This window comes from uncultured Polaribacter sp. (assembly GCF_947501385.1).
Lineage (GTDB): Bacteria > Bacteroidota > Bacteroidia > Flavobacteriales > Flavobacteriaceae > Polaribacter.
This window is the reverse complement of record NZ_CANMVP010000007.1, coordinates 57,672-115,342: the sequence shown is the minus strand read 5'-3', so window position 1 is coordinate 115,342 and position 57,671 is coordinate 57,672. Positions and strand designations below refer to the sequence as shown.

General features: G+C 31.8%; 41 protein-coding genes (1 of these 41 only partly in view). 15 read left to right on the top strand and 26 right to left on the bottom strand.

The annotated features are described in order from the left end of the window. Positions 1-99 precede the first annotated feature (99 nt). The 14 genes from raiA (at position 100) to Q0998_RS06430 (ending at position 10,750) form a co-directional block, all read left to right on the top strand. A complete protein-coding gene (gene raiA, locus Q0998_RS06495; protein WP_299667828.1) occupies positions 100-402 on the top strand; it encodes a ribosome-associated translation inhibitor RaiA in 303 nt (100 codons plus the stop codon). A gap of 84 nt (positions 403-486) precedes the next feature. Further along, positions 487-1,338 carry a universal stress protein gene (locus Q0998_RS06490; RefSeq protein WP_299667825.1) on the top strand — a complete coding sequence of 284 codons (852 nt, stop codon included), beginning with the start codon at positions 487-489 and terminating at the stop codon, positions 1,336-1,338. A gap of 12 nt (positions 1,339-1,350) precedes the next feature. Further along, positions 1,351-2,193: a universal stress protein gene (locus Q0998_RS06485; protein WP_299667822.1), complete on the top strand. Its 843-nt coding sequence runs from the start codon at positions 1,351-1,353 to the stop codon at positions 2,191-2,193. An 87-nt stretch (positions 2,194-2,280) separates the two neighbouring features. Then, complete coding sequence (locus Q0998_RS06480) at positions 2,281-3,111, top strand: universal stress protein (RefSeq protein WP_299667819.1); 831 nt, start codon at positions 2,281-2,283, stop codon at positions 3,109-3,111. 68 nt (positions 3,112-3,179) lie between these two features. Then, entirely contained in the window at positions 3,180-4,022 is an 843-nt protein-coding gene (locus Q0998_RS06475) for a universal stress protein (RefSeq protein WP_299667816.1), read from the top strand. A gap of 179 nt (positions 4,023-4,201) precedes the next feature. Further along, positions 4,202-5,056: a universal stress protein gene (locus Q0998_RS06470; RefSeq protein WP_299667813.1), complete on the top strand. Its 855-nt coding sequence runs from the start codon at positions 4,202-4,204 to the stop codon at positions 5,054-5,056. Positions 5,057-5,068: 12 nt separating this feature from the next. Then, positions 5,069-5,470, top strand: coding sequence for a hypothetical protein (locus Q0998_RS06465; protein ID WP_299667810.1), 402 nt, complete (start codon positions 5,069-5,071; stop codon positions 5,468-5,470). 95 nt (positions 5,471-5,565) lie between these two features. Continuing rightward, positions 5,566-6,417: an ATP cone domain-containing protein gene (locus Q0998_RS06460; protein WP_299667808.1), complete on the top strand. Its 852-nt coding sequence runs from the start codon at positions 5,566-5,568 to the stop codon at positions 6,415-6,417. A gap of 1 nt (position 6,418) precedes the next feature. Next, positions 6,419-7,792 (top strand): MBL fold metallo-hydrolase, encoded by a 1,374-nt coding sequence (locus Q0998_RS06455; protein WP_299667806.1) that lies wholly within the window; start codon positions 6,419-6,421, stop codon positions 7,790-7,792. A 14-nt stretch (positions 7,793-7,806) separates the two neighbouring features. After that, positions 7,807-8,226, top strand: coding sequence for a hypothetical protein (locus Q0998_RS06450; protein ID WP_299667803.1), 420 nt, complete (start codon positions 7,807-7,809; stop codon positions 8,224-8,226). 105 nt (positions 8,227-8,331) lie between these two features. Then, positions 8,332-8,781, top strand: coding sequence for an Hsp20/alpha crystallin family protein (locus tag Q0998_RS06445; protein WP_299667800.1), 450 nt, complete (start codon positions 8,332-8,334; stop codon positions 8,779-8,781). 68 nt (positions 8,782-8,849) lie between these two features. After that, on the top strand, positions 8,850-9,299 hold the full coding sequence (locus Q0998_RS06440) for a hypothetical protein (protein ID WP_299667797.1): 450 nt from the start codon (positions 8,850-8,852) through the stop codon (positions 9,297-9,299). A gap of 23 nt (positions 9,300-9,322) precedes the next feature. Then, the gene (locus tag Q0998_RS06435) at positions 9,323-9,994 is read left to right on the top strand and encodes a hypothetical protein (protein ID WP_299667794.1); all 672 of its coding nucleotides are present in this window, start codon (positions 9,323-9,325) and stop codon (positions 9,992-9,994) included. 18 nt (positions 9,995-10,012) lie between these two features. Next, on the top strand, positions 10,013-10,750 hold the full coding sequence (locus tag Q0998_RS06430; protein WP_299667791.1) for a sulfite exporter TauE/SafE family protein: 738 nt from the start codon (positions 10,013-10,015) through the stop codon (positions 10,748-10,750). Here the strand turns inward: Q0998_RS06430 and Q0998_RS06425 are convergent. Then, entirely contained in the window at positions 10,747-11,577 is an 831-nt protein-coding gene (locus Q0998_RS06425) for a universal stress protein (protein ID WP_299667788.1), read from the bottom strand. The genes Q0998_RS06430 and Q0998_RS06425 overlap by 4 nt on opposite strands. Positions 11,578-11,765: 188 nt before the next feature. Here Q0998_RS06425 and Q0998_RS06420 point away from each other — a divergent pair, with 188 nt between their 5' ends. After that, positions 11,766-12,416, top strand: a complete 651-nt coding sequence (locus tag Q0998_RS06420) for a peptidoglycan-binding domain-containing protein (protein ID WP_299667786.1) — start codon at positions 11,766-11,768, stop codon at positions 12,414-12,416. 55 nt (positions 12,417-12,471) lie between these two features. On the opposite strand, the gene Q0998_RS06415 is transcribed toward Q0998_RS06420, so the two are convergent. The 25 genes from Q0998_RS06415 to Q0998_RS06295 all read right to left on the bottom strand — a co-directional run. After that, positions 12,472-13,902, bottom strand: a complete 1,431-nt coding sequence (locus tag Q0998_RS06415; protein WP_299667783.1) for a T9SS type A sorting domain-containing protein — start codon at positions 13,900-13,902, stop codon at positions 12,472-12,474. A gap of 220 nt (positions 13,903-14,122) precedes the next feature. Then, the gene (locus Q0998_RS06410; protein WP_299667780.1) at positions 14,123-15,031 is read right to left on the bottom strand and encodes a glycosyl hydrolase family 17 protein; all 909 of its coding nucleotides are present in this window, start codon (positions 15,029-15,031) and stop codon (positions 14,123-14,125) included. Positions 15,032-15,052: 21 nt separating this feature from the next. Beyond that, on the bottom strand, positions 15,053-16,693 hold the full coding sequence (locus tag Q0998_RS06405) for an MFS transporter (RefSeq protein ID WP_299667777.1): 1,641 nt from the start codon (positions 16,691-16,693) through the stop codon (positions 15,053-15,055). Positions 16,694-16,724: 31 nt separating this feature from the next. Then, positions 16,725-18,179: a glycoside hydrolase family 30 protein gene (locus tag Q0998_RS06400; RefSeq protein WP_299667954.1), complete on the bottom strand. Its 1,455-nt coding sequence runs from the start codon at positions 18,177-18,179 to the stop codon at positions 16,725-16,727. A 263-nt stretch (positions 18,180-18,442) separates the two neighbouring features. Beyond that, positions 18,443-19,717 (bottom strand): glycosyl hydrolase family 17, encoded by a 1,275-nt coding sequence (locus Q0998_RS06395; protein ID WP_299667775.1) that lies wholly within the window; start codon positions 19,715-19,717, stop codon positions 18,443-18,445. Positions 19,718-19,747: 30 nt separating this feature from the next. Further along, positions 19,748-23,206, bottom strand: a complete 3,459-nt coding sequence (locus Q0998_RS06390) for a hypothetical protein (protein ID WP_299667774.1) — start codon at positions 23,204-23,206, stop codon at positions 19,748-19,750. Between the two features lie 168 nt (positions 23,207-23,374). Then, positions 23,375-26,077 carry a PKD domain-containing protein gene (locus Q0998_RS06385; RefSeq protein WP_299667771.1) on the bottom strand — a complete coding sequence of 901 codons (2,703 nt, stop codon included), beginning with the start codon at positions 26,075-26,077 and terminating at the stop codon, positions 23,375-23,377. A 10-nt stretch (positions 26,078-26,087) separates the two neighbouring features. Beyond that, positions 26,088-26,933, bottom strand: coding sequence for a glycoside hydrolase family 16 protein (locus tag Q0998_RS06380; protein ID WP_299667769.1), 846 nt, complete (start codon positions 26,931-26,933; stop codon positions 26,088-26,090). Between the two features lie 26 nt (positions 26,934-26,959). Next, a complete protein-coding gene (locus tag Q0998_RS06375) occupies positions 26,960-28,360 on the bottom strand; it encodes a glycosyl hydrolase family 16 (protein ID WP_299667766.1) in 1,401 nt (466 codons plus the stop codon). 7 nt (positions 28,361-28,367) lie between these two features. After that, a complete protein-coding gene (locus Q0998_RS06370; RefSeq protein ID WP_299667763.1) occupies positions 28,368-31,541 on the bottom strand; it encodes a glycoside hydrolase family 2 TIM barrel-domain containing protein in 3,174 nt (1,057 codons plus the stop codon). Between the two features lie 475 nt (positions 31,542-32,016). Continuing rightward, positions 32,017-32,937, bottom strand: coding sequence for a glucan endo-1,3-beta-D-glucosidase (locus tag Q0998_RS06365; protein ID WP_299667761.1), 921 nt, complete (start codon positions 32,935-32,937; stop codon positions 32,017-32,019). Positions 32,938-32,975: 38 nt separating this feature from the next. Then, the gene (locus Q0998_RS06360) at positions 32,976-34,982 is read right to left on the bottom strand and encodes a carbohydrate binding domain-containing protein (protein ID WP_299667758.1); all 2,007 of its coding nucleotides are present in this window, start codon (positions 34,980-34,982) and stop codon (positions 32,976-32,978) included. Positions 34,983-34,993: 11 nt separating this feature from the next. Beyond that, on the bottom strand, positions 34,994-36,526 hold the full coding sequence (locus Q0998_RS06355) for a RagB/SusD family nutrient uptake outer membrane protein (RefSeq protein WP_299667755.1): 1,533 nt from the start codon (positions 36,524-36,526) through the stop codon (positions 34,994-34,996). Between the two features lie 11 nt (positions 36,527-36,537). Then, positions 36,538-39,621, bottom strand: a complete 3,084-nt coding sequence (locus Q0998_RS06350; RefSeq protein WP_299667752.1) for a TonB-dependent receptor — start codon at positions 39,619-39,621, stop codon at positions 36,538-36,540. 209 nt (positions 39,622-39,830) lie between these two features. After that, complete coding sequence (locus Q0998_RS06345; protein WP_299667750.1) at positions 39,831-42,575, bottom strand: triple tyrosine motif-containing protein; 2,745 nt, start codon at positions 42,573-42,575, stop codon at positions 39,831-39,833. 566 nt (positions 42,576-43,141) lie between these two features. Then, positions 43,142-44,722, bottom strand: a complete 1,581-nt coding sequence (locus tag Q0998_RS06340; RefSeq protein ID WP_299667747.1) for an alpha-amylase family glycosyl hydrolase — start codon at positions 44,720-44,722, stop codon at positions 43,142-43,144. Between the two features lie 56 nt (positions 44,723-44,778). Beyond that, a complete protein-coding gene (locus tag Q0998_RS06335; RefSeq protein ID WP_299667744.1) occupies positions 44,779-46,191 on the bottom strand; it encodes an alpha-amylase family glycosyl hydrolase in 1,413 nt (470 codons plus the stop codon). 6 nt (positions 46,192-46,197) lie between these two features. Continuing rightward, positions 46,198-48,621: a TIM-barrel domain-containing protein gene (locus Q0998_RS06330; protein WP_299667741.1), complete on the bottom strand. Its 2,424-nt coding sequence runs from the start codon at positions 48,619-48,621 to the stop codon at positions 46,198-46,200. Between the two features lie 59 nt (positions 48,622-48,680). Next, positions 48,681-49,649 carry an alpha/beta hydrolase-fold protein gene (locus Q0998_RS06325; protein WP_299667739.1) on the bottom strand — a complete coding sequence of 323 codons (969 nt, stop codon included), beginning with the start codon at positions 49,647-49,649 and terminating at the stop codon, positions 48,681-48,683. A gap of 119 nt (positions 49,650-49,768) precedes the next feature. After that, a complete protein-coding gene (locus tag Q0998_RS06320; protein ID WP_299667738.1) occupies positions 49,769-51,724 on the bottom strand; it encodes a glycoside hydrolase family 13 protein in 1,956 nt (651 codons plus the stop codon). Positions 51,725-51,777: 53 nt separating this feature from the next. Next, positions 51,778-52,362 carry a transposase gene (locus Q0998_RS06315; RefSeq protein WP_299667735.1) on the bottom strand — a complete coding sequence of 195 codons (585 nt, stop codon included), beginning with the start codon at positions 52,360-52,362 and terminating at the stop codon, positions 51,778-51,780. A gap of 62 nt (positions 52,363-52,424) precedes the next feature. After that, entirely contained in the window at positions 52,425-54,731 is a 2,307-nt protein-coding gene (locus Q0998_RS06310) for a glycoside hydrolase family 65 protein (protein ID WP_299667732.1), read from the bottom strand. Positions 54,732-54,824: 93 nt separating this feature from the next. Beyond that, on the bottom strand, positions 54,825-55,481 hold the full coding sequence (pgmB, locus tag Q0998_RS06305; protein ID WP_299667728.1) for a beta-phosphoglucomutase: 657 nt from the start codon (positions 55,479-55,481) through the stop codon (positions 54,825-54,827). After that, positions 55,482-56,852, bottom strand: coding sequence for an MFS transporter (locus Q0998_RS06300; RefSeq protein WP_299667726.1), 1,371 nt, complete (start codon positions 56,850-56,852; stop codon positions 55,482-55,484). A gap of 166 nt (positions 56,853-57,018) precedes the next feature. Beyond that, positions 57,019-57,671 carry the 3' portion of a LacI family DNA-binding transcriptional regulator gene (locus tag Q0998_RS06295; RefSeq protein ID WP_299667723.1) on the bottom strand. Its footprint extends 364 nt past the window's final position, so 653 of the gene's 1,017 nt are visible here — the last part of the coding sequence; the start codon falls outside the window, past its right edge; its stop codon occupies positions 57,019-57,021.

Here is a 57,671-nt window from a genome sequence, read left to right as displayed (position 1 = left end):
TAAAAATCTTCTGCTATGGGGAGTTAAAACTCCCCATTTTTTTATCTAATTAATTTGAAAATCATTTTCTCTTTTACTATTCATCTAAAATGTACTCTAATGAAAACAAACATTCAATTTGTAAATATGCCTACAAGTGAAACCATGGAGGCGTATACCATTAAAAAACTGCAAAGATTGTTTACCATTTACAACACCATTATAGCTGTAAATGTATTTTTAAAAAAAGAAAAAGACCCGAAAGGAAATGGCAAAATTTGCGAGATAGAAATACGCCTTTCTGGATCAAGACTGTTTGCTTCTTCTAATGAAAAAAATTATGAACTTGCCGTTAAAAATACCATAAGTGATCTCGAAAAGCAATTGAAAAAGAGAAAAGGTATAGTAAAGCCCTATTTATAATATTTTCTTTTTAAACTGATAAATATCATTGTTCATTGCTGGTTTGAAATGTAATTTTAGGTATCACTTAAAATAAATTTCACCATGAAAAAAATAGTGCTTCCTACAGATTTTTCACAGACTGCTATGAATGCCATAAGGTATGCTGCAAAGCTATTCGAAAATGACTTTTGTAGGTTTTATATTTTGCACGCTTATCAACAAGATATTTATGAAAGTGGTATTTTAGTAACCAAAGAGACTTTTAGTGAAGTTGCTAAAACCGCCAACCAAAACTCTCTAGTACAATTAAGAAAAGTATTAAAGCAAATTAAACAGCACGCACCTAACCCGAAACATAATTATAAGATTATATCTGCCGACAATATTTTGGTAGATGAAGTAGATAAAATTGTAGAAGAAAGAGACATTGATATTATTGTTATGGGTACTCGAGGAAAAACCAATGATAAAAAATTAACCTTTGGTAGCCATACATTACAGGTTTTAAAATATGTAAAATGCCCTGTATTGGTAATTCCACAAGATTATGAATACACAGCACCTAAAAAGGTGGTTTTCTCTACAGACTTTTCAATGCCTTATCAAAAAAGAGAACTGCTTTTTTTAAGCGAACTCATTTCAGGCTATCAATCACAAATAGCTGTTTTGTATGTTTCTGAAATGAAAAAACTATCTTTAAGAGAAGAAAAAAATAAACACTTTATCGAAGAAAACTTTAACACTAAGAACACCTCTTTTATTACAATCGATGGTAAAAATGTTGTAAAAACAATTAATTCTTATATAAAAAACCATACTCCAGATCTACTGGTAATGATTAACAGGAGACATTCTTTTCTAGAAAATATTTTATTTCAAGATACAATCAATAAGATTGGTTTAACCATAACCATCCCTTTTTTAGTATTGCAAAATATAAGACGAAACTCATAAAAAATTAAACCGATGAAAAATATACTTCTACCTACAGATTTTTCTGATAATTCTTGGAACGCTATTCAATATGCACTGCAATTATTTAAAGCTCATAAGTGTGTCTTTCATTTATTAAACGTCTATACACCTGTTGTATATGATGTTCAGTATTTTGAGGTTGCAACTGCACAAGCAGGCTTAATTGATGCAATGAAAATAACCTCAAAAAAAGGGTTAGACAAATTCCTAACAAAAATTAATAAAGAATTCAAAAATAAGAACCACACATTTAGTACCATTTCGTCATTTAATACTTTAGAAATGGAGATAGAAGAACTTTACCAGGGAAATGTAATCGATTTTATTATCATGGGTACACAAGGTGCTAGTGGGTTAAAAGAGGTACTGTTTGGTACGAATACAGTTCATATTATTAAAAATGCAAAGTGTCCAGTATTGGCAATTCCGAATGACTTTTCTTTTGAAGCTCCGCATGAAATCTTATTTCCATCAGATTATGAGATTGATTTTCAAGAGAAACACATTCAGCCAATTTTAGAATTGACCTCTCTATTTCATGCAAGAGTACATATTTTAAACGCTTCTTTCGGGTATCCTTTATCAGAAAAACAAGAAAAAAACAAACAGAAGCTAGTCGTATTTTTTAAACATATAGCACATTTGTTTCATAGTATAAGTAACCAAAGTGTACCAGAAGCCATTGCTAATTTTCAATTAAAAACGCGTATTAATTTATTAGTAATGATCAATAACAAACATTCGTTCTTTGAAAATCTATTTTTTAAATCAAAAATCAAACAAATTGGCTTTCATTTGAATGTTCCTTTTTTGGTAATTCCTTCTAAAATATAGTGGTCTACTAATTCTAAACTGACAAATATCATTGTTAAAAAAATTAGATCCTCTTATTTTTAAAGCATTAATTTTAAAACAACCAAGATGATTAGGAAACTATTATTACCTACAGATTTTTCAGAAAATGCTTGGAATGCCATTATTTATGCATTAAAACTTTACGCTAATGAATCATGTACATTTTATTTGCTTCATTCAATGAAAGTAAAAGCATCTACGATGTCTAATTTTTCGAATAAACTTTCAAATGCAATAAGAAAAGCTGCATTAAAAGACATGTTAGATTTAAAAAAAATGGTTGAAAGAGTAAATGCCAACGCAAATCATAGTTTTGAAATTATGATTAGCAATTCTGATTTACAAAAAGCCATCGAATCAGCAATTAAAAAACACCAGATACAATTGGTTGTTATGGGAACCAAAGGTGCAAGTGGCGTAAAAGAATTATTTTTTGGAAGCAATACTGTTGAAATCATAAAACATACGAAACTTTGTCCAATATTAACCATTCCTAATAATTTTGATTTTACAGCACCAAAAAAAATTGCTTTTGCAACAGACTTTAGCCGTTTTTATGAAGAAAAAGAAATCACTCCAATACAAAGATTAACAGAGCTCTATAACTCTGAAATAGCTATTCTTCATCTCAATAATAAAGAAAACCTTAATGAAGTACAAGCTTACAATTTTAAAATACTAGAGAACCATTTAAAAGCATACAAACATCATTTTTATTGGATGCCCAATTATGCAAAAAAAGCTGAAGACATTAATAATTTTATCAAAGATCAAAAAATAAATATACTTGCTATGGTTCATTATTCTCATAGTTTTATTGAAAAAATAACCAAAGAACCTGTCATAAAAAGTATTGGGTTTCGACCCATAGTTCCTTTTTTAGTGATTCCAGAATAAGTGATATATATCATAGCAACTCCTAAACTATTTCATTAATTTTATAGTAAATATTTAAGCCAATACACGTGAACCGTAGCATATTATTACCCACAGATTTTTCAGAAAATGCATGGAGTGCCATTCTTTATGCAATAAGATTATACCATCATAAACCTTGTACATTTTACCTTTTTCATACTTGGGCTTTTATAAATTCTGATGCTCGAACCTATATTACCACTTCGCATATCAATGAATTAAAAAAAGAAGCAGCGCAAGAATTAGAAACACTAAAAGAGAAAGTTGAAATTGAAAGTAGCAATACTAAACATGAGTTTAAAACAATATTTAGCGCTAACGACTTTTTAAGTTCTATAGCATCAACAATTGAAAAGCATCATATTGATCTCATTATTATGGGCACAAAAGGGAGTTCTGGTGTTGGTAGAATACTATTTGGTAGCAATACGGTTTCTTTGATAAATAGAATACAAAGTTGTCCCATATTAGCAATACCAGATGGGTTTGAATTTGTTACCCCAAAGCATCTTGCATTTCCAACCGATTACAATCGTTTTTATGACGATGAACTGAAACATTTAAAACACTTTTCTGACTTATATGCATCTAAAATTAAAGTATTGCATGTTCATACGCGTCAGGATCATGATCTATCAGAAAAACAAAACTATAATCTCGCTATGCTTAAAGCCTACTTAGAAGAATATCCGCATAGTTTTCATTGGGCAAAAGGAGATGATAAAAAAGAAATAGCGATTAACAACTTTATTGACGAGTTTGATATTGATATTCTTATCATGATAAATTATAAACACAACTTTATAGAAAATATGATGAAAGAGCCTATTATTAAAAAAATTGGGTTTCATCCTAAAGTGCCGTTTTTAGTAATTCCAAGTCTTGGTTAAAGCAAATATTGCTATTCTTTGTTTTTTTAAACTCTATATATAAACCAACATGATTAGACAAAACTACCGCAATAACTAGTATTCTTTTATGTGGTAATTGATGGAATTAGCTGATATATATCATAGCAATAGCTATAGCATTCTAGTAATTTTATAGTAAACAGTTAAAAAATAATCCCGTGAGACGTAAAATATTATTACCTACAGATTTTTCAAAAAATGCATGGCATGCTATAAAATATGCCTTAGAACTCTACAAAAAAGACAACTGCGATTTTTATATTTTAAATGTTTTTTCTTCTACAGGAAATATCATGATGAGTTTAACAAATTTAGAACCTGGCAGTGGGCTCTTCGAAATGGAAAAAGCAAAATCTAAAAATGGGTTGAAAAAGATTATTGATCTGTTAAAGATTCAGGAATACAACAATCCAAAACATCATTTTGAAGCCATTTCAGTTTTTAACAACCCATTAGAAGCTATTAAAAATATTGTTGAAAAAAAAGATATAGAACTAATCATTATGGGAACCAAAGGTGCAACAGACGCTAGAAAAACAGCCTATGGAAGTACGGCAATATCTGTAATGGAAAAGGTTAGAAATTGCCCAGTAATTGTGGTTCCAGAAAAAGCAAAACATTTCTTGCCTAAAGAAATTGTTTTTACAACCAGCTATAAAACGCATTATAAAAGACGTGAACTAAACAATTTAATAGACATCGCTAAAAAATGTGATGCAAAAATTGCAGTATTTCATGTTTCTGAAGAAAGTAAATTGAATAATATCCAAAAAGAAAATAAACAAATGCTTGAAGAGATTTTTGAAGAAGTAGCATATTCTTTTCATGAATTATCTAATTATCCACTAGAAACCGCAATTAAAGTGTTTATAGAAAGTAGAGATAGTGATATGTTGGCATTTATTAACAAAAAGCACTGGTTTTTTGGAAGCGTTTTAACCCAACCTTTGGTAAAAGATATTGGTTTTAATTCAAAAGTTCCCGTATTGGTAATGCACGATTTAAGAAACTAAAAATATAATAACATGAAAAATATTGGTGTTTGGTTAGATAAAGAAAAAGCACACATTGTTCGCATAGAAAATGGAAAGGAAGCACTAGAAACCATCGTTTCAGAAGTAGAAAATTTTCGTATTCACGGTGGTTCTGGAACTCGATTTAAAGGAGGTCCACAAGATGTTGTTCAAGATAGTAGGTATTTAGAACGTGAAAAGAATCAACTGAGATCCTACTTTAGGAATATTGCAACAGCAATTAAAGATGCAGATGCATTGGTTCTTTTTGGTCCTGCAGAAGCCTATAAAAAATTCCACAAAGAACTGCTAGAAAATTATCCTAATCTGAACAAAAAAATAAAAGGAGTTAAAAATGCAGATAGTATGACAACAAATCAAACCATTGCTTTAATAAGAGACTTTTTTAAGTAGATGTATTACAAAATAAAATTAAGTAAATACTGATTTTAAAGAAAACTCCGAAGCAAAATCTCGAAGAATTCTTTTCGATTAAACCGTTTTTTATTATGGAAAATCAAGAGATAGCAATTGTAAAATCTTCTGGTAAAAGAGTAAAGTTTTCCTTACATAAATTAAGGAACTCTTTAAAAAGAACTGGAGCAGATGAAGAAACCATTCATCAGATTATAGCTAAAGTTCGAGAGGAACTCTATCAAGGAATCTCTACAAAAGAAATCTATAACAGAGCGTTTGCCCTACTAAAAAACAAGAAAAGCTATTTAGCATCTAAATACAAACTAAAAAAAGCAATTTATGAATTGGGCCCCACAGGTTTTCCTTTTGAACATTTTATTAGTGCTGTTTTAAAAAATTCAGGATATACCACTGAAGTTGGTAAAATTCTCCAAGGAAGTTGTGTTTCTCATGAAGTAGATGTAATTGCTCATAAAAACAATAAAACGACTATTATAGAATGTAAATTTCATAGTGAACAAGGGTTTAATTGCAATGTAAAAGTTCCGCTGTATATAAACTCACGCTATCAAGATATAAAAACGCATTGGAATAAAGATGCCAAAAAGAAAACAGCTCTTACCCCAGGATGGGTGGTTACAAATACACGATTTACTAAAGATGCCATGCAATTTGGCAACTGTATCGGCTTGTATTTATTAAGTTGGGATTATCCAGAAAACGACGGATTAAAAGACAGAATAGATCGCCTTGGGCTATATCCAATTACAGTTTCTACATTGCTTACAAATAGAGAAAAACAATTTTTATTAAGTAGAGAAATTGTTTTGTGCAGAGAATTGATAGGAGACTCCTTTTATTTAGATCATTTAGGTATTTCCGATAGTAGAAAAAAAAGGATTTTAGAAGAAATAGTCCAGTTATGTAATTCTAAAAGTTATTAAAATGACACGACTTGCAAAAATTCATTTTTTAGGTGCAGCTGGTACGGTTACAGGATCGAAATTTTTAATTGATTTACCAGAGAAAAGAATCTTAATTGACTGTGGTGTCTTTCAAGGGCTCAAAGAATTGAGAGAAAAAAACTGGAAAGATTTACCGATTGCTGCAGCTTCAATTGATGTTGTGTTGCTTACACACGGACACTTAGATCATGTTGGTTACTTGCCTAGATTGGTAAAGCAAGGCTTTTCTGGGAAAATTATTGGCACCGCACCTACATTAGCCATTGCCGAGATTATACTTAAAGACAGTGCTAAAATTCATGAAGAAGAAGCAGAAAAAGCAAATAAAGAAAAATACACAAAACACACTCCTGCAAAACCATTTTTCACAAAAAAAGAGGCAGAAAAAACTATTACTTTTTTTAAAGTAGCACTTGAAGATACATGGGTTTCATTCACTAACAACATCTCTTATCGCTTTCAATATAATGGTCATATTATTGGTGCCACTTTTATCGAATTAGATCTTTATAAGAAACGATTTGTATTTTCTGGAGACATCGGTAGAACTAATGATTACCTTTTAGACCCTCCTAAAAAACCAGCATGGGCAGATTTTCTATTTATAGAAAGTACCTATGGTAACAAATTACATCCAAAAGAAAATATTGAAGAGCGTTTCACAAACATCATTACCAACGTAATTCATAAGAATGGCAATCTCATCATTCCAAGTTTTGCAGTAGAGCGTTTACAAACGCTGATGTACGTTCTTTGGAAATTGCATAAAAACAATAAAATTCCGAACATTCCTATTTTTGTTGATAGCCCAATGGGAAATAATGTTTTAGCCGTTTTTAAACGCTTTTCTAAATGGCATAAACTTCCAGATGCCGAATACAATGCTATGTGTAATCACATACATATTATTCAATCTTACAGAGAAACTTGGGAAACTATTGACGACAAAAGATCTAAAATTATCATTGCTGGAAGCGGTATGGTTACTGGTGGAAGAGTTCTTACCTATTTGCAACAACTCATAGACGTACCAACTACAACTGTATTGTTAGTGGGGTATCAAGCGGAAGGTACAAGAGGAAGACAATTGCAAGAAGGCGCACATGAGATTCGCTTTTATGGAAAATATTATCCTGTAAAAGCTTCCATAAAAACCATTGAAAGTTTGTCTGCACATGCAGATCAAAAAGAGCTGTTAAATTGGATGAGTTCAATTAAGAATATTCCAGAAAAAGTCTACTTAATTCATGGAGAACCTACGGCATTAGATGCTTTTCGTGTAAAAATTAAAAACACCTACCATTGGAATGTTAGCATTCCAAAATTGAATGATATAGATGAAATTATGATATAATAAAAACGATTCTTATGGAAGCTAAAATAAAATATAAAAGTTTTAATACAGACAAAACCATTGAAGAGCTAAAGTACAATCTCATAAACCAAAGAGAAGTCCTTCGAAATTTAATTATCGAACATGAATTTTACAAAAAGCTTTTAAATGCGCCCATTTATAAATCTCAAAAACGCAATCTATTCGAAATATTAGAAGGGTTTAAGGTTGAGCTAAAAAAAACAGTAGCGAATAATCAGATATTATTAAATGAGATAGGCATGCAACTATTTCAAATTGATAAAAAAGTGGAATGCGATGATTTGTTATGCGATAATTTCTTTATCAAAGAAATTGATGATTTGGAATTTAGAATTCATCATTTTCATTTAGAGAACAGTGCTCTAAAATCTCGAATGTTCGAATATTTACAACATGTAATTATTGATCAATAAAAACCACTTTTTTTTTATCAAACTGATATATATCATTTTAAAAAACATCTTTAACACCTAATTTAGTACAGCAATTAAAAATAAAGTTTAATCTTAAATTCATGTATGATGTCACTTATTAAATTAAATCAAAATAGATTATTTCCTTGGACCAATAATGGCTTAAGACCTTTTTTCAATGACGATAATCTTTTCAACACTCCTTTTTTTGAGGAAGATGCCTTGCTACCAGCAATGAATGTAAAAGAACACGATGAGGGTTTTGACATTGAGTTTGTTGCACCAGGTTTTACAAAAAAAGACTTTGAAGTTACCATCGATGAGGATGTGTTACATATTTGTGGAGAAAAAGAGAAAGAATCTGAAGAAACAGAAGAAGCATATACTCGTAAAGAATTTAGCTATAATTCTTTTGAAAGATCCTTAAAATTACCAAAATCTGTGAATACAGATCAAGAGGTAAAAGCAACTTATAAAAACGGGATTTTAAAATTAAATCTTCTAAAAAAAGAAGCGACAAAAGAAGTTACCAAAAAAGTAATTGAAGTTGTGTAACATTCACAAAAAAGATAAGCAGAAAGCATTTTAAAAACTGCTTTCTGCTTAAAATTAAAAATAATATTATGAAAACTACGCATACAGATAGAAGTGTAAAATTTGTTGAATGGTTAAGTGCAGATGATATGCATAGTAATTCTAAAGAATGGCTGTCTGAATTAAAATTTATAGAAGATGAACATCTCTTTTTAGAAGATTTAATAACATCATTTACGCTTCAATTAATTGATAAAAAGCATTTTTCTGACAATAAAAAAGTCATTGAAGCAGTACATGATTTTAGCAAAGAAAATGATACACTTATTAAAATAGTCACTAAACATCAGAAGAATCTTAAAATTATAGTTGACGGAATTGATCAACCAAAAGAAGAAGAGAAATACAAAAATGAACATAAAAAACTAACCCTAACCATTCATAAGTTTTTAAAAAACTATAAGTCACTTAAAATAAAGTTATTTGATATTATCAAAAACATTAAAAAAACTCAAAAACAAAAGCGCTTAATTAGTTAGAATACCACTTAAATCTTAAAGATATGAGAAGTTCCCTTCTTTTAATAATGCTGTTTGTTCTTATAAGCTGTTCTACTACACAATTGGTAGATAGCTGGAAAAGTCCAGACATAGAATCCTATTCTCCCAATAAAGTTTTGGTAGTTGGCATGACGTCAAACACAGCAGCTAGATTACAATTTGAACAACAAATAAAAAGTGAATTAGCATTGCGAGGAATACATGCGGTAATGAGTTTAGAGCTTTTTGATCCTTCTTTAAGAACAGAAAAAATGACCCAAAAAGAATTAAAAGAATTCGAGAATACACTTGTAAATGATGGTTTTGATACTGTGTTATTTACAAAAGTAATTGGTGTAGAAGATAAAGTTGCCTATAAAAAATCTTACTATGACTATGAAAAAACATATAGAAAATTTAGGGACGATTATTTAATGTATCAAGACATTTACTACAATCCAGAATACTACGATGAGTATACCGTTTATCATGCAGAAACATCTTTGTACTGTCTATGTCCAACAAAAGATAAAGAGTTGATTTGGAAAGGGTATATTGATATTATCGCTCCAAAATCAATAGAAGAAACCGTAAATGATTATGTGCATCTTATTTTTCTTGTTTTAGAAAAAGAAATGCTCATCAATCCAAAATTAATGAAAGAAGAAATTCCTAAAAGTGAAACCCTAAATTAATCCATCAATTCCTTCTGAATGCTCACTAGATATCTGCCTGTCTTTATCTTACTCTCGTTGATAGCAGAAATACTAGGAACCGTTGGTGGTTTTGGCTCCTCTGTCTTTTTTGTTCCGATTGCTAATTTCTTTTTTGATTTTCAGTCTGTTTTAGGAATTACTGCACTCTTTCATTTAGCTAGTAACATCAGTAAAATAGCTATTTTTAAAAAAGGTTTTGATAAAAGAATCGTTTTAAATTTAGGGATTCCTGCAGTATTATTTGTTTCTGTAGGCGCATACTTCAGTAAATTTTTAGATCCAAAGATATTAACCTACATACTTGGCTTCTTCTTAATAATTTTAAGCTTACTTTTTTTACTTTTTAAAAAATTAAAAATAAATCCAAATAAAAAAAACGCTATTATTGGTGGTTCATTATCTGGTTTAAGTGCTGGTCTTTTAGGAACAGGAGGTGCTATTAGGGGCATCACTTTAGCAGCTTTTAAAATGAATAAAAATAAGTTTATTGCAACTTCTGCTATTATAGATTTAGGTGTAGATTTTAGTCGAACGATTGTATATTATTTTAACGGATATATGAACAAACAGCATTTATATTTAATTCCAATACTTATAGGAGTCAGTATATTAGGAACCTGGGCAGGTAAAAAAATGTTGGATAAAATTTCTCAAGAACAATTTAGAGGTTTTGTATTGTTGCTTATTTTAGCGATTGGAATTGTTAGTGTTATTTCCAACCTAGAACTTCATTAATTATGAAACACCAACAAGGGCACTTGAATTTTATTGCTTATTTGTGTTGTAGTAGAACCCATAAAAAATCTTTCAAAAAAACTTTCTTTCTGTACTAGTAATGAGATTAAATCGATGGTATTTGTTTGTAAATAGCAACTTACGGCATAATGCATGGGTACGTTTACTATTTTATGATATTTATAATTCGTCTTCTTCAAAAAAGAATTGATGTCTTTGTCTTTGTTTTCTTCTTTAGAAATTTCATTATTCGGTTTAATTCTTAAAATGTGCAACGTTTTACTATAGACATTTACAAACTTAGCAATTCCCATAAATGCACTTCCGCTTAAAGAATCAAACACATCTAAAGGCAACAGTACTTCCTTAGGTAATTTATAGATATATCCTTCAGGAACTACTAATGTAGTACAGTCTACTTTTCGAATTACATTTATGGTATTGCTACCAAACAATACTTCTTTCGCTCCAGTTACACCATTTGTACCCATCACAATTACATCTATATTTTTCGCCTTTTGCACCTGTACTATTGCATTTGAAAACTCATGATAAGCGACATGTGCACTATAAGAAAAATTTTTATTTTTAAATTCATTTTCTAGTTTCACAATAAGTTTCATGATTTTGTGTTTCGTCTTTTTAATAATGGAACTTGAAATACTTTCATTGCCAGCAGCCATTAAATCGGCAGATGTATAAACAGAAGGACTTCTTACATTCAAAATATAAAAGTTACAAAAACTGTTTTCGAATAGGTTCAAGGCATATCGTATGGCATTCATTGAGTTTTCTGAGAAATCTGTAAGTAAAAGAATGTTTTTCATAATAAATTACTTTGAGATACTAAAAGTAAGTATCATTTTTTGGGGCATATATGATATTGGTCATTAGTGCAACTAGTTTTACAGTACTTTGTGCTTTTAAAACGTCACACGTATTTATTATTTTAAACGCTCATTAAAAAAGATATAATTACATTTGTTATCTATTGAAAATTAATGAACCAACTTTTATGAAACAACTAATTATTTTATTATTGATTATTATTTTAGGTATTATTGGTTACGGTCAGTATAGTAAGTATAAGAGATATAATTCGCCAAATGTTGATTATACAACTGAAAAAAAATTAGACATTAAGTATCACAACCAAGAAACTGTGATTAATTATTACAAAGCGAAAGAAGCTTTAAATAGTTTTGTAATGCTACAGTGGACAGCAAATGATATTGATGTTAGAACTCCGAAAGATGATGATAATGAAACGAAACATGCAGTTGGTCTATATGCAGAAAAATTGGCGGTTGTAAAGTTTTACGAAGCGAAGTTAGAAAAATCTGCCATTTTAAAAGAAGATGGCATTTCTAACAAAGAAATTAAATTCTTAGAAGAAACAGGAACTGATTTAAAAGAATATCAACATTCTTTAGAAACCAAAAAAATCATCAGTATGTTTGATGATACCCAAAAGTTATCTTACGGTCAAACAAGCGCATTAATTTTCGAAGTTCAAAAAAAATTAGTTCAAAACGGCTTTGATCTAAAAATAGATGGTATTTATAAAATTGAAACCAGAACTGCCATTAAAGGTTTTGAAGAGAAAAACAACCTCTATGCAGATGGGTATTTAGATGTGTTAACTTTAGATGCTTTGTTTGAATAAAAAAAACGCTCAAGAAATTACATCTTGAGCGTTTAAAATTGAAATGAAAGCTTTATTATTGTTTGATAAATTTAGCGGTACCAACTTTATTATTCACGCTATATTTGATTAAATAAATACCTGTAGATAAATCAGAAATATCTATTGAAGCACGAGAGTTATTGATATCTATATGCTTAACTTTTTTACCAATTACATTAAAAATGTCAGCATTTTTAATTACATCTACTGCAGAAATATTTAATCTGTTAGATGCAGGATTTGGATACATAGAAAAACCTAGTAATTTATTATTTTCTACGCTTGCTGTTGCTTGATTATAAAAATAAAAATTATCAAAATAAATAGTTCCATTACCAACCACTTTAAACTCTCTTAAAGTAGTTAAATCTAAGGTCCAATTAGAAATAGGAATTTCTAAACTTACCCAACTACCAGTTGTAATTCCTAAATTAGATTGAATATTATAAGCTGTTTCACCTGCATTGCTAATTAAGAAAAACTCTAATTCTGTAGTATTATCTGTGTAATAATCTAAGTGAAAATGAGTCATTCCAGTAACATCTTGTTTATCACCATTAAAATCAGTTCCTTGATAATTAAGATTATCATATTTTAGGGTATTATTTCCATTAATTACTATTTCAGTAGCATCTGTAGCTTGATTCCAATTTGGATCTAAATTACCAACAGTTATACTTGTTAGGGCATCACTGTAGATTGAGATATAATCTGTACCTGCAGTTCCTCCATGTTGCACTGTAGGAGAAGCTATTGATAATTCTACAGCACATGGATCACAAGAACCACCGCAGTCTACACCAGTTTCATCACCATTCATAATACCATCAGTACAAGAAGCCGCTGGCGCATCAGATAATTTTTCTGCATTAAACTTTATGTTATCAATATAAAGTTCATAAGTTGCAGGTGAGGTTCTATTGGCTTTATCTTGAAAGTCAACAAATACAACCATATCGCTAATATTTGTTAAATCTCCGTTTGGATTAATTCCTGAAAGATCCCAAGTTAATGTTTGCCATTCATTTACAACGGAATTGTTAACATTTTGGTCTGAAATTTCAAATGTAGTTCCACCAGTTGTTGTCGTCATTTTTATACCAACAGTACCAACATAATTTTTATGAACATCCATAGTAAGCATCAAATTATTAGCTACTGCCATATCAATTTTCCATGTACCAAAAACTTCTCCTGATTGTGAATTATCGAAACCTGCATAGTTTTCTGCAGTTAATGGAGAAGCTAAAGTAGTTTTAAGCACTTTAGTTGTAGCAGATGTATTGGTTCCACTTGGATTAGGATTTGTAATTATTTCTACAGCACTTGTACCTCCAAATGAATTATTCCAAGAGGCCGCGTTACCAGAAGCCGTTCCATCCTCAAAATCTAAATGGTATTCTTGTTGTTGTGAGAACCCAATTGAAGTTGTCAATAAGGCAAATAATAAAGTAATTTTTTTCATAATTTATATAGTTTAAATGTTAACACTCAAGTTAATCACTTATATTACAATAACCTTAAAAAATACCTCAACAAAAAACATACACAACAAAAAAAATGTAAAAAGTTATCAAATCCTTAAAACACGGGCTTAAAAAGTATTGTTCAGATAAAAAAAAATTAAAAAAATGTATGTTATAATGCCACTGTATGGGTTATGTATTGCTATGTTGTAAGTATTTTTAAAACTTCAATGCCTCATTTTTATCCCAAAGCCCCCAATAAGCTCCTACATCTCCTTCATCTCCCACTTTCCAAGATTCGTCAAAAGAAGAAAAGTAGAAAATAGCTACATTATCTTGTTCTGACCATTTTTGAGTATTGATAAAATACTTCATGGCGTTTTCTTCGGATGATAAAGCGCCCCCTTCACTTCCACCTTGGCTTGGCCAACCTGTTTCTGTAATGATTACCTTTTTTCCTTTTCCTGCATCTGTTGCTTGGTAAAACATACTTTGCATGTGGTTTAAAGAAGTATCGATATGACAAGACTCCCAATAAGGATAACAGTTGGATAAGATAACATCGCTAATTTCTACCAATTCTGGGTGTACAGAAAACTCATAATACGCATCTACATAGCCTACAGCCACCTCTGGCAATGCATCTTTTACTCTTTTGATATAGGCTAATAGCTGTGCTAATGTTAAATCGTTTCTATATAAAACTTCGTTCCCAACGGCAGCAATATCTACACATCCTTCATTGCCTAGTTCGATTAGAGCTTCTATTTCTAATTCGTTTTTCTCTAAATCGTCACTCAACCAAGCGCCTACCATGTTTTTTAAGCCATGCTTGTTCGCAATTCTTGGTATGTGCTCATTGCCTTCAATACAAGAAAAAGAACGAATCCATTTTGTATGTGGTTTTAGAATTTTAATTCTTCTTTCTACTTGCGCCTCGGTAATTGTGTCTCCTGGTTCTTGACCGTCTTCATACATACTAAAACAAATACCATGCATTCCTTTATCTAAAGTAGCCTTCCATTGTTTCTTTAAATCTTCAATTGAAGATTTGCCAAAATCTACACCTTTAAAACCTGAAAAATTTGTAGTGTTTTTTAAATAATGATGCTTTCCTCTGTATGACATTTTATCTGTATTTTCTTTTGATTATAATTCTCCTCTTCGTTTTACCAATTCTACTTTTATTTTTCTTGCTCTTTTTTCATTCAAAGAATATTTCCACATAATCCATACGGCTATAGCAGCCGTAGTTGCAGGTATCACAATATCTGCTATTCGTAAATTTGTCATGGTTTCAGCAGTTTGGGTTACCGCGCCTTCATCAAAACCTACTAAAGTTAAAATGGCTCCTCCCAATACCAAAGCAATTGCCTGCCCTAATTTTACCATCCACCAATAAATGGCACCAAATGTTCCTTCTTTACGAGGCATCCCATTTTCCAATTCATCTAAATCGCATACATCTGCAGTCATGCTCATCATTAACGTAAATAATCCACCCAAACCAAAAGCCATAAAAGGAATTGGTAAAAACATTAGCCACGGACCTCCTTGACTTACATCCATACTAAACCAAGACATGCCAATGCTATCTAAAAAAGGATTGATCGTATCAAATATTGAAACCACAAAGTTATTTAGTCCTGTACCTATTTCTGATTGATTAAATTCTGCGTTTAATTCGTTGTCAAATCCCCACCATTTTAAGATGTATCCAATAATAGAAATAACAGTAGAAATAATAAATGCTTTTCGCTTTCCCCATTTATTGGCAATTCTTGACACAATTGGAATCACCATAAAAGCAGTAATCACTGCCGTAAGTGAAGCAAACCATGCTGGCCAGGTACCTGCTTGACCATAATCTCCATTGTAGATATAAAATACAATAATAAAAAAGCTAAAGGAAGCTACCATTTGAAATCCGTTAAACACTAAAAAAGTAGCGCCACAAAGTTTCATAAATGGCTTGTTTTTAGAAACTTGTACAATTCCGTACCACAATTCCTTAAAACTAGATCCTAATGTTTTTACACTAATTTCTTTTCTGTTTTCCATTTTTCCTGCATCCATTCCCTTACAAAATAAGGCAGGTAAAATTCCAAGTACAGCACATACCAAACCAACACCTATGGATAATTTACGAACACCCGTGGCTTGTAACTTTTCTGTCGTTATCTTTTGTAGTTCATCACCTGTAAGTCCCATTTCTCCGATTGCAATTAATGTTTCTTCTGGTATGGGAAACACCGTTGGGTCTGCAATAACCACCCAAAACCATGGTACCAACATCCAAGCAACTTGCCCCACAACATTTGCAAATGCCATTAATCGTGTACGTTCATTATAATCAGATGTCATTTCATAACCTAAACCAACTAATGGTGTCGCGAACATGGTATTCCCTACAAGAAATACTAAAGACATTACTAAGAAATACCAAAAATTAAACATGACTGAATTATCTTCATTCAGTTGGAATAGAAGTGCAAACAAGATTCCGCTTAAAATTGCTCCGATTAATATATAAGGCCTTCTTCTTCCAAATTTCGACTTTGTATTATCAGAAATAAAACCCATTACTGGATCTGTAATTGCATCGAATATTCTTGGCAAACCACCTAATAAACCTGCTAAAAATGGATCCATTCCAAATGCTGTCACCAGAAAGAACATAAAAACAGCTAACGCACCCGGCAGTAAGTTAAGCACTAAATGTCCTGAGCCAAAGGCTGTTTTTTGTAAAAAAGGGACTTTATCTTTTACTGGTGTCACAAAGTTTTCCATATTTTTAGTTTTATTTTAGGTAATTAGTGGTTTATTTTTTGTCTGCATCTATTACAATAGTCTGCAGTGCTTGCGCATTTATGTGTATTGCTATGTCTTTTTGGCCAAATTGTAATTTGAAGTTTTTTGCTTCTTTTCCTTCATTAAAAACCACCACAGCTATTGAACCATCTGGATTTTTTGCAGCGGTTACTTGTAAGTCTGTATCAGAATTTTCGAATCCAATTACTTTTGCTGCTGGTCTAATGTATTTACTAAAGTGCGAGATGGTATAAAAAAGTGGTGTAAAATACACTTCATCTTTTTTTGGATCTACAATTACTGGCGCTACACACCAATTTTTAAACCAATTGGGGCCACCTTGTCTGTCTAAAACCATGTTCCAGTCTACCCAACCATCTACCCAATTGTTTAAGCAACCAATAATATCTCTGGCATATCTGTTTACTGGCGCATATTTAGGGTGCAAATATTTTTGATCTTCTGGAGCCCAATCCCAGCCCCAATCTGTAGCTTCTTTTGCCCAATACCAAGCATCATTTTTCCATTCTGGAACTTGAGAATCGATACAGCCTTCTGTTTCTATTAAGTATTTATTTGGTGCTTTATGATGGGCATATTGTAGCTCCTTTGGAAAAACTTCGTAGGTACTTTCGTACCAATGAATGGCTGTACCATCAAAATATTTAGAGGATGCTTCATCTTTATACATGACATCTACCCATTCTTTTAAACCTGCTCTGTTTTGATCATATCCTAAAATAATTTTATCTCCGTGGCCGTCATTTTCTAATTTAGGCCCTAAATGATTTTGAACAAAATTGGTCATTTCTTGGGGTGTAAAATGCATACTTTCCCAGTTATTTCCATTTCCATGAGGTTCGTTTTCTACGGTAAAACCCCAAATATCAATTCCTTCTTCTTTATAGGCATCTATATATTTAGAAAAGAACAATGCCCAAGTATCATAGTATTTAGGTAATAATTTACCTCCAACCCAAGCATTATTATCTTTCATCCAAGGAGCAGCTGTCCAAGGTGAAGCAAAGATTTTAAATCCGTCTTTAGATACTTTCATCGCATCTTTGATCATCGGTATTAAATCGTCTTGATCTTCTTTAATTGTAAAGTGTTCTAAGGTCATATCCTCTGCTACTGGAGAATATGAATATTGCGCTAATGAAAAATCACACGAGTTCATGTGGGTTCTTGTTAACGAGTAATTTGCGCCTTCTTTAGAAAAATAGGCCTGTAAAATAGTATCTCTATTTTTCTGACTTAGTTTATTTAATAAATAGGCTGATGATTCTGTAAAAGCACCACCAAAACCAGTAATGGTTTGAAATGTTTTTGAAGTATCTAATTTTATGGTTGATGCATTTTCATCCGAAGTAAAATTTGAAACTTTGGTTAATTTATTTCCGCTTGCAGAAGTTTCGTAAACTTCAACCGCAAGTATATTGTCTTTTTGTGTACAATTGATCATCAGTAATAATAAAATTGAGAATAGAATAGTTGTTTTCACTTGATTGTTTTTTATAATTTCACTTTACTATTTTTTATATACCTACCTGATTTTTAAAATCTCGTAGAAAGAATAAGCCAGGTATTATTTTTTATATACCTACAAGGTTTTTGAAACCTTGCAGGATGTTTTCAGATACTGAAACAAGTTCAGCACCAATGCCTTGCAGGATGTTTTCAGATACGGAAACAAATTCAGCACCAATACCTTGATGGAACTGTTAATTATCTAGGATAATCCGTATTCGGCACTAAAACTGTTTTCATCAAGGCTTTTGTATCTCCATTGAAGGTTTTAGTTATTGGTTTTCCATTTCTGGTAAAACCTTTAAAAACGCCTGTATCCACCAAATCCCAAAGTGGATATTTTGCTTCACCTTTTAGGTTTATCAATCCAAAATGATTCTCTGAGCCATTTGCATTTTTTGCATCCTTCCACTGTTCATCAAATGCTTCAAAATAGAAGCAAGAAATTCCTGCTTTTTGGGTCCAATCTCTTAAGTGCCTGTAATACAATCCTTGTTTGTATTCGTCTGTAGCTCTTGATCCATTTACACCATAATGCCCGTTTGAGGTAGTTGCCCAACCTGTTTCACCAATATGAACAGGTTTGTTTACTCCTAAACTTTTCATATAATTAAAAACTCCTTTGTATTGATTTTTTGCAAAATTTAAAGCTCTTAGCATTGCTGCATCAATCTTTTCTTTATCAGAGAGGTTTCTTAAATGATGTGGTGTTTTCCAAAATGTAGGATTGTAATGTGAATTGTGATAGGCGTAGGTATGCATCGAAATATAATCTACCGAGTGTATCAATTTTTCTAAATCTTCTGTATGGTATTCAGCATCTCCACCACCCCATGACGAAAAATCGTCTGAACTGGTAATCCAAACATCTTTAGAAAGCGCTCCTTTTGTTTTTAAATCTTGCAAATGATTCACCCATTTTAAGATCACATTTGGTTGTACATAATAACTTGTTGCCCATTTTACCATGGCTTCATTGCCCACTGCAATTATTTTTACAATGTCTGGATATTGATTTGCCAACGCAACTGCTCTATCAATTTCGCCAGCATTTTGTGCACTTTCTATATCATGGTTTGGTGCTTTATCTGTCCAAGCATTTAAACAATCTATCCAAGCGCCTAACATTACATACATTTCGAAAGTTGCATCTTCTTTTTTAAGTTCTGTAATTGCCTTTAATACATTGGCTGCATGTGGCAATTTTGGCTGTACATTGTACGTTCTTATGATCTTAATTCCCATTGCTGAAAGAATTTTTAAATCTTCTTTCAATGCTTCTATCTCAGGTTGAATTTCTCTCGATTTCTCTCTGTAACCACCGTAAGATATTGCCAAATAATTAGGATTTCCTAAAATTTTTGATGCCGTCATTGCTTCTTTTTTCGGGATTTTTATTTCCTTATTTTTACTACATGCAAAACTAAAAACCAATACAGAAAGAGCAATAATATTTTTAAAGGCTGTCTTCATATTTTTATTTTAGCTGTTGTTTTTATTTTATTACTTTTTGATATGAACTCGTATATTTCTTACTGAACCTGTTCTTTCAAATAGTTGTTTGCTTGTTTCTGAATCTAATTGTAAACTGTCTATTTCTTTCGTAGAATTGTCTTCAAATGATACTTGAATGCCATTTTTATCGCATAATTGATATACAACAGGAACTTGACAATAGGTAAAACACAATGTATTTTTATCTAAAGTTAACGAGTTTTTATTTCCGTCAAGATGTATGTAATTGAATTCTTTTGAAGTTGTTAAAAACTCTTCTCTTCTTAACATTTTTGGATTGAACTGTAGTTTCCCTTCTTTTACAAACACACCTATTTCACCAAATCTACACAACACATCTTCTTTTACTTGCCCCGTCATTCCTGGTTGTTGTGCTCCTTTTCCTGCTGGTGTATGAGAATACGGATCGGTAGGAAAAGCACCATATAATTTAGGCGATTTATGTACACCAATTCCTTCATTTATTTCGTAATAATGCTCAAATAAACGACCAATTATTTCTTCACTTTCGCCCGCATTCACTGCCAACAAACAATTTTCTTGAACTGCCAACAATAATTTCGAAACCATGTGCCAATAGATAGATCCTAAACCTTCGTACCCAAAAAATGTTCCTGATCTTCCTGTAAAAGATTTATGATCAAACATCTCTTCATACATATCTAAAATCAGCTTTTCTTCTTTAGCAATTAACGCTTTATAGTCATCTGAAAGAAGGTCTAATGTTTCTTTTAATCGAATTGCATTGTTAAAGTTTCCATTAAAATGATACTTTCCAGCAACATCTTTTTCTATAATTTGATTGTTTCCATCTGCTAACAGTTGTTGTAACAATTTTGAACTTTCTACCGATTTCGCTGGAATATTATTTTTATCTGTAAATCTTGGTAAATCTTTATTTGGATATAAAATATAACTGTATTGATCTTCTCTAAAAAGTGCGCTCGACTTTAATCCGTCTAAAACTGCTAACGCTTCTTTTGGCGATAAATATCCAGCACTTAGTACAGCAACTTGCCCTTCTAACATTTCTGATAGGTAAGAAATGGACACTTCTTTGTCATTTTCTACCGTCATTAAATTATATGCATGGTACAAATTATCAGCACGTTTGTTTGCTTTTATAGTATGTTCTGCATATTTTTTAGTGATGTCAAAAAACGCTAACAAATCATTTTTTGAAAGAGGTACTTTCTTATTTTTGAATCCGTTTTTATAGACGGCCATTCTAAATGCACTTCCAGCTTCTCCAACTCCATCTATAATTGTTCTTCTGTCTACATCAGATATTTTTGCTGACAAAATATTTTTGTTATCAACTAAAGTAGTCAATGTTTTATCAAAAAAATCAGCTAATTCTTCAGAAATTTGGATGTTTTCTAATGTTGATTTTTGGACAACTCCTTCAAAGAAATTGATGAATCTATTCAAATAATTTAGTGTAACCATAGAAACCCCGTTCCCTACTAATGCGTTGTTGGCGTCGTTCCATTCTGGTCTTTGTGTAGTTAACCAAATGCCTGCTTCAGGAATAAAATTCGATACTTTCGCTAAAACTGTGGCGAGTAATTTCTCAATTAAGTTAACTCTATAGATATGGTTATTTTGATCTCTTAACAAAGCACCATCTGCGCCTAATACTTCTCTTCTTTCATCAATTTCATCATTCAGTTGATAATCGAAATCAATGGTGTCTTTTGGGTTTTTAAGCGTGTCTTTGTAACTTTTTATCTTGTAAGGAACATTTGCATAGACAAATACCTCTTGCGCAAAACTTTCTGCTAATTTATTTGGATAATAATCTTCAATAATCTCTAAAAACTTCAACAAATAAATAATTTGATGATCTCCCCAATAACCAATATAAGACCAAGGATCGTCTTCTTCAATCACTTCCCAATCAAAACCACCTTTTGTAACTCTGTAAGGATTGTAGCCTTCAAAAGTGGTAGCGTTTAAGAATTTGTAGATCATGCCTTCTATAAACTCTGGATATGAATGTGCTAAAGATTCCCAATTCTGAAAAATATCACGCCAATTTCCTTCATAATCTAGAATTTTAGAACCGTCTACTTCACTTCTAGTATTGATCGAAAACTTGTTCCAAGGTCTGCTTGGGTCTCCATGTCTTCTACTAAATTTTAATGGTAAATATTCTAAACACAATCTTTTAAAATCTTGATTGTTATCTAAATCTGCTAATTTTTTAATGGTATTTACAGAAAAAGTTTCGGGTAAACCGTTAAGTGTATCTTGTCTTCCCTGGTAAACTTCTTTGTTTGCTTTTGAAATATATTTGATAAAATCTAATTTCTCAATTTGATAATTATTATCAAAAATACCACCTCTCATAATATTGAAAAGTGTATTTGCAAAATGTCTGGTATTTCTTAATTGATCGTCTCCTAATTGCAAACCATCTGCTGCTGCCACTAGTTTTATTAATTTTTCTGACCCAACTTCAATATCTTTTTGAACTAAAGTAGATAGATCCGCTTCATTTTTAATTTTCTCTTTAATCTTTTGAACAGTGCTACTATTTTGATTTACATTCGCAATCAACATCCAAGAGGCTGTTTTATTTGCTTCTAATGTGATCTCTTGTATTGTAAAATAGGCTCCTTTTTCAGCTTTAATATCTATTTCATGATGAATTTCTTCCCCGTTTCTAAATGCATCTAATTGTAAAGAAGAAATTAAATACTTCGGATTTTTAGTATCTAAAGACCAAACTGTATTTGCTTTTAATGCTTCACTTGGTTCTGCTTTATCAACAATAACAGCACTTAAAGCAAAAATACCTAAACCAGTATCTTGTTCTAATTCGCACTTTTTATAAGCATCTACTAAATTACTACTGCTATTTTGAAAATCTGCAGCAACACCATACGGCATTATATTCTGAATTCCGTCTAAAACTGTAACATCAATTTTAGCATCTGTATTATTTAAGATAGTTGATTTCTTTACAAACCCAAAACGATTGCTAGAGTTCCATTGATATTGAAATGTAAGTCCTAAATCTTCATTTACTTCTTCAAAAATAATTTTGTTTCCGTAATTGTTTTTGTATAAATTTCTTTTGATCGCATAGACACCTTCATACTTATCTGAAAATGGTTCCCAAAGAAACGTTTTATCATCTTTGTGAACCTGTATGATTGTTTTACTACCTGTAATTTCTGAAGATTCTGTTATCTTATCATCTGTATAGTAAGGAAAAAAAGCATTTTCTGCATTTTTTCTTCCTGCGGATAAACCTCCATTACTTGAAATAAACATCCAATGATTTGAATTGCTCACAAGACTCATAAAAAAGGGTCTCATTTTATTGCTATTGGATATTTTATAATATACTTCGTTCTCTCTATTTACCAATGCTCCTTTTACTTCTAATAAAGGATTGTAAGCTTTGTTATTACCGATGTAAATGGTATTCTTTGTCATGAAAATTAATCTTAAAAACACATCTAATAGGTATGAAAATAATACGCTATTATTAAAAAAAATTTAATGTAGATATGTAATCTTGGTTATAAATTTATTAATTGATATAATAAATACGGTCTTATAATTATAGATTATTAAGACCGTATCAATATGATTTTTATTGTATTATTTTTTAGTGATAGATACGTTATCGATATTAACAGTTCCTTTACAAGTTGCTGCGCCACCACAAACTAATTCTAGCAATAGCGATAGTCCACCATCAACGTTTGCAGCAGTCGTAAATTCATACGTTTTTGTTTCCCAAGAGCTAGATACATTGCCTAAACCTTGTACTAAAATATGCTGTGCTGCACCTCCACCAGAACCTTCTGCTTGTTCAGAAAATGTAAACGCCTGAAAAACGGCTCCATCTGCAAGAGGATCACTCGCTATAATATCGAACTTCACTATGTAGGCTGTATTTGGCGTTATGCTACCAACTCCAAAACGTTCTTGTTTTAAACCAGGATTGTCTAGAGAGGTGGTGGTGATTTGTCCTGAGTTTGAACCACCTCCATTACTTACAGTCGTAGAGAGGCTTGTTGTACCTCCTTTTGAACCATCATTAAACAACCAACATCCAGCATTTGCTTCAAAATCTCCATCTGAAATAAACTCTCCTGCTGGAGGTGCTGGACATGTGCTACCTCCACCTCCGCCACCAGAAGTAATTTGCTCAATATCGTCAATATAGAATGTACCTGCGGTATTAGAACCACCATCAACAAAAATTATAAAGTTTGAAAATGAATCACTCGTACCTAACGTAAATGTTAATTCTTCCCATCCAGAACCTGTATGGTTTTGATCATTTTCTACAGCTGCTCCACCAGTTTCAAATTTAAGTTTAATTGCTCTAGCAGAAGATGACCATAACTTAAGCTTGATACTTTTATTAGTTGAAAAATCTACAGGAGTATCTAAATTCAAATTCATGTTTTCCCAGGGTTGGTTTGAATCAAATACCATTTTCCCAACTTTCGTTTGTGTATTATTGATTCCTGTCATTTCTGGATTATCAATTACTTCGAAAGCTACATCACCTGTATCTTTTGAAACGTAATCGATACCTTCACAATCAAAATCTATAGGAATCTCAAGATTAGTTTGCGTACATGCAACTACAGAGGAAACTTGTTCTATATCATCTATATAAAATGTACCTGCGGTATTAGAACCTCCATCAACAAAAAGCACAAAATTTGAAAAGGAATCACTTGTATTTAATGTAAACGTTAATTCTTCCCATCCAGAACCTGTATGGTTTTGATCATTTTCTACAGCTGCTCCACCAGTTTCAACTTTAAGTTTAATTGCTCTAGCTGAAGATGACCATAATTTAAGCTTGATGTTTTTATCTGTTGAAAAATTTATAGGAGTATCTAAATTTAAATTCATGTTTTCCCAGGGTTGGTTTGAATCAAATACCATTTTTCCAACTTTTGTTTGCGTATTATTAATTCCTGTCATTTCAGGGTTATCAATTACTTCAAAAGCTACATCCCCTGTATCTTTTGATACGTAGTCTATACCATCACAATCAAAATCTATTGGTAATTTTAATAGTGTTTCAGTACATGCAGGTGGCGCTACTGTTACAGCAACTTGTTGTATGTCATCAATATAAAAAGTACCTGCTGCAGTACCTGGACCATCTACAAATACAACCATATCGTTATATGAATCTGAAGAAGTAAAAGAAAAGGTCAACTCTTCCCATCCTGTTCCTCCATGATTTTGATCGTTTTCTATAGCAGCAGCTGTTCCGTCTTGTAGCTTTAATTTAATTGGTAAAGCTTGCGTTGAATACAGTTTCATTTTAATTCCCTTATCTGTAGTAAAATCTATTGCGGTATCTAAATTAAAGAATGCATTTTCCCAATTCACACCAAAATTTGTAATTCGTCCTACTTTTGAAGCGGTATCATTAACACCAGATAATTCTGGGTTGTCAACTACTGTAAAAGAAACATCTCCTACAATTTTATCTCCGTATGCAATACCATTACAATCGAAATCTATGGGTAAATTTAACATTGTTTCCATACATGGAATTGTATCTGTAGCTATTTGAGAAATTTCATCTATAAAGAAATCTCCAGCTGTTGCTCCAGGACCATCAATAAATAAAGTTAATTTCCTAAAAGATGCAGTTGAATCGAAAGTAAAATACATTGTTTCCCAACCACTACCTAAATGGTTTGAAGCCATTTCTACAAATGCATTTCCTTGTTCTAGTTTTAATAAAACGGGTAAAGCTTTGTCTGACCAAACCAACATTTTTATAGATTTATCAGTTGTTAAATCTATTGGTGCTCCTAATTCAAAAGCTATGCCTTCAAAAGCATTACCAGTATTTGTAATTTTACCCACTTTAGAAGCTGTTGGGTTAGCACCAGTAGCAGATGGATTATCTACCACAGCAAAAGCAGTTCCACCAAATATTTCTGGTTCATATTTTGTGTTTTCACCATCAAAAGTAATTGGTAATGATGCAATTTCTGGAATTAAAACGGTTATTACACTTTCAAAAGTGTCAGAAGCCCCAGAAACATGACGTGCTTTTAAGGTTACCGTATATTCTCCTGTTTCGTATGTATGTATTGGGTTAATCTCAGTAGATGACATTTCATCACCAAAATTCCACTCATACGTACTTGCCATTTCAGACGTGTTTATAAATGTAACTGTTCCTGTATCTATATTAAGTGTATATGTAAATCCTGCTTTAACTTCTGGTAAAATAGCATCTTCTTCACAACTTATAAAGGATACAATCAATAATAAAATTGAAATTTGTTTGAATGTTTTAATAATTTTTTTCATCTTCTTTTTATTAATTGTTAGAATTCTTATATACTCTTACGTAATCTACTAGCATTGTTTGAGGAAATTTAGTTTCTTCATTTGGCTCTCCAGGTAATGCACCCCCAACTGCTAGGTTTAAAATAATATAGAAAGGTCCTCTATTAAAAACCCATTCTCCTGGAACATCTTCTGGTGTTATTTGGTTGTACAAAACATCATCAACATAATAATTGATGTAATTGGGTCCCCATTCAATCCCAAAAACATGAAATCCTGTGTCAAATCTATCGTTTACTAATTCATAAGATTTACCAATCGATTCTCCTCCAGAATAACCAGGGCCATGAACAGTTCCAAAAACACTAGTAGGTTTATCTCCCACATATTCCATAATGTCTATTTCTCCTATTTGTGGCCAAACTTCTGTACCTTTAGAATCATCTCCTAATAACCAGAATGCTGGCCAAAGACCTTTTCCATAAGGCAATCTAATACGTGCTTCGAAACGACCATAGGTTTGTTCTAATTTTCCCTTCGTTAAAAGTCTTGCAGAGGTATAGGAAGCTCCATTAAATTGTTCTTCTTTAGCTGTGATTATTAATATGCCGTTCTGTACGGTTACATTTTCACTGCGGTTTGTATAATATTGTAATTCATTATTACCCCAACCGTTATCTCCAGTTCCAATATTGTAATCCCAAATTAGAGGATTCGGAGCACCATTCACATCAAACTCATCAGCCATCACTAACTCTGTAAAATTGGTTACTTGTTGCGTTTCGTCTTCAGAACAACTTCCTAAAATAAAAACCATACTCATTAAAACAAATGTTTTAAACATCGAGTTTTTATCTATTTTTATATATCTATTCATTGTTATTTGGTTTAATTATTTTAATATTATTTGTAGAAATAGACATTGTCTAATAAAAAATCTATATCTCCAGAAAAAATTAAAGCAGCTAGATTGCCCTTTTGCGAAGCAAGATCTCCTGTTAATGGAATATCGAAAGACATCCATTCTCCTTGGGTAATTGAATTGGAAGCTACTGAAAAGACAAGTCTTTTATCGTCTTCAGATGGAGCACCGGTATTTGTATTTGTATTCAACATTCCGTTTGTACCTCTATCTCTAATTTCAATATTAAAGTTAGCACTAGTTGAAGAATTTGTTAAAACATCTACATGCAAAAAATTATAATCGGATGCATCTACTGTAGGGTTTTGAAATTCAAAACCTACATAATTTAGAGCTGTGTAACTTATCATATGATCTCCTGCTATATTTAATTCTGAAGACTTTGTTGTTTGTCCGCCATAATTTGCATCAATTAAAACTCCTGCTATATTCGTATAAGCATTGCTAAATAAAGAAATAACATTAGAAGCGTCTCTTGTTGGTGTTGGTGCTGGTGAGACTCTGCTTGCTGTTACTTCTACAGAACCTTTTGCCTTAACACCTCCAAGAATAGCCGTAATTTTGGCAGTTCCATCATCTACAACCGAGATTACTCCAAGCTCACTAACTCTTGCCACTTCTATGTCAGTAGAACTAAACTCAAAATAGGATGGCGCTGCAGAAACTGTTACATTTTTACCAGTTGACAGATTAAATGTCTGTGTAAGTCCTGGTATTAGAAAAGTACCATTTACTATAATTTGTGAGATTTGATCTACACCATTAACAATAGCGGGTTGTGGTTGTGCTACGGTACCTAATTTTTCAAATTTTAATTCATCAATCCAAAAAGTATAGCCTCCCTCATCATCTGCACTTTCTGCGCCTTCTGCATACCAAAACATCCCTTTTTCTTGACTTAGTTTTGATGGGTCTGGTATGGGAATTACATACTTGGTCCAAACGGTAGATAATGGTAAATTTCTTCTTGTTACCCTAAATTTATTGTTATTATCTCCATTAATACCAAAACCAATTTCATTGATGTCTGCACCTTGAGATGCTTTTGCCCAAAAAGTTAAAGCATCAAAACTAGATAAGTCTCGTGGCGCTGTACTTGGAAATGTTGCCCCTCCATAGCCAACTCCAAAAGCTGGAATATCAAAACGCATAGATGCAGTTCCTAAATATGCTTCATTTTCATCTACAGAAAAAGCTTCTGCGAAAGAATCACCAAAAGGAAAGTAATCTAAACCTCCAACAAAACCATCGACAAAAATTTCTCCTGTTGCTGGATATTTTGCGAATTCGATATTATCAGAAAAATTTCTTTCACAACTTAAGGTAAAAACAACACCTAAAAGAAGCAAGTATTTTAAATTTTTATTTTTTAGTATTTTCATTTCTATCTTATTTTCCGATGTTAATATGAATGTATGTTCTTATTTCCCATTCTGATCCGTCAGGAAATCCTACCGGACTTATGGTGGGAGATGTCGCAAATGCAGAAGATGTAGCATTTGGTGAATATCTTGGCGAAAACTCATTTAATGAACGCCAAGTTCCTCGAAGTCCAATTTTTGTGTCTGGTAAAATAAACCAGTCTGGTTTTCCAACCGATGTAGATACATCTAACATTAATTGAACTGGATATGTTAAATTGAAATCTCTATGATAATCAAAAGGTCCCCAATCATTAATTTTCCAAGTATGCACTAATTTAAATTTCTTACTAACCATTCTAATATCACCCCCAAAACGTTCTATTGTTCTTGCATCGCTTCCGTTTGGTTGCGCATTTCCAAAATATACATTGGCAATAAGTCCTAAATCGGGATTTACTTTTGAAACAATTCTAGAATTTACTTCCCATAAATCTTTTGCTGGAGCAGATTGATCAAATGCGAAAAAAGAACGATCTGCGAAAAAACCAATCGCAGCATCTTGTGTTGTTGGCAAATGACGGTATACAAAGCCTAAATTAAATGCAAATTTTGCATCTTCTGTTCTATCATTATCCCAATCATACATATAGGTTCCTGGAGTTGGATCGAACGTGAATAATATTTCACCTGCAGTAGTTTCTCTATTTCCTCCTCTCACTGCAAAAGGATCATCTACAAAGTTTCTAAGTCTTCCTGGAGCTGAACCAATATTATTTGGCATCGCATCTACTAAAGGTTTTTGGTAAAGAAAATTAGGGGCTATTTGAAATTTACCTCCAAAATTATAAGCAATACCAGATAAGAAGTTACTCATATTACCACTTCCTGAATCTTTTAATTTCCAACCTGTAAAAGTTAAAGTAGGATCCACTCCACCATTGGCAACTAAGCCCATAACGGAACCTTGTGCGTACCAATTAAAACCTCCATTAGAGTAAGTAACTTTAGCTTTACCTCCCCAATTGTCTTTAGCGTTTATTCTATCGTTATATACAGTATAGTTACCTACATCTCCTGTTGTTACTTGAAAAGTTCTACCGTTTATAGGTCTTCCTGCCCAAATGGCTCCTAATTGAAAACCGAAATTTTTACCTTTCTTTTCTAATGCAATTGTTGTTCTTTCCGTTGGTAAAGCAGGAATAAAACCTGATCTTGTTTGAGTAGGGTCTAAAATCCGATTTCCATTTTCATCTATCCCATTCCCAGCAACAATATCTTTATGATAAATGGCAGTAAAGTTTAAACCACCCAATTTTCTTCTATATTTTAATAATACTGCAGGATTTGCTCCCCACCAAAGTTGTGGACCAAATGCCGCTTTTAATCCAGCCAACGCTCCTTTACCATCAACTTCAATACCTAAGATTTCTCCATTATAAATATCTAAATTAGGTCCGTAATTTGCCTCTGGATATAAACCAAAGATGTCTCCCTCATACGCCCAATGATAATGACCTGTTCTATAAAAACCTCTCATGTCAAAATCTTTTGCTTTCCATTCAAACTCTGCATTGTAAACTCTTACTCTATTATTGTCTGTTAATGTTACAATACCATTTGGAGCATCTACTTGAATGGGTCTTCCTACATTTTCATAAAAAATATCATCTATTGGATTCCCAGCAACATTTCCTAAAATATTAAAATTAATTTCAGCTCTCATGTTAGAAGTTGGTTGTCCTTGCACACCAATAAAATAAGATTGCATGTGATCAAAACCTAGTCTGTCTGGTATGGTTTGACCTGTTCCGTCAGAGAATTGTGGAGTGGTTAATAAACTTCCACCTGTATTGAATGTTGTAAATTCTGCTCTTAAATTACTTAATTTAATTTTCTCATTTCCTCCTAAAGCAGCTTTATCTCCTCTAGCTCTTAAAACACCATCCATTAAACTTATCTTAGAGAAATGGTTTGCCATAGAATTAGCGGTAACATCTTCTCCAAAAGGATTTATACTATGTACTTCTTTTAGTGAATAATATGCTGCTCTTGGATATAAAGTATACAGACCAGCTTCATTTGTTGGTCCTTTTGCACAAATTCCAAACCATTCTTCGTTCATATTGTTACTTCCATCTTTGGTATCTAAAAAATAACCACCATTAGACCAGGAAGCTTCGGTATCATGAACATCTAAATTTTCTGTTTGTCCTAATTTCCACCAACCATCACTAAACATAAATGTAAAGCCACCAATTGAATTTCCTACTTTTCCTAATCCTGCACTATTTTCATAAATTTCTTTCCAATTTTCGACCATAAAAAATACTTGCATTTTTTGATCTTCTTGGTTTGTTAATGAGTTAAAAGCATCGGCTCCAAACTCTGTAAACAAAATTGGTTTATTTAGCTCTTTTTTTACTCTTTCAAAAGCGTCTCCAAAAGATTTACCTCTATACATATTTGTACCATAAATATCTATATCTGGGCATTCATCTGCTACCATATCTGCAAATAGTAAATCTCCATTACAGATAGCTATTGGGTTAAGTGGATTTATTGCTTTCATTTGTTTAGCCGCTTCATTAAACAACTTATACATAGGTCTTCCCCTTTTTTCTCCCATTGCCCTTTTCATCTCTTCATCATCTGGGAAATCTTCTGTTTCTGCACCTGCCCAAAAAAGACCATAATTGTTTTCATTTCCTAAAAGAAAAAGTAACAAACCTGGAGTCCCTTTGTAAATCTTTGCCATCTCTGTTACTTCAGACAACAACATTTCTTTTGTTTTTGGATCTCTATAATCTGTTACAGGAACCCAAGCATTATTAATCGTAAGACCATATCTACCAAAAGAATGATTTAACATCGTATAAATTCCATAGGTTTCGTAGATATAGGCAATCCACTTTGGTTGAATTCCTGTATATACACGAATCGCATTGACACCCATATTTTTTAATAAACCCATTTCTGCATCTAACGCAGCTTTAATTAAATCTTCAGGTTGTTTCCATAAACTATAGGAGTAATTTGTACCAATTGGAACATAATCCCAGTTCATACCATTGATCATAAAGTCTTTTCCATTAACAACTAACTTCATGCCCTCTTCATTGTTGATAATCTCAACCTTCTTTTGAGCAAAGAAATTAAAGCTTACTAAAAAAAGTAATAATCTTAAAAAATGGTTCTTCATAATTTGTTTGTTTAGGTTCTAACATCAAATGTTATAAAATAATTTTGTTTAAAAATATTAAACTAATAAGATGCTATTTTTAATATTCATAAAAATAGTTCTAATTAATTATCAATTCATCAAAAAATACCTCAATAAAAAACATACAAATCAAAATATTATTCATTTTATTGCCTATAACACCAGATAGTGCTGCTTTTTAAATTCGGAATATCTATAAAAAAATGAAATGTTGTGGTGATGTATTGCTCTTGAATGCTTTTTTTAATATTTAATTATACATATCACTTAGGTATTATCCCAAATATTAATCCTAAGCCTCAAAAGAAAAGTTATTTATATTTATTAAATAAAAAAAATTAGATACAATCTTAAGATTCGCATAGTTTTTCGATGATAGAAAAGGGGAAAATTTAAGTAAAAAAGGCTAGGATTAATCCCAACCTTTTACCTTTTTTAGTTATACCATCTAATTTTATTCGGACACTAGAATAAACCACCAATCAAACACACTATTTCCATCTGTTGTTTTTAAAATAATTTCATTAGGAACAGAACGATCGAAAATTTGGTAAGTGTGGTTTCCACCGGTATAATAGCCCATAAAAGCTTTACCTGTAAGAGATATTGTTTCTAGTCCACCTGGTGCAGATAACGACATTGTTGCTGTGTAATCTTGAAACTCATAGTTTAAAACATCGTCTCCTTCTCTTCCTGCAGTTGCTTGCTGACCTAAGTCATCAAATATATACGGATTTCTTCCAAATATGTCACCTAAAGGATTTACCATTGCTACATCATTCGTATTATCTGTTATATGAGTAAATGTACCATCTATATTAAAAATATAACGATCATTATACATACCAACTCCAGCTTTACCATTTGCTCCAGCTCCAAAGAACTGATTCATTGCTCCTCCAACAGGCCCTAATCCAAAATGGCCATCTTTCATCGCATGAATTTTCCAAGTTTTTGAACCATTTCCATATAATTTATCTAACAATTCTTGTGGTGGAGAATAGGTTGATAAAACCTCTACTTGTACTGTTTTAGCAGCTGACACACCTCCTGTACCAACAGCAACAACTGTTACTGTATAAGTTGTTAAACCTAAAGTACTAAAACTGTATGTGTATTCTCCAGAAGGAGTTGCATTTGTAGAATTGTTAAAAATGTATTGATATGATAATGCTCCTTCTGCTGTAGCACTAAAATTTACAACACCACTACCGTCACCGTTGGGATTTGTAGCATCCGCACCCACAATCTCTATACTAATTTGAATGTTTGATGGGGTTACAATGTCTCCAAACTCAAAATCATTTTCTTGGCAACCCAAGAATAGAATTGCCAGAGAGAATAACGCTATATAAATATTTTTTATTTTTTTCATTTTTATAATTTTATAAAGTTAGATTTTTATAAACAAAATTAGATTTTAGATAACGTAACATTATCAATGTTAACTAAACCTAATTCGGCTGCTAAATCAAAAAGCACTCTGGCATCTGTTTCCCCAAAACCATCTGCTAGTAATGTAACCATGTAAGTTGTTCTTGTTGCAGTAATATTAACTGATTCATTAGTATTTGCAAAACTACCACCACTAAGACCAATACCCGCTAATATAGATCTATCTCTATCTGACCAAGCGTCAAAAGTTAAACTATATGTTTCCCCATCAATAATTTCCAATTTCTGACTAACATTTATTCTGTAAGGCTCTGCAGAATTTGCATTTGTTACATTTGCTGAATAATATATATTTCCGCCATCAGAAACTACCGATGCAGGTGCATTATCGTCTACTCCAACAATCCAAGATGCATTTCCGTTTTGGAAATCCCCGTTAATAACAATGTTTCCGGTTCCTATTAATAAAGATACATTGTCTATATTAACTAGACCAGCTTCACCTGCTAAATCAAAAAGAACACGCGCGTCTGTTGCACCAAAACCATCTGCTAATAATGTAAGTGAATACTTAGTTCTAGCAGAAGTTATATTTACAGGTTCACTATTGTTGGCAAAGTTACCACCACTTAAACCGATTCCTCCAATAATTGATCTATCCCTATCTGACCATGCATCAAAGGTTAATGTATAAGTATTTCCATCAATAATTTCTAACTTTTGACTTGCATTTACAAGATAAGGTTCTGATGAATTGGGATTGGTAACATTAGCAGAGTAATAAGTATTTCCAGCATTTGTTACAACTGATACAGGAGTATTATCATCTACACCTACTATCCAAGATTCGCTTCCACTTTCAAAATCTCCATTTTTCAACAATCCACTATTAAAAGTAGATGCTGAGCTTGGTCTATAAAAATAAACGTTATCAACGAAAATAATTCCAGATCCAGATGGATTTCCTGAAATAATATATTGATTTAAATCGCTTAAAGCAGTCATACCTGCATCAGTAAAATTAGTTAATTCTATATCTAAACTAACCCACTCTCCTAGAGTTGGTACAAAGCTTAACTCTGCCTCTGTATTTGCTCCACCAGACCCGTCTCCTAAAAAGTCTACTAACTTTAATTTAAACTCTGTCATATTGGGTGTCCAGATATCTAAGTGAATGTGAGTCATTGAACTAGCATCAACAGGACTAGCAATCGTTTCTATACCATTAAAATTTAGAGAAGTATATTTTTTCGTTGCATTATTATTAATTATTACGTCTTCAAAAGAAGCTTGACTCCATGAGGTATTCCAAGTATCTACATTAACATCTGTATACACATTACTAAATAGTGAAATAACATCATCTGCATTTCTAGATGGCGGCGTAGGTGCAGCCATTGTTGGATCTAGTATTTCTTCTACTTCAAAACTATCAGAAAATTCTGTTGTTTCGATGGCTGCTCCTTTTGCTACAACTCTAACTGCATAAGTTCCTGCTTCTTGATATTGAAAAGAAATAGTTTCTCCAATATTTCCAGAAATAGGATCTGCTCCAGTTTCTCCAGAATAAAAATCATACATCGTTGCAAACTCTGCATTTGCCGTAACATTTACTTTTTTAGATACAGATTCATCATTTTCTATTACAACTACCAAATTCTGAGGTGCGTTAAAAGAAACAATTAATTGTTGTGTTGCTTCGGTAACTCCTCCAACAGTATTAGATGCGACCAACTTAATGCTAAATGTACCCTCAGTATAAACTCTTTGTACACTTTGCCCATTCGTTAAAGTCTCAGATTCACCAGTTCCGTCATCAAAAAACACTTGAATTTCTGACGCGCCATCTGCAGTTGGGGTAATTGTTACCAAACCCGTATTATCTTGCGTGATATTATATGCTGCAGTTACCTCTGAAGGTGGTTGAATAGAAGTTAAGAAATCTAAATCTCTAACATTGTCCTTACATGCACCAAAAACTAGAAGTGCAATGATAATTTTAAATAAAATTTTATTTTTTTTCATTTTCAATAATTTTAATAGTTAGGATTTTGTGCCCATCTGTTTCCAGCTAGTTGAATTTCTACTGAAGGAATTGGAAAAACTTCATGCTTTCCTACAACAAAAATTTTAGCAACCTCTGTTCCATTATTTTCTGTTACATCCACATTATTCTCTATTTCTTCTTTCGCTTTTCCTGTTCTCACTAAATCGAAAAAACGATGCCCTTCTCCAGCCAATTCAACTCTTCTTTCATCATAAATATTTTCTGTTAGAGTTGCTCCAGTTGCAGAAATATTATGCATCATATCTCCAAATGCGCGTTGCCTTACACGGTTTAAATAGCCTTGTGCTTTTACGTCGTCTGGCGTTTCTTTTCTGTTAAAAGCTTCTGCTGCCATTAATAGTACGTCTGAAAAACGAATTGCTCTGTAATTATTTGGATTGGTTAAATTTCTATCTCCTTGAGCATCTACTCCTCTTTTTCTTGGTAAATATTTTCTATTAAAATAGCCCGTATGTTCATACCCTTTGTTAAAAGTAGCGCCAGTTTGTACAGACCATGCATTGATATCTAAAATAGTTAAATCTAATCTTCTATCTCCCATTTCAAAAGCATCAACTAATTCTTGTACTGGAATATTAAAACTAAATCCAGATGTAAAATCTGGTCCGTTATAACCTCTAATTCCACTAAAACCGACAGCAACGTTTCCTTCACTACATTGCAAACAATCAAAACTTGATCCTTGATCTTCACTATATTGAACCTCAAAAACTGACTCAATACTATTCTCGCTATCATTTTCAAAAAGATTTTGAAAAGCGGTTGCATCGGTAACTAAATCATAAGGCCCATTTTGAATTAAATCTTCTAAAACAACTGAAGCTTTTTCAAATTTATTTTGATACAAATATGCTTTCCCTAATAAAGCTTGCGCAGCGCCTTTTGTAACTCTACCTGTTTCTGATTGTGTATAAGTAAGGTTCTCTACTGCAAATATTAAATCTAACTCTATTTGAGCGTAAACTTCTGCTTTTGGAGTTCTATCAATATTAAATTGTTCACCAAATAAAATTCTTTTATCAACTGATAAAGGTACATCTCCAAACCATTTTACCAATTCAAAATAGTAATAAGCTCTTAAAAATCTAGCTTGTGCCAAAACCTGCTCTTTTCCTGAGAAATCAGTTTTATCTTTAAATTCTAAAATAAAATTTGCTCTATTTACTCCTGCAAACATCCAACTCCAAATACTTCTTAATTGAGCATTTTCTGGAGTATGTGTAAAGTCATCAACTTCGGTAATTCCTATAACGTCAGTAGCACTATCTCCACCTCCTAAGGTATTATCTGAGGCAATTTCCCCTAATAAAGCATTTAGATATGTTGCTTGTAATAAATCATAAGCACCAATAAGTGCATTCTGATAATCATCTTCGGAATTAAAATAGTCTTCGGAATTTTCTACTTGAAATTCTACTTCTACAAAATCATCGGAGCAAGAATAGCTAAGACTAATTATGATAATAAATACTACTAAAAATTTTATGTTCAATTTTTTCATTTTCTTATTTATTAAAAATTAACATTTAAACCTAATAAAAATGCTTTTGGCGTTGGATAAAAACCTTGATCTATTCCCGCTCCAATAGGGTTTCCACTGCTAGCTGTAGGATCAAACCCTCTATACTTTGTTAGTGTAAATAAATTATTTACTGTAAAGTAAAAACGTAAATTATCTAAACCAATTTGCTTTGTAATGCCATCATTTAAAGAATATCCTAATTGCACATTTTGCAATCTTACAAAAGAACCATCCTCTACATAGAAGTCAGAAAATAGCGTATTACCAGTTGCCCCAGTTGTAACTCTTGGAAAAGAATTACTGGTTCCTGGACCTGTCCAACGATCTAAATAATTAACAGACCTATTAGTTAATGGCTGATCTCTTTCATAATTTCTAACAATTTCATTGCCAATTGAAGAGAATAGATACATATTAAAATCAAAGTTTTTATAGTCAAAAGAGAAATTAAAACCCATGGTTACATCTGCAATTGGATCTCCAATATATGTTTTATCTTCTACTGTAATTTTACCATCTTCATTAGTATCTAAAAAACGTAAATCTCCAGGATTTGCATTTGTTTGAGTTGCATGCGCATTAACTTCTGCTTGTGTTTGAAAAATTCCGTTTGTTTTATATCCATAGAAGTACCCAATTGGAAACCCTGCTTCCATTCTAGACGGTTCCTCTTGCCCCACTCCAAATGAACCTCCTACTAAAAATGCATTGTCACCACTAACTTCAATAACTTCGTTATCTATGGTTGTCAAATTATAGTTTAGACTAAATTTGAAGTCATCTGAAACTCTTTTTTCGTATCCCACAGAAAATTCGATACCCTTATTTTCTATAGTCCCTGCATTGACAAAAGGCCCCTGAGAGCCTGGTGCTCCAACCCCTAAAATACCCGATACTTGTGGTTGTACTAATAAATCTTCTGTTCTTTTATTGAAATAATCTACTGTAATATTTATGTTATTAGAAAATTCTACATCCATACCTATATTTAAAGGAATTTGTCTTTCCCACTTAATTCCTGGGTTTGATAAAGCCCCTATTGCATTCCCAAAATTAATTTGATCATTAAATACGTATTCTCCTTCTCCATCTACCAAAGAAACAAATCCAGAACTTGTTGGAATTCTATCATTACCAATGACACCGTAACTACCTCGAAATTTCAAAAAACTTATAGCATCTGAATCTTCTAAAAAACTTTCTTCTGAAGCTACCCAACCTACAGATGCTGTAGGAAAGATACCAAATTTGTTTTCTGGCCCAAAAATTGAAGAACCATCTCTTCTTACTACAGCGGAAAATAAATACTTGCTATCATAACCATATTGAAAACGCACAAAATAAGACAACAGTCTCGTATCAAACCTCAAGTCTGAACCGTTATTTCTATCTTTAAAAATTTGTAAGCCATCTCCGTTATCTTGCAAATCTCCAACGACAACATTATCTAGGTTTGTACCACTTGTAGCAAAACTATTCGTTTCATTAATTAAATTACTTTGCGTTTTAAAAACTGAGGTTGCTAGTAAAACTTTTACATCATGAACATCATTAAAAACTTTTTCATACTTTAATAGCGCATCAAAAGTATAATCTTGAAATGATATTTCATTTTGAAAATACCCTGCTAAGATTGAATTATCTGTTAATTCTGCCTCGTCTCCAACAGTGTTAAATACTTTTCCAGAACCGAAAAATAGTTTTGGGCTAAATCTTTCAAAATTTACTTTAGAGTAATTTAATTGAATTCTAGACTCTGCAGAAAAGCCATTTAAAAATGAATATTTTAGGCTGTAGCTACCAGCAAATTTATTTATTCTAGTTTGATTAAACGTAGTTTCTGCTTGTGCAATCGGATTGATAACTTCAATACCTACACCAGCATTTGGTGCTCTTGTAAAATCTCCGTTGGCATCCCTAACTGATAAATTTGCTGGCATATTTAACGCATTAAACAATACAGAACCTAACGTGTTCTCCGCTAAGTCTTTTCTGTTTGTATTTGTATAAATAGTAGATGAAGTAAATTTTAAATCATCTAAAATATCATAACTAAAACTCAATCTAGCTGTAGTTCTGTTGAAATTTGCTTTACTTCCGCCAACTATTCCGTCCTGATTCAAATGCGACGCCCCAAAAGAGTAGGTTGCTTTTTCTGTTCCCTTCGCAATATTTATGTCTACACTTGAAACTATAGCGTCTTGGAAAACCTCATCTTGCCAGTCTGTTCCTTGTCCTAAACTTGAAATGTCAGAAAAAGGTAACGCTTCACCATTTGCTGCAAAAGCTTCATTTGCCAACAAACCATATTCTGTAGCATTTAATAAAGGCAACTTTCTAGTTGTCTGTTGCACACCTGTGTATGAATTAAACGTGTATTTAAAATCTGAATTCTTTCGACCAGTTTTAGTTGTTATCAGAATAACACCATTTGCGCCTCTAACCCCATATATACCAGCAGTTGCATCCTTTAAAACATTCATAGACTCAATATCGGAAGGGTTTACAACACTTAAATCTTCAATAACATTTCCATCTAAAAGAATAAGTGGATTATTATTTCCGTTTGTAGAAACACCTCGAATCCTAATATTTAGTGGCGCTCCTGGAGCTCCTGAAGAAGATGTAATGTTTACACCTGCAACTTGACCTTGCAACGCTTGCTCGATTCTTGCTGGCTTAAGATTTTCTATAGTTTCATTACTAATTATAGAAACGGCACCAGTTACTTCTTTCTTCTTTTGAGATCCATAACCAATAACAACAATTTCATCTAAAGCCTCTGCTTGAATTTCTAAAGAAACGTTTATAGTAGCATTGTTTACAAGAACCTCTTTTTGTTTGTAGCCTAAGTACCTAAAAACTAAAGTTGCCCCTCTGTTAACATTTGCTAGGTTATAAAGCCCGTCAAAGTCGGTTTCTGCACCTACAGTAGTTCCTTTAATGATGATGCTTACTCCAGGAAGTACATCTCCTGATGCAGCGTCGCTAACAACTCCTTTTATATTAATAGTTTGTGCAGTAGCACAAAAACCTATTAAAATAAGCAGTAAAAATGTGATTTGTTTTCTCATAAATGAAGAGTTTTGATTTTTTTATAAATTTAGCGCCAAATTATTGTTAATCTCATAAAAAACACCGCAACAAAAAACATACATCACAATTTTTTATTAAAAAAAAACAGGAATCACTTATAAATAGGGCAAGAGAAGAGTATAAAAAAAACAAGCTAAAAGCCTAATGTTGTGGTATTGTATGGGTACATTAAACTTATGATGTGGTGCTAGACTTCTAAAATATAATTTGTTAAGTTGGCATTGTGATCTAAATGCATCTTTTTTCTTAACCGATACCTTTTCACCTCTACACTTCTAGGTGATATGTTTAGAAGTGGCGCAATTTCTTTAGAAGACAGATTTAAACGAAGATATGCGCACAATCTGAGGTCATTGGGAGTTAAATCTGAATGTTTAGCCTTTATCTTATCTAAGAACTTTTTATCTGCATTATTAAAGGCTTCTTGAAACATTTTCCAATCATCTGTATTGTTCAAATTTTTATCAATTATTTTCACCACTTTTGCTACATTCTTTTCTTCACCTGATAGAAGTTCATTTTTTATAGTACTCAAAAATTCATTCTTTTTAATCATACTCATGGTAGATGTTGCTAACTCTTTATTTTTTGAGTTAATATCATTCCTTAATTTCTCATTATTCAACTTTATTATTTGTTGATTGCTTTCTAACTCTTTTAATTCAGATTCTTTTTTTGCTTTCTCCAATAAAACTTCTCTTTGTTTTCTATAATAACGTTTTGAAGCAATATGAACTAAGTAAAAAGACAATAAGGACAGTAAAATATACAGAGTAATCATTAAGGTAGAGAGATACCACGGTCTTGCTATTCTAAAATTAAATAAAGCTTCATTAACACTTAATTTACCACCAATGATTGCTCTTACTTGAAAGACATAATCTCCATACGAAATATTTTCAAAAAGTATTGAGTTCGATTTGGTTGGTTCACTCCAACCTTTGTTTACACCTACTAATTGGTATTGATATGTTGTTGTATTAATCTTATCAAAATTAGGTACACTGTAGAAAAATTCTAAATTATTATTTTTGTAAGCAAATTCACTTTCTACAGATAAATCAACACTTTCTTTTGGTTCATCTGTTACAAAACTATTCACCTTATTAATAGCTACCTTAAAGTCTAAAGGATCTTCAAGAAGATTTAAATTCACCTTCATAAAACCTTTAGAAGTACCTAATAAATATTGTTCCTCTTTTAGATGAATAATATTTTCATAACCTGAAGCAGCTTTCGGTATAGATTCTGAAATTGAAATTTTTTGAATCTGTGGAGTACTGCTAAATTTTCCTGGAAAAAGATATTTTATATGATCTTTTGAAAAAGACCATAATTTATTTTTAGATTCATTGTAAACCAATTTTGCTGAAACAAATCCATTTTCAGAAATAAGTTGACTGTAAAGACTATCTTTTTTAAAAGTATTCTTCTTTCTAATGTATTTATAAACGCCAGCTTTATTGGCATACAGTATTTCATTTTTATATTTAATGATACTTGAATACAATCCTTTATTTATTGACGCTTCTTTTTCTAAGTTAATAATTTCTCTAAAATTATCATCTATTTTTACTTTAAAAACGCCTTTATATTCATGATTTACAAAGAAGGTATTTTTCTCAACGTGAACAATATTCTTACTTGAAGTATCAAAACCTTCAATTTTATTTTTTAGTGTCCATAAATTATTTTCTTTTTCTAAAATATATAAACCGTCATAGCATCCTTGAAGAATTGTATTTTCATTAATTTTCAGGAACATCCAAGTACCTTGTTCTTCAAAAATATTCGTTACGCCTGCTTTATTTACTATAAAAGTACCAGAATCATGACCACAAAACAACGTATTGTTAATTGGTTCTAAACTCCAAACCTGTCCTTGTGTATTTTCTATAAATTTAAATGTCGTTTCTGAATCATTTTTTTTATAAAACAACCCTTGATTTGTCCCTAAATATAAATACCCATCATGAATGATAGAGGTATAAATAGTTCCTAAAAAATCATTCTTATTTTGATATATTTTAAAAGGAGAGGTATTATTTATACAATTTATTCCATTATCAAGTCCTAACCAAATATTATTACTTCTGTCTTCAAAAATGGAAAGAACTGTGCTATTACTAAGACCCGTATTTTGATTGATTTGATAATTATAACTTCCATCACTATTCAAATAGATGAGTCCGTGAGAAATTGTGCCAATTGCAAAATTTCCATTTCTTAGTTGCTTTACACTATACACCTTTTTATTTTTAAGTAAATTTTCTGAAGGAATTTTCCATTTTACGAGTCTTTTGTTATCTAATAAGTAAAAACCATTTTGCTCCGTTAAAATTAAAAGTTTATTTTCTTTTTTAAATATATCAACTATGGTATACTTCATAAATAATGTATTGTTAGAAACTAGCTTTGGGGTTCCATTTTCGATTTTAAACAAGCCTTCTTCATCCTTCTGAAAATAAATAACTCCATCTACTATAGATAGTTTTCGATTTTTATTTTTTGCTTCAATTATTTTAATTTCTTTAGTTTCTAGGTTGTATAAATAAATTCTTTGTAGAGACTTAAACAACATCCAGCCATCAATTTTAATGATATTCCAAATTTGTTCATCTTCTAACATTGTAATTTTTTGCTTTTTTACAATTGAAGAAAAGTTTAAATTTCCAAATTCGTTCTTTATCCAAAAACCAAAATCCATATAAAAGCCAGTGAATATCTTTCCTTCAAAAGCTTTCACTGACCTCATAATTGTCTCGTTAGGAGTTTCATACAATTGCCAAGAAGCGCCATTATACTCTAAAAGACCTTTATTATTTGCAGCATATATAAAACTGTTTTCAGATTGAGAAATGTCCCAGTTTTGACTTTCTGCTTTGTAATTTTCTGGGGTAAATACATTTATAGGAGGTAAGTCTTGACCCATTAATTTTAAAAAACTGAATAGACATAAAAAAAATCCTAAGAATCTTTTTGTACAGATAAATTTTTTCATTTCTTAAAATTGTTTGGTGATATTTAAATACATTTCATTTATTATCAGATAATTATCTTGATAAAAAAGAAATTTGTATAGTTTTCTAAAAGTTAAATTTAGATGTATTTTCTCCAAAAAAAAAATAAAAAGAAAACTTTACATCAATACTATTGAAGAATACTCATAATTTTAATTATTTTTATAGAAATTTTTCGAATGAAGTTTATCAATAAAATAGGAATTTCTAACTTTTTAATGTTAGCATTGTGTGTTCTTATTATACTTTTAGCAGAATATCTTTTTTTAACTGGTGATAAATTACACGGACTTTTTCTTGGACTCTGGGCTCCTACTTTACTAGGCGTAATGATTTACATAAAACTTATACATCGTGAGCGCAGATAGCATTGTATTGTATTTTTCTCTTTTTGTTGGTCTTTGCGTAATCTTTTGGGCTTATTATATTATTAATGAATATAATAAAGTAGGTAGAGACTAATTTGATTCTTTTAACACTATTTTTTTTCTAACAAAAGAATATCAAAATTAGACTGTATTGCAAGTTTACCGTTTTGAACAACGCTAGTTTGCTTTGAATAGAAATCGTTTATACGATCGCCATTTTTAAATATTGATGATACCTCTAGTATTTTATTTCCTTTTGGTAAATTGATTCCTACAATAACTTTATCCTCATTTTTTACTCTAGAAAAAATCAATCCATTTTCTTCAGAGATTAATTGATGCTTTCCAGCACCAATAGCCATGTGGTTTGCTCTAAACTGCCCTAATTTTTGCCAATGGTTTAAAATTTCTTGGGTATTTTCATCACTCTCAATGTCTCCCCAATTCATAAAAGAACGCAAAGTAGCATCACCAACAGTGCCTTCAATTGTTAAATCTCTAGCAGATTCGTCTCCATAATACACTTGAGATGTTCCTGGGGTTAAAAACAGCATTGTAGCTGTTTTATAAGGCATCTTTCTTTTTGTATCAAAAGGTTGCCCATCATCATGAGAGGTCATATAGTTTAAAACTCCGTAATCTTTTAAACCATTTTGTAAAATGGAATCGTATTTATAAAAAACATCTTTTTCAGTCATCTGCTTCACATTCCACTTCAACTCAAAGTTGATTAAACTATTGAATGCTTTGTCAAAATAATTCACTCTTTTATCACCAAAATCAAACGATTTTCCATGAGAAATTGTATAATTATAGACTTCTCCAACTAAATAAAAATCGTTATCATCTAAAACTTCATTTGCATTATTTTTCTTGTATGCTGCAAAAGCAATATCACATTCTTTTTTAAATTCTTGCCAAACAAATTCTTCTGTATGTTTTACGGTATCTACTCTATAACCATCAATTCCGAATTCTGTAATATAATCTGTTAGCCATTTCATAATATAAAAACGAGGCGCTCTTGGATGTCTAGTTCTTTTGAAGAAAGCATCTAGTTCTTTTATTTCTTGCTCATAACGCCCTTCAGCTTTCCATTTTGCAACCAATTGTGGCGGTAAGTCAACATTTTCGTTACTTTCTGTTTTAATGTCTGGTAAATTTTTAACCAAAGTACAAGAAATTGTATTTTCATAAGTATCATAACTACATTGTGGTGCTGTTCTTACCCAGCTTTCTGGCCAAACAGCATCTTTCTCTGTAACAGGTCCGGTATGATTGATTACTGCATCTAACAAAACTCGAATTCCTTTTTGATGAGCTAAAGCAACCAATTCTTTTAAATCTTCTTTTGTTCCAAAATTCGGGTCAATTTTTGTCCAATCTTTTGCCCAATAGCCATGATAACCATAAGAAACTCCTGTACCTTCATCTGTACCTCCATGAATTTGTTCTACAACTGGCGTCATCCAAATGGCATTGATTCCTAGTTTTGTAAAATACCCTTCTTTAATTTTTTGAGTAACTCCTTTAATATCTCCACCTTTAAAACCTCTTAGCTTTCCGGTTTCTTTAGTTCTATTAAAATTGATATCGTTAGAGGAATCTCCATTATAAAACCTGTCCGTTAGCAAGAAGTAGATATTTGCACCTTCCCAAACAAATTCTTTCTCTATTTTCTTTGTAGTCATTGATTTACAACTAAAAAGCGCTAGAGCACCAATAATAAAAAGAATATTTCTCATACTTATTTTACGAATATTTTATATGCTGATGCTTCAATTTCAAAGGCGTCACCATGTAATGTTACTTTCTCATTTGTAAGGAAATTTTCAAAAACTCCATTTTCAGAAATTCCTATTTTATTTTTTTCATTTGAAAAATTAGCGATAAATAAAACGGTTTCATCACCTTTCTTTCTTTTTAAAATAAAAATATCTTTTTCACTTTCTAAAATTTCGAATGCTGCTTTTTCTTTTCCTCCATGTAAGGCTGCATTTGTATTTTTTAAGGTTCCTAGTTTTTCTAACAAATTGAAAGTTATTCCTTTTGTTTTCGGAATAGCATCTTTCTCAAAAAACTTTAAACGATGATTTAGATCATATTCTTGACCAGAATAAATTAAAGGCATTCCTGGAATTATATAACTCAAGGCTGTTAACATTTCTGCCTTGTCTCCCATTCTTTCTTTGATGGTTCCATTCCAAGAATTCTCATCATGATTTGTAACAAAGTTCATTAAAATAGCATCCTTCTCATAACGCTCATTATAGGTTTTATGGATGTAATTTTTTAAATCCTCAGCGGTTTTCTCACCTTTTGCCAAACCATTCAATAAATGATGTCCGTCCCAAGCATAGCCCATGTCAAACAAGTTTTCTTTTAACAATTCAGGCTCCCAAGCCTCTGCCAACATAAAAATATCTTTTTCTGCTCTTAATTTAGGAATTGCATTTTGCCAAAAAGACGTGGGTACAGAACCTGCAACATCACACCTAAAACCATCTACACCTTCTTTTGAAATCCAATATTTCATATCAGAAATCATCGCTTCTTGTAGCTCTTTATTGTTGTAATTTAAATCGGCAACATCTGTCCAATCTGTATCTTCTGGATGTATTACTTCACCTTTGTCATTTTTTGTGTAGAAATCTGAATTGGTTTTTAACCAAGTATGATCCCAACCTGTGTGATTTGGTACCCAATCTAAAATAACATAAATTCCATTTTTATGTGCCGTTTTTATCAACGCTCTAAAATCTTTAATAGTGCCAAATTCTGGATTGATTTTTGTAAAATCTGAAACGGCATAATAGCTCCCCAAATATTTACTTTGTTCTTCTTTTGGAAATTCTGAAGCAAACTTACTATCAGCTCCTCCTGTTGCTTTTCTTTTGGTTTCTGAAATTGGAAATACAGGCATTAGCCAAATAATTTTTACCCCTAATTTCTTAATTTCTGGAATGTCTTTTGTAAACTCTTCAAAAGTTCCTTCTGGTGAATATTGACGAATATTCGCCTCATAAATAACAGCAGTTTCTATATCTGATTTAGATATGGGTGTTATTTTTTTAGTTGCTTCTTGTAAAACTTCCTTTTTTTCTTTTGTGCAAGAAAAAACACAAATTGCCATTAAAAATATTGATAATAGTTGTTTCATTTTAAATTAGTTACGTGTTATTTTTAGTTTTAATTCTTTCTCTACATTCCAAGTTATAGGAATTGTAAGTATGTTTTCTTTCGGTAAAATTCGGATTCTTTTTCTACCTACTTTTATTTTCTTTGGCTTCCAGTTGATATTATGAATGACCAATGTTACTTCTTTTTTTGAAGGGTTCCATTTTTTTCCAAATTCAGCCTCAAAATCAATTTCTAAGCAACGTTTTGTAATTGTTGCTTCAAACGCTAGCATCTCATATTTGCCTTTCTCAAATGCATTGGCTAGAAGACCATCATCGTTGTAAAACTTTCTTTTACTTTCCTTGACCGTTTTGTCGAAATAATAATGTAATGCTAATGCATCTGCCTTATAATTATCTGTGGTTTGTACTACATCTGTCATCAAAATAAATGCCCCACCTCTAACATAGGTAGGAATTGAGTTTTCTTTGACACTTACTAATTTAATACCTCCTCCCTTAAATTGCTCATCTGTATAAAAGTCAAACCAATTTGCAGTTTTTGGAAAATAAATTGCTGTTGTTTTTATCGAGTCTTTTAAAATAGGGCTGATTAAAAAGTCTTTTCCCCATAAATAGGTCGATGAATTACGCATCAATTTTTTAGTATCTTCCTCAAAGAAAATAGGACGCATTAAAGGCGTTCCTTTTTGATTGTTTTCAAAAGCCATTTGATAATTGTAAGGCAATAATTTATAACGCAGTTCGATAGATTGTTTTGCTAATTTCTTGGCTTTACTGCTTCTAAAAACAGGCTCACTTGCTACATCTTCTTGTGCATGTGGTCTAAAAATTGGTTGAAAAACGCCATATTGTAACCAACGGTTGTATAAATGATCATCTAAATTTGCACCTGCGAATCCTCCTAAATCTGAATGCATATACCCCAAACCTTGCATCCCCATTTGCAGCGCAATTTCTGGTTGCGATTGCAAACCGCCCCAAGTTCTATTGACATCTCCAGACCAAGGAATCATTCCAAAACGTTGCGAACCCGCTGCTCCTGCACGCATTAAAATAAAAGGCCTTTCGTTTGGCTGTTCCTTTTGATATCCTTCAAAAATTAAACGTGCCCAATCATGACCATACATATTATGCACTTCATTTGCTGAACCTGATGCATGTTGAACCCAAGTTGGATGCACTTCTGGCTCCCCTAAATCTCCCCATAAACCTTTTACACCTAGGTCTAGAAGATCTTTATAAATATTCCAAAACCAATCTTTTCCTTCCTTTTTATAGATGTCTATAATCCCTGTATTTCCAAAGTAAAAATCATATTTTGCAGGATTCCCAATAGAATCTTTTGCTAAAACATCTTTTGCAACGGCTTCGTTCCATTTTTTAGAATTTGTTAAAATAAAAGGTTCTGTTATTAAAACCGTTTTTACGCCTTTGTCTTTTAAACGAGTAATCATTTGGTTCATATCTGGAAAAGAGTCCTTATCAACTTCCAAATTCCCCATGGTTCCTTTTAATGTTTTACCAAACCAATACAAATCTAAAATAATGGCATCTACAGGAATTTCTTCCTCTTTAAATTTAGCAATTGTTGCTTCGGTTTCTTGTTGTGAATGATAGCCAAACCTGCTCGAGAAATTACCCAAAGCCCACCTTGGAGGCAACGGTTGTTTTCCTGTTAAATCGGTATAATTATCTAATAAATCAATCCAAGAATCACCAACAATAACTTGATAGGTTTTACGACCAGAAATTGTTTCATAGGTTAAAGAATTGTCTTTTTTACTGTCTAAATCTAAATAACCAACAGGTGCATTGTCAAAATGAAGCATGTATTTTTTTGACGAAACAATTATTGGTAAGGTAAAATTCATTAATTCTGAATTGGTTTCATACCCATAATGCGCTCTATTATACAAAGCCAAACGATTGCCTCGTCTGTTCATCCCTAAAGCTCTTGCTCCTGCTCCATACAAAACTTCATCTGAAGTTAAATTGAATTCAATTTTTTCTGTTTCTTTGGCGATAATATTGCCTTTTACAGACTCTAAAGGAACATGCACTGATTTAAAATAACCTTGTTTTTCTGAAGTAATTTCTTTATCCTTATAGAAATAAGATATTTTAAAAGGTAATTTTTGAATTTGAACCTTGATTCCTTTTGATGAAAAATAAATAAAACCTGATGTTTCCTTAAATCTAGCATTAGAATGGATTGGTTTTAGAACAACTGCATGAGAATTAGAGATAATGGATTCATTTTTAGGAATAAAAGAAGTTTCAACTATTTTAGAATTATAAAACTGAATTTTATAGGTTCCGTCATTCACTTCAACATTTAAAAATTGACCATTTCTAAATTCCGCTTTTTTAAAAATTCTGTTTGAATTTTGTGCGAGTATAGAAAAGGATATAAAAAGTAATAAAAAAAGGATGCTGAAATTTTTCATATGTATGTTTATTTTAGACCTCAAAAGTTTTAAAAACCTTTGAGGTCTATCAGCATGTTTTATTTTTTAAATAAAAAAGTTAAGGGAATATCTACTCTTTTTTGCCATGATAATTCTGAATGATTGGTTCCTTCAAAGAATAAATTCTTAAAATTGGCAGAGTTATAACCATTATTAAGAAAGATGGAATCTACTTTTGGTGCGTATTGTGGATAAAACTGATCTAAGGTTTTATTTCCATAGTCAAAATACATTTTATGTGATTCTGAATCTGGTAAATTGGCTTCTAAATAACTAAAAATTGCATTTGGTAACCGATTAGTTTCTTTTGGAGTACCACCAACCCAATGCGTAGAAATACACGCTGCTCCTGCAAAAACTGTAGGATATTCTGCAACTGCATACATAGACATTAAACCGCCCATTGATGACCCAGCTACAAAAGTGTTTTCTTTATTAGTAAAGACTGAATACGCAGTATCTATATAAGGTTTTAGCTCTTCAACTAAAAATTTAAGATATGCATCTCCTTTTAAATTTGTACTAAAATTATTTTTTGCTGCTTCTTTATACAAAGTATCTTTATCTTCTTTTGATAAAAAATCCATCGCTTTTTCTGGAAACAAATCTTGCCAACGAATTTTAGGAATGTTATGAATGCCAACAACAATAAAATCTCTTACGGTGTTTTCTTTCATTAATTTCGAAGCAACTTCATCGATCATCCATTCTTGTTTGTTCCAAGTGGTGGTTGCATCAAACAAATTCTGACCATCATGCATATACAAAACAGCATATTTCTTTTCTTCGGAATAATTTTCTGGCAACCAAACATCCACGGGTCTTGGTATGATATTTTTAGACGGAAAACTGTCTACTCGAATTAATTTTCCACCTGCCAAAACAGCTTTATCTAACACAGTAGCAATAATTTTTGAAGCTACTTGTTGCTCTTTGGTTGTTTCTCTTTTTTGAGTTTTACAGGTAGTTAACAAAAGAATAGAAAAAAGAATGCTTAAAATTTTCATGATTGATCTCGTTTTAAAATGTTCTTGGTACAAGTTTGTTCGTCCCATATAAATTTACTCGAACTCACAGTTTGTTGTATTTTAGACCTCACAGGTTTTTTAAACCTGTGAGGTCTTTTCTAATTTAGTTTCGTAGTTAATAAAATCACTCCTTTTTGAGACAATTCAATTGAATCTCCCCACTTAAAATCTTCTTCTGTTACTACATTTTGTAAGGTTTTACCTGATAAACCAATTTCTGAATATCTTTTCAAATCGATTGTTATTGGCTTCTTATTTTTATTAATAATATGTACTACAACCTCATCATCTTTTATTCTAAACAAAAAATAAGTTCCTTTAAAGGGTGCAAAATGAACTGTTTTACCTTCGTGAATTGCTTTTGAATTCTTTCTAAAATTTAAAAACTTCTTTAGAAAAGATTGCATGTCTTTTTGCGCAGCCTCTAAACCTTCACCAGTAAATGCATTTATGTTGTCTCCTTGCCAGCCACCAGGAAAATCTGTACGAATCAAACCATGGTCTCCAGGTTTTTTAAAATCGTTCATTAGAATTTCTGTTCCGTAATAAATTTGAGGAGTTCTAGGCATTATCAAATACATAGAAAGTGCCATTTTGGTATTTTCTAAATCGCCATTTAATTGTGTGTAAATTCGACTCATATCATGATTATCAGGAAAAACCAACATATCTTTTGGTGATGCATAATGAAAATCATTGGCCAGACCTTCATACATTTTCACCAAACCAGTATCCCAAGACTCAGTTTCATTCAAAGCTTCTACTACTTTTCTTTGCATCGCAAAATCCATCGTAGCAGTTAAATTAGATTCATAACCATCTCTATTATTTGCGCCTTTTTGCCAATAGCCAATTAATAAGGGGTTGTAACTCCACTCTTCACCAACAATAGAAAAATTAGGATATTCATTCATAATTGCTCCTGCCCAATCGCTCATAAATTGTTTATCTGAATACGGATATGTGTCTTGCCTAATTCCGCTCAAACCAATAGTTTCTATCCACCAAATACTATTTTGAATGATGTATTTTGCCATAAACGGATTTTTCTGATTCAAATCTGGCATGGTAGCAACAAACCAACCGTCAGCCATTTCTTGTTTGTCTTTTTTAGACGCATAGATATCTTGATTGGAAGTTCTTCTGTGGTTGGATGTAATTAAAGCACCCTTATTCTCAAAATTTTCTTGATAATTTACCCAATCTTTAAATGGTAAATCTTTCATCCACCAGTGTTCACTACCGCAATGGTTTGCAACTTGATCCATAATTAATTTGATACCTTTTTCTCTAGCCTTGTCTGCTAGTTCTCTAAAGTCTGCTAAGGTTCCAAAACGTGGATCGATTTTGTATAAATCTGTTATTGCATACCCATGATACGATTGTCTTGGCATATCATTCATCAATAACGGACAAGACCAAATTGCAGTAAAACCCATATCATATATATACTCTAAATGATTTGTAATGCCTTTAATATCGCCTCCATGTCTTGCGTAATCATCATTTCTATTGATATTATTTTCTTTTAAAAAATGAATAGATTCTCCATTTTCATTCGCTTTTGAGGTTTTAGACCCTAGATCGTTTGTTGGATCTGCATTTGCAAACCGATCTGGAGTGATCAAGTACAAAACATCAGAACTATTAAAACCAACGTAATTATCTGCTAATTTTTCTCTTGATTTTAACTCGTATGTATGTGTTTTTCTGGTTCCATTTTTATCTATAAAAGCGATATCGAACTTTCCAGGCTTAGTCTGTTTATTTATATTCAAATCGATAAAAAGATAATTTTTACTTTTCGCTTTGTGTACTTTTTCTATAGAGACACCTTCATAAGAAATTGAAGGTGTAAACTGACCAATATTTGGTTCTTTTACTAATAATTGAAGCGAAGTATCTTTAAAATCAACAAACCAATTTGGTGGTTCAACTTTTTCTAAAGAAGTCTGTGTAATAGCAACTTCAGAAATATGTTCTTTACTTTCTTCACTTTTACATGAGAAAAGAAATACAAGACAAATTAATAAAATATTCTTTAATAGTTTCATTGGCTATGTTTTGAAACCTTCAATGTTTTAAAACATTGAAGGTTTGTAGTTTTTTATTCTAATTCTTCAAAATTATTTTTTAGCTTATTTTCTCTATGTACTTCTATAAAATTATTTTTATCTTCAAATAAATCAATCGTTTCTTTTCGTTTCAAAATTGTAGTCTTTGATGATATAATAGCTTTAAAAGAAGAATATAAATATTCTTGATAGTTCTCTGTAAATCCATGTTTGCTAGGATTTAAATGAATGTATAAAACTACATTTCTTAAATAATTTATACCTGTTATTCGATTTCGTTTAAATCGTACTTTAAACAAACTACCTTCTCTATTATATTTTTTATTTATTGCCTTTGTATAGGCATTAAATAGGTTAGAAAAAGGTTGAGATAATTTATCTAAATTTATTTTATCTATAATAGATAAGCTTTCAATCGACTTAATTTTGATTAATAGATGAAAATGATTTTTCAATAAACAATAAGCATAAATATCTGCAATTGGTACAATATGTTTTTTTAACAAATTCAGAAAATGCAAATAATTGCTGTTTTCAAAGAATAAATCTTCTTTATTGTTCCCTCTATTGTAAATATGGTAAAAATGGTCAGGCTCTAATACATCATATTTTTCCATATATTTAATTAATTTTATTGTTTGAAACCTCAAAGGTTTTAAAAACCTTTGAGGTTTATAATTTAAACAGTAACTAGATTATTAGGTGAAACTTTGACCAATTCTCCATTCACAAATATTTTTATGTCAGAAGTCCCTTCTAATTCAAAAGTTGTTTCATTCTGACTAATATTTACTTTTAAAATCTGATTTCTAAAATTTACTTTAAATGAATATTTTTTCCATCCTTTAGGAATTTTTGGCGCAAAAGAAAGTGTGTTATTCAAAACTCTCATACCCCCAAAACCTTCTACAATACTCATCCAAGTTCCTGCCATAGAAGTAATGTGCAAACCTTCTTCTACTTCTTGATTGTAGTCATCTAAATCTAAACGAGAAGTTCTTAAATAAAATGTGTAGGCTTGTTCTATTCTGTCTAATTTTGCTGCTTGAATGCTATGTACACAAGGCGATAATGAACTTTCATGCACTGTAAATGGTTCATAAAAATCAAAATGACGCTCTAATGCTTCTGTAGAAAAATGATCTTCAAATAGATAAAAACCTTGCAAAATATCTGCCTGCTTTATATATGGCGAACGTAAAATACGGTCCCAACTCCATTTTTGATTGATGGGTCTCTGCGATTTATCTAAATCTGCAACTGTAATTAATTCTTTGTCTAAAAAACCATCTTGTTGTAGAAAAATATTATGCTTTTCAGAATGCGGAAAATACATTTGAGCTGCTACTTTTCTCCAAGCATTTAATTCATCATCAGAAAAATTTACTTTTTCTTTAATTCTGATGTAATCAGAAATATGATCATTTTTTATAATATCGATATTTTCTAAAGCATACTCAATACACCATTTTGAAATATAGTTGGTGTACCAATTATTATTTACATTATTTTCATATTCATTGGGCCCTGTAACACCCAAGATTACAAACTTATTTTTAGCTGTTGAAAAGTTTGCTCTTTGGTACCAAAAACGTGCAATTCCTATCAAAACTTCCAACCCTTTTTCTGGAATATAAGCATAATCGTCTGTAAAACGATGGTAGTTAAAAATTGCAAATGCAATGGCTCCATTTCTGTGAATTTCTTCAAACGTAATTTCCCATTCATTATGGCATTCTTCTCCATTCATGGTAACCATTGGGTACAATGCTGCTCCGTTTGAAAAACCAAGTTTTTCAGCATTTTCGATAGCCTTGTCTAAATGATTGTATCGATATTCTAATAATGTTCTAGCAACCGATTGGTCTTTTGTTGCCATATAAAAAGGAATACAATAGGCTTCTGTATCCCAATAGGTACTTCCACCATATTTTTCACCAGTAAAACCTTTTGGCCCAATATTTAAAGTAGCATCTGTACCTAAATAGGTTTGGTTCAATTGAAAGATATTAAAACGAATACCTTGTTGTGCTTTTATGTCTCCTTCAATTGTAATGTCTGACATCTGCCAGATTTGCGCCCAAGATTCTTTTTGCATTTCTAATAAAGCATCAAACCCAAAATTTACAGCTTTGTCTAAAACTTCTTTTGCAGCAGTAACTAATTCGTCTTTATGATGATTTCTATCCACTACATATCCACCAAACTTATGAATTGTATAGGTTTGATTTTGTTGAATTTCTTGCTGATAACTACATGAGGTATAATTAGATGATTTCTCATTATTACAGCCTGTAATTACTTCTCTACCCTCTAAAAATAAGCGAGACTCCATAAAAGTACACGTATAAAAATGCGTTTTCATGGTTCTAGCTTCAATATAAGATTGCTCATTGCTTTGAGTGATTTTTAAAACATCCCAAAATTGATCATCCCAATTGGTATCTTCATTGGTAATTCCTGCATCTAAATAGGGAATATAGGTAATTTCAGCATTAGAGTTTAATGGAGTTACATTATAACTAATGGCACCAACGGCATCTAATTCTAAGCTTAAAAAACGTTTTGTAGCGACTTTAATTTCGATTCCGTTTTGTAAAACAGCTTCAAAACTTCTAGACAACCAACCTTCTTTCATGTTGAGTTCTCTTCTAAATTTTGACACTTCTTTACAGGTATGTAAGTCTAATTTTTCGTTGTTGATTAAAACATCAATTCCAATCCAGTTTGGTGCATTTAAAACTTTTGCAAAGTATTCTGGATAGCCATTTTTCCACCATCCAACACGCGTTTTATCAGGATAATACACACCTGCAATATAACTTCCTTGAAATGTTTCTCCTGAATAACTTTCTTCAAAATTAGCACGCTGTCCCATGGCACCATTACCAATACTAAACAGACTTTCTGAAGATTTTATTCTTTCTGGATTGAATTCTTCTTCTATAATTGACCAATCATTTGGTATGATATAATCTTGATTCATTGTATACTTTTTTTAAAAGAAAAGAGGGAAGAGAAAAGAAGTACTTAACTCTCTACAGTCTATTTTCTATGCTCTATATTTCTTGTTTCTATATTAATTTCTATTGATCAAATCTTGTATAAAACTTGTATTGATTTCTGTAAAATCTCTAAAATTATATTTTGCTTCAGATAGAACTTCACTATCTCCAATTCCAATAGTTATCATATTTGCGGCATTTGCGGCTTCTACGCCTGCAACAGCATCTTCAAAAACCACACAATCCGTAGCGTTAACGCCTATTTGTTTTGCCGCCAAAAGAAAAACTTCTGGATTTGGCTTGGCTTTTGTAACGTTATTTCCGTCTACAATAGTATCAAAATAAGCCAATAAACCCACTTTTTCTAGAATGGGCTGTGCGTTTTTACTCGCTGAACCTAAGGCTATTGGAATTTCACGATCCTTTAAAAACTGTAAAACTCTAGGAACATCTGGTAATATTTCTGACGCATCCATATTTTCGATATATTTTAAATAGTCTACATTTTTTTCGACCATCCAAGTACCAAATTGTTCTTTTGTTGCTTCTATTTTTCCAATTTCTAGCAGAATTTCTAAACAGCGCTTTCTACTGACACCTTTAAATAATTCATTTTGTTCTTTTGTAAATTCGAAACCTAATTCGTTTGCTAGCTTTTTCCAAGCTAAATAATGATATTTGGCAGTGTCTACGATAACCCCGTCCAAATCAAAAATAAATCCTTTTTTCATTTAATTCTCTTCTTGATAGCTAATTGCGTTCTTATTTGTGATTAATAAATTACAGAAACCAGCAATTACTAAACTTATTCCTGCAACAGTCATTGCATTAATGGCTTTTTCGCCTAATAAACTTGATACATAATTGATGCCTCCTAAAGCAGCTATAATTTGTGGAATTACAATAAACATATTAAAAATCCCCATAATTACACCCATTTTCTTTGGATCTACAGAACTAGACAACATGGCATATGGCATAGATAAAATACTACCCCAAGCAAAACCAATCAATACAAAACAATATTTTAAATTTTCTGGTGAAGCATAATTCATCAATAAAAAACCCACACCGCCTAAAATTAAAGAAAACATATGAACATATTTTCTATTGATATTTCTTTTGGCAGTGTAAAATGTTAATAACAAAGCAAATACCATAGAAGACAAACCATAAATCCCCATAGCAGAACCTACTAAATTAGAAGATTCTTGAAATTTTGTATTGGCAATTTTAAAAGCTTCCCCTTGCACTGCATCTGCCATATTAAAAGCAGTTTCTATGGGTACTGGAGTATTAAAAACATGTTCTGTTAAGGCAGGATTTGCCAAACTCCACATTGTAAAAAACGCAAACCAAGAGAAAAATTGAATGACCCCCAATTTTTTCATCGTGGTAGGCATGCTTCCAATATTGTTCAAAATATCTGGAATGAAGTTGTTCTTTTTTGCTTTTTCAAGTTCAAACTCCTCCATATCTTCGGGCGGATATTCATCTGTAGTAAAAACGGTATACAAAATACTGGCTAAAAAAACACAAGCACCAATTGCAAAAGCAACTTTTACAGACATTGGTACAACCCCAGATGCGGCTTCATTACTGACTCCTAATTGAGAAACCATCCAAGGTAAATTACTTGCAATCCAAGTTCCTATTCCAATAATTAATGTTTGAACAACAAACCCATAAGTTCTTTGAGATTGGGGTAGTTTGTCTGCCACCAATGCTCTAAAGGGCTCCATAGAAATGTTTATAGACGCATCTAAAATCCATAGAAAACCAGCTGCCATCCATAATGCAGGAGAATGAGGAACAAAAAACAATGCTAGTGAACTAAAAACGGCACCTACTAAAAAATAAGGTCTTCTTCTACCCCATTTTACGCTCCAAGTTCTATCACTCATATAACCAATAATGGGTTGTACAAGCAAACCCGTTAAAGGTGCTGCAATCCAAAGCATAGGAATTTCTTCTTTTCCTGCTCCTAAAGTTTGAAAAATTCTTGACATAAATCCGCCTTGAAGGGCGAATCCAAATTGTATTCCTAGAAATCCAAAACTCATGTTCCAGATTTGCCAGAAGCTTAATTTACGCTTTTGCATTATCGAATATTATTAATGAATATTACGACAAGTGTTTAGACTTATCAACTATTAAATTTGTGGAATGTAATTTATTGATAAATCGTAATAATGCAACAAAAATATATGAATTTTATCAAATTGATAAAATAAAGTTGTAAAAGTTACGACGACGGTTTCGTAAGTTTTAGTTTCTTGTAGATTCTCTTAATTTTAAATCGCTGGTAATCACAATGGTTTTTGGGTTGTATTCTTCGGCGTCTTTTTCTATTCTTTCAATGAGTGTTTCCACAACTTGCTTCCCCATGGTTAAACCGTGTTGTGCAATAGTTGTAATCGATGGAGATGCGTATGCTGAAATTTGACCATCTGTAAAACCTATTACAGAAATCTCATTGGGTATTTGTAAGCCTTTTTCTTTTGCTATTCTGATGGATTTTGCAGCATATATCTCGTTTACAGCAAAAATACCATCTACACCCTCTTTAAAAATAGTTCTAATTTGTTCTTTAATATCTTCACTTTCGTTGATTTCTACAATAATAGATGTGTCTACGTTAATATTATTTTCTTTCAATGCTCTTTCATAGCCCTTTCTTCTTAAAGCGCCAACATTTACATGCTCTGGGGTTGTAATTAAAGCTATTTTTTTACAACCATGATTTAAAAGATGTTTTGTGGCTTTATAACCAGCACCCACATCATCTACAACTACCTTATCGCATCTTATTTCATCTACCACTCTATCAAATAAAACCAATGGGATTTCTTCATTGACCAACTCTTTAAAGTGATTAAAATCTTTATTCGCTAAAGTTTCGCTGGCAATAGAAACAATCA

Excerpts from the sequence above, each read along its gene's own strand:
- Q0998_RS06460 (WP_299667808.1), top strand. The coding sequence starts at position 5,566 with ATGGAAAATCAAGAGATAGCAATTGTAAAATCTTCTGGTAAAAGAGTA.
- Q0998_RS06320 (WP_299667738.1), bottom strand. The coding sequence starts at position 51,724 with ATGAAACTATTAAAGAATATTTTATTAATTTGTCTTGTATTTCTTTTC.
- Q0998_RS06455 (WP_299667806.1), top strand. The coding sequence starts at position 6,419 with ATGACACGACTTGCAAAAATTCATTTTTTAGGTGCAGCTGGTACGGTT.
- Q0998_RS06410 (WP_299667780.1), bottom strand. The coding sequence starts at position 15,031 with ATGTCATACAGAGGAAAGCATCATTATTTAAAAAACACTACAAATTTT.
- Q0998_RS06490 (WP_299667825.1), top strand. The coding sequence starts at position 487 with ATGAAAAAAATAGTGCTTCCTACAGATTTTTCACAGACTGCTATGAAT.
- Q0998_RS06450 (WP_299667803.1), top strand. The coding sequence starts at position 7,807 with ATGGAAGCTAAAATAAAATATAAAAGTTTTAATACAGACAAAACCATT.
- Q0998_RS06340 (WP_299667747.1), bottom strand. The coding sequence starts at position 44,722 with ATGACTACAAAGAAAATAGAGAAAGAATTTGTTTGGGAAGGTGCAAAT.
- Q0998_RS06345 (WP_299667750.1), bottom strand. The coding sequence starts at position 42,575 with ATGGGTCAAGACTTACCTCCTATAAATGTATTTACCCCAGAAAATTAC.
- Q0998_RS06420 (WP_299667786.1), top strand. The coding sequence starts at position 11,766 with ATGAAACAACTAATTATTTTATTATTGATTATTATTTTAGGTATTATT.
- Q0998_RS06300 (WP_299667726.1), bottom strand. The coding sequence starts at position 56,852 with ATGCAAAAGCGTAAATTAAGCTTCTGGCAAATCTGGAACATGAGTTTT.
- Q0998_RS06430 (WP_299667791.1), top strand. The coding sequence starts at position 10,013 with ATGCTCACTAGATATCTGCCTGTCTTTATCTTACTCTCGTTGATAGCA.
- Q0998_RS06440 (WP_299667797.1), top strand. The coding sequence starts at position 8,850 with ATGAAAACTACGCATACAGATAGAAGTGTAAAATTTGTTGAATGGTTA.
- Q0998_RS06395 (WP_299667775.1), bottom strand. The coding sequence starts at position 19,717 with ATGAAGACAGCCTTTAAAAATATTATTGCTCTTTCTGTATTGGTTTTT.
- Q0998_RS06350 (WP_299667752.1), bottom strand. The coding sequence starts at position 39,621 with ATGAGAAAACAAATCACATTTTTACTGCTTATTTTAATAGGTTTTTGT.
- Q0998_RS06330 (WP_299667741.1), bottom strand. The coding sequence starts at position 48,621 with ATGAAAAATTTCAGCATCCTTTTTTTATTACTTTTTATATCCTTTTCT.
- Q0998_RS06335 (WP_299667744.1), bottom strand. The coding sequence starts at position 46,191 with ATGAAACAACTATTATCAATATTTTTAATGGCAATTTGTGTTTTTTCT.
- Q0998_RS06370 (WP_299667763.1), bottom strand. The coding sequence starts at position 31,541 with ATGAAGAACCATTTTTTAAGATTATTACTTTTTTTAGTAAGCTTTAAT.
- Q0998_RS06435 (WP_299667794.1), top strand. The coding sequence starts at position 9,323 with ATGAGAAGTTCCCTTCTTTTAATAATGCTGTTTGTTCTTATAAGCTGT.
- Q0998_RS06355 (WP_299667755.1), bottom strand. The coding sequence starts at position 36,526 with ATGAAAAAATTGAACATAAAATTTTTAGTAGTATTTATTATCATAATT.
- Q0998_RS06380 (WP_299667769.1), bottom strand. The coding sequence starts at position 26,933 with ATGAATAGATATATAAAAATAGATAAAAACTCGATGTTTAAAACATTT.
- Q0998_RS06405 (WP_299667777.1), bottom strand. The coding sequence starts at position 16,693 with ATGGAAAACTTTGTGACACCAGTAAAAGATAAAGTCCCTTTTTTACAA.
- Q0998_RS06365 (WP_299667761.1), bottom strand. The coding sequence starts at position 32,937 with ATGAAAAAAATAAAAAATATTTATATAGCGTTATTCTCTCTGGCAATT.
- Q0998_RS06425 (WP_299667788.1), bottom strand. The coding sequence starts at position 11,577 with ATGAAAAACATTCTTTTACTTACAGATTTCTCAGAAAACTCAATGAAT.
- raiA (WP_299667828.1), top strand. The coding sequence starts at position 100 with ATGAAAACAAACATTCAATTTGTAAATATGCCTACAAGTGAAACCATG.
- Q0998_RS06415 (WP_299667783.1), bottom strand. The coding sequence starts at position 13,902 with ATGAAAAAAATTACTTTATTATTTGCCTTATTGACAACTTCAATTGGG.
- Q0998_RS06310 (WP_299667732.1), bottom strand. The coding sequence starts at position 54,731 with ATGAATCAAGATTATATCATACCAAATGATTGGTCAATTATAGAAGAA.
- Q0998_RS06400 (WP_299667954.1), bottom strand. The coding sequence starts at position 18,179 with ATGATCAATTGTACACAAAAAGACAATATACTTGCGGTTGAAGTTTAC.
- Q0998_RS06485 (WP_299667822.1), top strand. The coding sequence starts at position 1,351 with ATGAAAAATATACTTCTACCTACAGATTTTTCTGATAATTCTTGGAAC.
- Q0998_RS06385 (WP_299667771.1), bottom strand. The coding sequence starts at position 26,077 with ATGAAAAAAATTATTAAAACATTCAAACAAATTTCAATTTTATTATTG.
- Q0998_RS06465 (WP_299667810.1), top strand. The coding sequence starts at position 5,069 with ATGAAAAATATTGGTGTTTGGTTAGATAAAGAAAAAGCACACATTGTT.
- Q0998_RS06325 (WP_299667739.1), bottom strand. The coding sequence starts at position 49,649 with ATGAAAATTTTAAGCATTCTTTTTTCTATTCTTTTGTTAACTACCTGT.
- Q0998_RS06390 (WP_299667774.1), bottom strand. The coding sequence starts at position 23,206 with ATGACAAAGAATACCATTTACATCGGTAATAACAAAGCTTACAATCCT.
- Q0998_RS06375 (WP_299667766.1), bottom strand. The coding sequence starts at position 28,360 with ATGAAAATACTAAAAAATAAAAATTTAAAATACTTGCTTCTTTTAGGT.
- Q0998_RS06315 (WP_299667735.1), bottom strand. The coding sequence starts at position 52,362 with ATGGAAAAATATGATGTATTAGAGCCTGACCATTTTTACCATATTTAC.
- pgmB (WP_299667728.1), bottom strand. The coding sequence starts at position 55,481 with ATGAAAAAAGGATTTATTTTTGATTTGGACGGGGTTATCGTAGACACT.
- Q0998_RS06445 (WP_299667800.1), top strand. The coding sequence starts at position 8,332 with ATGATGTCACTTATTAAATTAAATCAAAATAGATTATTTCCTTGGACC.
- Q0998_RS06480 (WP_299667819.1), top strand. The coding sequence starts at position 2,281 with ATGATTAGGAAACTATTATTACCTACAGATTTTTCAGAAAATGCTTGG.
- Q0998_RS06360 (WP_299667758.1), bottom strand. The coding sequence starts at position 34,982 with ATGAAAAAAAATAAAATTTTATTTAAAATTATCATTGCACTTCTAGTT.